The organism is Limnohabitans sp. JirII-29, from assembly GCF_003063395.1.
GTDB lineage: Bacteria > Pseudomonadota > Gammaproteobacteria > Burkholderiales > Burkholderiaceae_C > Limnohabitans.
Genome location: NZ_NESB01000004.1, coordinates 167653 through 225323, shown reverse-complemented (window position 1 = coordinate 225323; position 57671 = coordinate 167653). Strand labels below are relative to the sequence as shown.

The 57671-nt window shown below is 56.4% G+C and carries 53 protein-coding genes and 1 pseudogene (2 of these 54 only partly in view); 33 read left to right on the top strand and 21 right to left on the bottom strand.

The features are described from left to right. A protein-coding gene (gene dnaN, locus B9Z39_RS08565) for a DNA polymerase III subunit beta (protein WP_108301379.1) crosses the window boundary here: on the bottom strand, positions 1-96 show its 5' portion. Its footprint begins 1011 nt before the window's first position; 96 of the gene's 1107 nt are visible here — the first part of the coding sequence; the start codon lies at positions 94-96; the stop codon falls past the left edge of the window. Between the two features lie 231 nt (positions 97-327). Further along, on the bottom strand, positions 328-1743 hold the full coding sequence (gene dnaA / locus B9Z39_RS08560) for a chromosomal replication initiator protein DnaA (RefSeq protein ID WP_100146689.1): 1416 nt from the start codon (positions 1741-1743) through the stop codon (positions 328-330). Between the two features lie 202 nt (positions 1744-1945). Here dnaA and rpmH point away from each other — a divergent pair, with 202 nt between their 5' ends. The 8 genes from rpmH (at position 1946) to lptC (ending at position 8254) form a co-directional block, all read left to right on the top strand. Then, positions 1946-2080: a 50S ribosomal protein L34 gene (gene rpmH / locus B9Z39_RS08555; protein WP_005798102.1), complete on the top strand. Its 135-nt coding sequence runs from the start codon at positions 1946-1948 to the stop codon at positions 2078-2080. A gap of 37 nt (positions 2081-2117) precedes the next feature. Beyond that, on the top strand, positions 2118-2519 hold the full coding sequence (gene rnpA, locus B9Z39_RS08550; protein WP_100146556.1) for a ribonuclease P protein component: 402 nt from the start codon (positions 2118-2120) through the stop codon (positions 2517-2519). After that, positions 2516-2791: a membrane protein insertion efficiency factor YidD gene (yidD, locus tag B9Z39_RS08545; protein WP_108301378.1), complete on the top strand. Its 276-nt coding sequence runs from the start codon at positions 2516-2518 to the stop codon at positions 2789-2791. The genes rnpA and yidD overlap by 4 nt, the downstream gene beginning before the upstream one ends. After that, on the top strand, positions 2784-4505 hold the full coding sequence (gene yidC / locus B9Z39_RS08540; protein ID WP_108301377.1) for a membrane protein insertase YidC: 1722 nt from the start codon (positions 2784-2786) through the stop codon (positions 4503-4505). The genes yidD and yidC overlap by 8 nt, the downstream gene beginning before the upstream one ends. A 76-nt stretch (positions 4506-4581) precedes the next feature. Further along, entirely contained in the window at positions 4582-6006 is a 1425-nt protein-coding gene (mnmE, locus tag B9Z39_RS08535) for a tRNA uridine-5-carboxymethylaminomethyl(34) synthesis GTPase MnmE (protein ID WP_100146553.1), read from the top strand. Between the two features lie 27 nt (positions 6007-6033). After that, entirely contained in the window at positions 6034-7044 is a 1011-nt protein-coding gene (locus B9Z39_RS08530; protein WP_100146552.1) for an SIS domain-containing protein, read from the top strand. After that, positions 7044-7607 (top strand): HAD family hydrolase, encoded by a 564-nt coding sequence (locus B9Z39_RS08525; RefSeq protein WP_100146551.1) that lies wholly within the window; start codon positions 7044-7046, stop codon positions 7605-7607. Before B9Z39_RS08530 ends, B9Z39_RS08525 begins: the two co-directional genes overlap by 1 nt. A gap of 56 nt (positions 7608-7663) precedes the next feature. Continuing rightward, positions 7664-8254, top strand: a complete 591-nt coding sequence (lptC, locus tag B9Z39_RS08520; RefSeq protein ID WP_369908122.1) for an LPS export ABC transporter periplasmic protein LptC — start codon at positions 7664-7666, stop codon at positions 8252-8254. 70 nt (positions 8255-8324) lie between these two features. On the opposite strand, the gene B9Z39_RS08515 is transcribed toward lptC, so the two are convergent. Then, the gene (locus tag B9Z39_RS08515) at positions 8325-8771 is read right to left on the bottom strand and encodes an RNA-binding protein (RefSeq protein ID WP_108301376.1); all 447 of its coding nucleotides are present in this window, start codon (positions 8769-8771) and stop codon (positions 8325-8327) included. Positions 8772-8987: 216 nt separating this feature from the next. Beyond that, positions 8988-10190, bottom strand: coding sequence for an ammonium transporter (locus tag B9Z39_RS08510; protein WP_100146688.1), 1203 nt, complete (start codon positions 10188-10190; stop codon positions 8988-8990). Positions 10191-10365: 175 nt separating this feature from the next. On the opposite strand from B9Z39_RS08510, the gene B9Z39_RS08505 reads away from it, so the two are divergent. Further along, positions 10366-10809, top strand: a complete 444-nt coding sequence (locus B9Z39_RS08505; RefSeq protein WP_100146548.1) for a TMEM165/GDT1 family protein — start codon at positions 10366-10368, stop codon at positions 10807-10809. On the opposite strand, the gene gap is transcribed toward B9Z39_RS08505, so the two are convergent. Both gap and tkt read right to left on the bottom strand, forming a co-directional pair. After that, on the bottom strand, positions 10764-11762 hold the full coding sequence (gene gap, locus B9Z39_RS08500; RefSeq protein WP_100146547.1) for a type I glyceraldehyde-3-phosphate dehydrogenase: 999 nt from the start codon (positions 11760-11762) through the stop codon (positions 10764-10766). The genes B9Z39_RS08505 and gap overlap by 46 nt on opposite strands. A gap of 41 nt (positions 11763-11803) precedes the next feature. Further along, positions 11804-13870 carry a transketolase gene (tkt, locus tag B9Z39_RS08495; RefSeq protein ID WP_108301375.1) on the bottom strand — a complete coding sequence of 689 codons (2067 nt, stop codon included), beginning with the start codon at positions 13868-13870 and terminating at the stop codon, positions 11804-11806. Positions 13871-13994: 124 nt separating this feature from the next. On the opposite strand from tkt, the gene B9Z39_RS08490 reads away from it, so the two are divergent. The 7 genes and pseudogenes from B9Z39_RS08490 to B9Z39_RS08460 all read left to right on the top strand — a co-directional run. Then, positions 13995-14771, top strand: coding sequence for a nucleotidyltransferase family protein (locus tag B9Z39_RS08490; protein WP_108301374.1), 777 nt, complete (start codon positions 13995-13997; stop codon positions 14769-14771). A 35-nt stretch (positions 14772-14806) separates the two neighbouring features. Next, positions 14807-16201: an aminopeptidase P N-terminal domain-containing protein gene (locus B9Z39_RS08485; RefSeq protein ID WP_108301373.1), complete on the top strand. Its 1395-nt coding sequence runs from the start codon at positions 14807-14809 to the stop codon at positions 16199-16201. 209 nt (positions 16202-16410) lie between these two features. Beyond that, positions 16411-16899: a rubrerythrin family protein gene (locus B9Z39_RS08480; protein WP_100146543.1), complete on the top strand. Its 489-nt coding sequence runs from the start codon at positions 16411-16413 to the stop codon at positions 16897-16899. Positions 16900-16938: 39 nt separating this feature from the next. Beyond that, positions 16939-17118: a rubredoxin gene (locus B9Z39_RS08475; protein WP_100146542.1), complete on the top strand. Its 180-nt coding sequence runs from the start codon at positions 16939-16941 to the stop codon at positions 17116-17118. Positions 17119-17127: 9 nt separating this feature from the next. After that, a complete protein-coding gene (locus B9Z39_RS08470; protein WP_100146541.1) occupies positions 17128-18297 on the top strand; it encodes an FAD-dependent oxidoreductase in 1170 nt (389 codons plus the stop codon). Positions 18298-18450: 153 nt separating this feature from the next. Then, the gene (locus B9Z39_RS08465; protein WP_100146540.1) at positions 18451-20748 is read left to right on the top strand and encodes an NADP-dependent malic enzyme; all 2298 of its coding nucleotides are present in this window, start codon (positions 18451-18453) and stop codon (positions 20746-20748) included. Between the two features lie 162 nt (positions 20749-20910). Beyond that, a pseudogene (locus B9Z39_RS08460) lies at positions 20911-21306 on the top strand (barstar family protein); the annotation flags it as partial. A 258-nt stretch (positions 21307-21564) separates the two neighbouring features. On the opposite strand, the gene rsmA reads toward B9Z39_RS08460, so the two are convergent. Genes rsmA through B9Z39_RS08445 form a run of 3 tightly spaced genes read right to left on the bottom strand, consistent with a single transcriptional unit; the run spans position 21565 to position 26072 of the window. Beyond that, positions 21565-22323 carry a 16S rRNA (adenine(1518)-N(6)/adenine(1519)-N(6))-dimethyltransferase RsmA gene (gene rsmA / locus B9Z39_RS08455; protein ID WP_100146538.1) on the bottom strand — a complete coding sequence of 253 codons (759 nt, stop codon included), beginning with the start codon at positions 22321-22323 and terminating at the stop codon, positions 21565-21567. Between the two features lie 12 nt (positions 22324-22335). Next, positions 22336-23610 (bottom strand): peptidylprolyl isomerase, encoded by a 1275-nt coding sequence (locus B9Z39_RS08450; protein ID WP_233248957.1) that lies wholly within the window; start codon positions 23608-23610, stop codon positions 22336-22338. 8 nt (positions 23611-23618) lie between these two features. Then, on the bottom strand, positions 23619-26072 hold the full coding sequence (locus B9Z39_RS08445) for an LPS-assembly protein LptD (RefSeq protein ID WP_233248956.1): 2454 nt from the start codon (positions 26070-26072) through the stop codon (positions 23619-23621). Positions 26073-26162: 90 nt separating this feature from the next. Between B9Z39_RS08445 and B9Z39_RS08440 the strand changes: the two genes are divergently transcribed. Then, the gene (locus tag B9Z39_RS08440; protein ID WP_108301371.1) at positions 26163-27296 is read left to right on the top strand and encodes an aminoglycoside phosphotransferase family protein; all 1134 of its coding nucleotides are present in this window, start codon (positions 26163-26165) and stop codon (positions 27294-27296) included. 2 nt (positions 27297-27298) lie between these two features. Next, positions 27299-28045: a 16S rRNA (uracil(1498)-N(3))-methyltransferase gene (locus B9Z39_RS08435; protein WP_108301370.1), complete on the top strand. Its 747-nt coding sequence runs from the start codon at positions 27299-27301 to the stop codon at positions 28043-28045. Here the strand turns inward: B9Z39_RS08435 and B9Z39_RS08430 are convergent. Genes B9Z39_RS08430 through B9Z39_RS08415 form a run of 4 tightly spaced genes read right to left on the bottom strand, consistent with a single transcriptional unit; the run spans position 28032 to position 34298 of the window. After that, entirely contained in the window at positions 28032-29501 is a 1470-nt protein-coding gene (locus tag B9Z39_RS08430) for a M20 family metallopeptidase (RefSeq protein WP_108301369.1), read from the bottom strand. The genes B9Z39_RS08435 and B9Z39_RS08430 overlap by 14 nt on opposite strands. Positions 29502-29560: 59 nt before the next feature. After that, positions 29561-30154, bottom strand: coding sequence for a methionine biosynthesis protein MetW (gene metW, locus B9Z39_RS08425; RefSeq protein WP_108301368.1), 594 nt, complete (start codon positions 30152-30154; stop codon positions 29561-29563). Next, positions 30151-31329 (bottom strand): homoserine O-acetyltransferase, encoded by a 1179-nt coding sequence (locus B9Z39_RS08420; protein WP_108301367.1) that lies wholly within the window; start codon positions 31327-31329, stop codon positions 30151-30153. The genes metW and B9Z39_RS08420 overlap by 4 nt, the downstream gene beginning before the upstream one ends. A 26-nt stretch (positions 31330-31355) precedes the next feature. Further along, positions 31356-34298: a DNA topoisomerase III gene (locus tag B9Z39_RS08415; protein ID WP_108301366.1), complete on the bottom strand. Its 2943-nt coding sequence runs from the start codon at positions 34296-34298 to the stop codon at positions 31356-31358. 116 nt (positions 34299-34414) lie between these two features. Here B9Z39_RS08415 and B9Z39_RS08410 point away from each other — a divergent pair, with 116 nt between their 5' ends. The 3 genes from B9Z39_RS08410 to B9Z39_RS08400 are packed head-to-tail and all read left to right on the top strand — an operon-like array spanning position 34415 to position 36007. Then, positions 34415-34945: an SET domain-containing protein gene (locus B9Z39_RS08410; RefSeq protein ID WP_199172957.1), complete on the top strand. Its 531-nt coding sequence runs from the start codon at positions 34415-34417 to the stop codon at positions 34943-34945. Between the two features lie 3 nt (positions 34946-34948). Further along, on the top strand, positions 34949-35743 hold the full coding sequence (locus B9Z39_RS08405; RefSeq protein WP_108301365.1) for a biotin--[acetyl-CoA-carboxylase] ligase: 795 nt from the start codon (positions 34949-34951) through the stop codon (positions 35741-35743). A 33-nt stretch (positions 35744-35776) separates the two neighbouring features. Continuing rightward, positions 35777-36007, top strand: coding sequence for a hypothetical protein (locus tag B9Z39_RS08400; protein ID WP_108301364.1), 231 nt, complete (start codon positions 35777-35779; stop codon positions 36005-36007). Here B9Z39_RS08400 and ahpF read toward each other — a convergent pair whose 3' ends face one another. The 4 genes from ahpF to B9Z39_RS08380 all read right to left on the bottom strand — a co-directional run bounded on the left by ahpF (position 36008) and on the right by B9Z39_RS08380 (position 41256). Next, entirely contained in the window at positions 36008-37594 is a 1587-nt protein-coding gene (gene ahpF / locus B9Z39_RS08395) for an alkyl hydroperoxide reductase subunit F (protein ID WP_108301498.1), read from the bottom strand. Between the two features lie 182 nt (positions 37595-37776). Continuing rightward, entirely contained in the window at positions 37777-38340 is a 564-nt protein-coding gene (gene ahpC, locus B9Z39_RS08390) for an alkyl hydroperoxide reductase subunit C (protein WP_100146527.1), read from the bottom strand. A 131-nt stretch (positions 38341-38471) separates the two neighbouring features. Continuing rightward, positions 38472-39518 carry an extracellular solute-binding protein gene (locus B9Z39_RS08385; protein WP_108301363.1) on the bottom strand — a complete coding sequence of 349 codons (1047 nt, stop codon included), beginning with the start codon at positions 39516-39518 and terminating at the stop codon, positions 38472-38474. Between the two features lie 118 nt (positions 39519-39636). Then, positions 39637-41256 (bottom strand): iron ABC transporter permease, encoded by a 1620-nt coding sequence (locus tag B9Z39_RS08380; RefSeq protein ID WP_100146525.1) that lies wholly within the window; start codon positions 41254-41256, stop codon positions 39637-39639. A gap of 69 nt (positions 41257-41325) precedes the next feature. On the opposite strand from B9Z39_RS08380, the gene B9Z39_RS08375 reads away from it, so the two are divergent. After that, positions 41326-42486, top strand: coding sequence for an ABC transporter ATP-binding protein (locus B9Z39_RS08375; protein WP_100146524.1), 1161 nt, complete (start codon positions 41326-41328; stop codon positions 42484-42486). Next, positions 42483-43139, top strand: a complete 657-nt coding sequence (locus B9Z39_RS08370; RefSeq protein WP_100146523.1) for a glutathione S-transferase family protein — start codon at positions 42483-42485, stop codon at positions 43137-43139. Before B9Z39_RS08375 ends, B9Z39_RS08370 begins: the two co-directional genes overlap by 4 nt. On the opposite strand, the gene B9Z39_RS08365 is transcribed toward B9Z39_RS08370, so the two are convergent. From B9Z39_RS08365 to B9Z39_RS08355, 3 genes are read right to left on the bottom strand one after another with little or no spacing between them, the layout of a single operon-like run. Next, positions 43120-44562 (bottom strand): sensor histidine kinase, encoded by a 1443-nt coding sequence (locus B9Z39_RS08365; RefSeq protein ID WP_100146522.1) that lies wholly within the window; start codon positions 44560-44562, stop codon positions 43120-43122. The two genes, B9Z39_RS08370 and B9Z39_RS08365, sit on opposite strands and share 20 nt — an antisense overlap. Positions 44563-44583: 21 nt before the next feature. Further along, positions 44584-45258 carry a response regulator transcription factor gene (locus tag B9Z39_RS08360; RefSeq protein WP_100146521.1) on the bottom strand — a complete coding sequence of 225 codons (675 nt, stop codon included), beginning with the start codon at positions 45256-45258 and terminating at the stop codon, positions 44584-44586. 36 nt (positions 45259-45294) lie between these two features. Then, entirely contained in the window at positions 45295-45807 is a 513-nt protein-coding gene (locus B9Z39_RS08355) for a MarR family winged helix-turn-helix transcriptional regulator (RefSeq protein WP_108301362.1), read from the bottom strand. Between the two features lie 139 nt (positions 45808-45946). On the opposite strand from B9Z39_RS08355, the gene recA reads away from it, so the two are divergent. Together recA and recX are read left to right on the top strand one after the other, a co-directional pair. Beyond that, complete coding sequence (gene recA / locus B9Z39_RS08350; RefSeq protein ID WP_233202587.1) at positions 45947-46999, top strand: recombinase RecA; 1053 nt, start codon at positions 45947-45949, stop codon at positions 46997-46999. 8 nt (positions 47000-47007) lie between these two features. Beyond that, the gene (recX, locus tag B9Z39_RS08345) at positions 47008-47508 is read left to right on the top strand and encodes a recombination regulator RecX (protein ID WP_100146518.1); all 501 of its coding nucleotides are present in this window, start codon (positions 47008-47010) and stop codon (positions 47506-47508) included. A gap of 1 nt (position 47509) precedes the next feature. Here recX and argC read toward each other — a convergent pair whose 3' ends face one another. Then, positions 47510-48427 carry an N-acetyl-gamma-glutamyl-phosphate reductase gene (argC, locus tag B9Z39_RS08340; RefSeq protein WP_108301361.1) on the bottom strand — a complete coding sequence of 306 codons (918 nt, stop codon included), beginning with the start codon at positions 48425-48427 and terminating at the stop codon, positions 47510-47512. Between the two features lie 140 nt (positions 48428-48567). Between argC and sucC the strand changes: the two genes are divergently transcribed. The 8 genes from sucC to B9Z39_RS08300 all read left to right on the top strand — a co-directional run. Beyond that, a complete protein-coding gene (gene sucC / locus B9Z39_RS08335) occupies positions 48568-49728 on the top strand; it encodes an ADP-forming succinate--CoA ligase subunit beta (RefSeq protein WP_100146516.1) in 1161 nt (386 codons plus the stop codon). 12 nt (positions 49729-49740) lie between these two features. Continuing rightward, positions 49741-50637, top strand: a complete 897-nt coding sequence (gene sucD / locus B9Z39_RS08330) for a succinate--CoA ligase subunit alpha (protein ID WP_108301360.1) — start codon at positions 49741-49743, stop codon at positions 50635-50637. A 120-nt stretch (positions 50638-50757) separates the two neighbouring features. After that, positions 50758-51459: a TerC family protein gene (locus B9Z39_RS08325; protein WP_108301359.1), complete on the top strand. Its 702-nt coding sequence runs from the start codon at positions 50758-50760 to the stop codon at positions 51457-51459. 142 nt (positions 51460-51601) lie between these two features. Next, positions 51602-52114 (top strand): pilin, encoded by a 513-nt coding sequence (locus tag B9Z39_RS08320; protein ID WP_108301358.1) that lies wholly within the window; start codon positions 51602-51604, stop codon positions 52112-52114. Positions 52115-52186: 72 nt separating this feature from the next. Next, positions 52187-53896 (top strand): PglL family O-oligosaccharyltransferase, encoded by a 1710-nt coding sequence (locus B9Z39_RS08315; RefSeq protein WP_108301357.1) that lies wholly within the window; start codon positions 52187-52189, stop codon positions 53894-53896. A gap of 13 nt (positions 53897-53909) precedes the next feature. Beyond that, positions 53910-54680, top strand: coding sequence for a glycosyltransferase family 2 protein (locus tag B9Z39_RS08310; RefSeq protein ID WP_108301356.1), 771 nt, complete (start codon positions 53910-53912; stop codon positions 54678-54680). A 193-nt stretch (positions 54681-54873) separates the two neighbouring features. Next, the gene (locus tag B9Z39_RS08305) at positions 54874-55719 is read left to right on the top strand and encodes a hypothetical protein (RefSeq protein WP_146183299.1); all 846 of its coding nucleotides are present in this window, start codon (positions 54874-54876) and stop codon (positions 55717-55719) included. Next, on the top strand, positions 55716-57671 hold the 5' portion of the coding sequence (locus B9Z39_RS08300) for a DUF2974 domain-containing protein (RefSeq protein ID WP_108301354.1). 720 nt of this gene lie beyond the right edge of the window; 1956 of the gene's 2676 nt are visible here — the first part of the coding sequence; its start codon is at positions 55716-55718; the stop codon falls past the right edge of the window. The genes B9Z39_RS08305 and B9Z39_RS08300 overlap by 4 nt, the downstream gene beginning before the upstream one ends.

Here is a 57671-nt window from a genome sequence, read left to right as displayed (position 1 = left end):
GGCCAAGATAGGCAAGGTATGACGGCGTTCCACAATACCTGCGACAGATTGCAGGACTGCGAGCACCTTGTCTTGTGTGGCCTTCAGTACGATCATGGTTTCCTCTTGATTTCTTAATTTAGATTAGTAGTAGTAGATAAGCACAGCTTGTTTCTGTGGACAACAGCATTTTCCTCTTTTTTTTCAAGCACTTGAGAGGCTTTCAAAGGTGTTGGCAAATGTGTTTTCTGGTGTTTCATCAAACTGGATAACTTCTACAAAGTGGTTGGGTCTGTGGATAAGTCATGTGTTGCGCAAAATTCATCCACAGCTTTATACAGTTACGGTTTAGCCTTTGAGTGTCTGCTCAAGGACATGGAGTTGTTGATTGAGTTCGCTGAGTTGTAATCGTTCAGCTGTGATTTTCCGTACAGCATGAAGTACCGTGGTGTGGTCCCTGCCACCAAACAGTTCACCGATTTCAGGAAGGCTTTTTTGGGTCAATTCTTTAGCCAAATACATGGCAATTTGTCGAGGTCTTGCAATTGAAGCAGGACGCTTCTTTGAATACATGTCTGCAACTTTGATTTTGTAGTAGTCTGCGACGGTTTTTTGGATGTTCTCGACAGAGATCTGTCGGTTTTGAATAGACAGCAAATCACGCAAGGCATCACGTGCCAATTGAATAGAAATTTCTTTTTGGTTGAAACGTGAGTAAGCCAAGATTTTTCTCAGTGCTCCTTCCAACTCACGCACGTTGGATCGAACATTTTTGGCAACAAAGAAAGCCACTTCTTCAGGCATTTCAGTGCCTTCGGTGCGTGATTTACTGATCAAAATTGCAACCCGCATTTCCAGCTCGGGAGGCTCAATGGCAACGGTCAGACCAGCATCAAATCTGGAAACGAGTCGCTCGTGAATGTCTGTCAGACCTTTGGGGTAGGTATCACTGGTCATCACAATGTGTGACTTTTTAGCCAACAATGCCTCAAACGCATTGAAAAACTCTTCTTGTGTTCTTTCTTTGTTAGCAAAAAATTGAACGTCATCAATCAGAAGCAAATCCAAGGAGTGATAGCGCTCTTTGAATTCATCAAATGTTTTGCGTTGATAAGCTTTGACCACATCTGAAACAAACTGTTCTGCATGGATGTAGAGAACTTTTGCATCGGGCCGCTCTGCCAGTAACTTATTACCTACAGCGTGGACCAAGTGTGTTTTACCTAATCCCACGCCACCATAGATAAAGAGTGGGTTGTAAAGTTGTCCTGGCATGGTGGCGACGTGCATGGCGGCTGCACGTGCCATACGGTTTGCAGTTCCTTCAACCAAGCTATCAAATGTCAACGCCGTATTCAATCTGGTTCTGGGACCGCTGGGAGCGGTTTCTTCCAAACCAATCAGACTTTCAGGCAATGACTCTAATTCTTGTGAATAAGAAATAGGTTTAGTTCTGACGGGCGATTCTTTAGGAGTAATCGCTAACTCAAGTTGTATCGGATGACCATACATTTGATGCAAAATTGACGCAATTCGACTTGCATATTGGGCACGAATCCAATCGAGTTTGAACCGATTTCCAACCAAAACAAGGATCTTGCTGAGATCTTCAGCAACGGTTGCCGTCAAAGGTTTGATCCAAGTATTGAACTGTTGTTCAGGGAGTTCTTGGGCCAATTGATCGACACAGGCCTGCCATAAACCATCACCAGAACCTGCTGGTAAGCCGTCGGAGCTGCTGGATGGGGATGCACCCTGAATCATGAGTTTTTTCTGTGGATAGCTGTGCATAAAAGCACGCGGAACTGGACTTTATCAAAAATTTATCCACAGAAGAAATAAATGTTTTTTGAAAGGCAAAAACGCTGCTCAAGTTGGTAGGTTGTTTATGGCTTGTCGAAAGCTAAAAAATTTGAGATAATAATTGGTTTCCCTGATCTACAGGGTTCAGATATTTGGAATCAACATGAAACGCACTTACCAGCCTTCTAAAACCCGTCGTGCCCGTACCCATGGTTTTTTGGTCCGTATGAAGACCCGTGGCGGCCGTGCCGTGATCAACGCACGCCGCGCCAAAGGTCGTAAGCGTTTAGCTGTCTAATTTTCTTGCGATTGAACCTATCCGCGACCAGCGAGCCGTGGAACGTTTAAAGCAGTGGGTTGAATTTCAGGCAGTCATGCGCGCAAGCACCGCGGCGAAAACACCGCACTTTGTGTTGCACGAATGGCAACCAACTGAAAAAACCTCTACGGGGCTTGGGTTTGAAAAAACTCAGGCCCCGTTTGCTGACGGTGTTTTGATACTTGGTGCCTTGACACCCAAACGGTGGGCCAAGCGTGCTGTCACGCGAAATCTCATCAGGCGTCAAATTCATCACGTGTCACAAGAATTTGCATCAAATCTGAAGCCGACAGCGTATGTTGTTCGCCTGCGTGCAGCGTTTGATTCAAAGAGATTCATGAGTGCTTCTTCTGAGATTCTCAAACAAGCTGTGCGACAAGAACTGACACAGTTGTTTGGCAAAGTGGCTACTTCATGATGCAAGCCTTTTTAATTCGATGTGTCCAGACATACCGACTGTTCTTGAGCCCTTGGTTGGGCTCAGTTTGTCGATTTGAGCCAACATGTTCAGCGTATGCACTTGAAGCGCTGCAGCGCCATGGTGCGCAACATGGTGCCTACATGACATTGCGCCGTTTGGCGCGTTGTCATCCTTGGTGTGCTGGCGGACATGACCCTGTTCCGCCAAAGCAAGCCCTCTTTACAACGCCTTTGACCTCCTCCAACTCCGGAAGAAATCTTCATGAATGACATTCGCCGCACCATTTTGTGGGTGATCTTTGGTTTTTCCATGGTTCTACTGTGGGATCAGTGGCAAGTACACAATGGTCATAAAGCCACGTTTTTCCCAACGCCTACGACAGCCTCTTCTTCCAAGGAGGTGCCTGCTATCGCGGCATCATCAACCGCAACAAATAATGCTGGCGTGCCTTCAGCCGTGGCGAGTGCATCTTCGATGACTCTGCCTTTGGCTGATGCTGCAAGCAGCAAAGCTAAAGAATACGTTGACGTGCAAAGCGATGTGTTGAAACTTCGTTTTGATACAGAAGGTGCAACCGTATCACGCGTGGAGTTTTTGGAACATGCAGATGTCAACCATGTGGGCAAAAATGTGGTTTTGCTGGATGACAGCAAGGACCGCATTTATTTAGCTCAAACAGGGCTGATTGGCAGCGCGACAAGCGATGCTTTGCCTACGCATAAAAGCCAAATGACGGTGCATCCCGGCGTGCGCAGCCTACAAAAATATGCTTCCGAAGTTTCGGTGACGTTTGAGTCCCCCGTACAAAACGGGGTGAAACTGGTGAAAACCTACACCCTCAAGCGTGGCGCATATGACGTTGCTGTGAAACATGAGATTGTGAACGTGGGTCAACAAGACGTTGCGCCTCAGCTTTATTTCCAGTTGGTACGTGACGGCAACAAACCCACTGGCGAGTCGTCTTTCTATTCGACTTTTACGGGTCCCGCGGTTTACACCGAAGCTAAGAAATATCAAAAGGTTGAGTTCGCAGACATCAAGAAGAAAAAAGTAGATGTCGAGAAGCAGTCGCTCAATGGCTATATTGCAATGGTCCAGCATTACTTCTTTAGTGCGTGGATCTTGCCAGACGGGTTGAATCGCAATATTTCTTTGGATGCTGTGGACATTGGTTCTTCGGTTGCAGACTGCTGCTACCGCGCAACGTTGATTGCTCCCCTCGACACCATCAAGGCAGGGGATACCAAAACGGTGGCAGCCACCTTCTATGTGGGCCCTCAAGAAGAGAAAAAACTCGAAGCCGTTTATCCTGGTTTGGAGTTGGTCAAAGACTATGGCTGGCTCACCATCATGGCTAAACCCTTGTACTGGTTGCTCGATAAGTTGAACCATTTCCTGGGTAACTGGGGTTGGTCTATCGTGGCCTTGGTGGTTTTGTTGAAGGCAGGGTTTTATTGGCTCAACGCACATGCGTATCGCAGCATGGCCAAGATGAAGGCGGTGAATCCGCGCATCATGGAAATGCGTGAGCGCCTGAAAGACAACCCGCAACAAATGCAAATGGAGATGATGAAAATTTATCGTGAAGAGAAAGTCAACCCCATGGGTGGGTGTTTGCCGATCGCGATACAAATTCCAGTGTTCATTGCCTTGTACTGGGTTCTGTTGTCAACCGTTGAAATGCGCAACGCTCCTTGGATTGGTTGGATTCATGACTTGGCTGCACCGGATCCATTCTTTATTCTGCCTCTGACCATGACAGCAACCACGATGCTGCAAACAGCTTTGAATCCTGCACCACCAGATCCGATGCAAGCTAAGATGATGTGGATCATGCCGCTCGCGTTCAGTGTCATGTTCTTCTTCTTCCCTGCTGGGTTGGTGTTGTACTGGATCACCAACAACGTTTTGTCAATTGTTCAGCAGTGGGTCATCAACACCCGCATGGGTGTCCCCCCTCAGTTCAACTTGCCTAAGTTCTAAACGAAGGCCACGTTGTTTTTTAAATAAACCCCGCCGTCCGCAAGGACAGCGGGGTTTTTTCCTGACAATCACCACCATGTTTGCCCAACACGACGCACCGATCATTGCCATTGCCACAGCGCCAGGTCGCGGGGCTGTTGGCATTGTTCGTTTGAGTGCCAAACGATTGACGCCTTTGGTCAAGGCCTTGTGTTGTCGAGGGTTGAAGCCACGAGAGGCGACTTATTTACCAGTTCTTGATGCAACTGGCTCGCCCATAGACCATGTGCTGGCGCTTCACTTCGTAGCGCCACACAGTTACACAGGCGAAGACGTGCTTGAACTTCAAGCACATGGTGGTCCGGTGGTTTTGCAGCTTTTGTTGGCGCGTTGTTTGGAGGTCGCGGCAACGTGCGTTGAAGGTCAGCAACCACTTTTGCCTGGTTTGCGTTTGGCGCAGCCAGGTGAGTTCACGCAGCGCGCATTTTTGAACCATAAACTCGATTTGGCTCAAGCAGAGGCTGTGGCCGACTTGATAGATGCCAGCACCGAGTCAGCCGCCCGTAGTGCGAGCCGTTCTCTGGCCGGTGCGTTCTCAGCAGAAATTCATCAATTACGAGATGCACTGATTCACTTGCGCATGTTGGTAGAGGCGACGCTTGATTTTCCGGAAGAAGACATCGACTTTTTGAAGCAGGCGGACGCGCAAGGCCAGCTAGAACGATTGCAAAATCAGCTCAGTCAAGTCATGCTGCGCACACGTCAAGGTGCGCTGTTGCGCGAAGGCATTCGCGTGGTCATTGCTGGACAGCCCAATGCGGGGAAAAGTTCGTTGCTTAATGCGTTGGCGGGTGCCGAACTCGCCATCGTGACGCCTATTGCCGGGACCACCCGTGACGTGGTGCAACAAACCATTCAGATTGAGGGTGTTCCATTGCATGTGGTGGACACGGCCGGTCTACGTGATCACCCAGATGTAGATGAGGTCGAGCGCATAGGCATTGCACGTGCATGGGCGCAAATTGGACAAGCAGATGCGGTGTTGTTTTTACATGACCTCACACGGCAAGACGATCCGATGTATGTTCAAGCCGATGCACAAATTGAAGCGACATTGACAACCACTCTCGCGCGTCATGTCCCACTGCTGCATTTATGGAACAAGGCAGACACAAGCGCTTTCACACAAAAGAGTTGCACTTCAGATGAGCACCTTGTGTTGTCTGCGAAGACAGGACTGGGGCTGTCGGCATTGCGGCAAAAGTTGCTGGATGTTGTGGGTTGGCAGGGCAGTGGCACAGAAGGCTTATTCATGGCGCGGGAAAGGCATGTTCAAGCATTGCGTGATGTGCAAACGCATTTGAATCAAGCCATGGCCTGTTTACAGGTGCAACAACCCGCCTTGGACTTGCTAGCCGAAGAGTTGCGACTGGGGCAAAACGCACTGAATGCGATCACCGGTGAGTTCACATCTGACGACTTGTTAGGCGTGATTTTTTCAAGTTTTTGTATTGGCAAATAAATACAGGTGGACCGATAAAATTAACCCATGACCCAAACTTCTCATAACGCGACCATTCAAAACGTCTTGGATGATCAACGCATCTTGACGCTCGCGCATGACACGCTAGAAATTGAAGCCCAAGCGGTCCATCAACTGCGTGACCGATTGACGCCGAGTTTTGTGCACGCTGTTCGCGCTATTCTGGCTGTGCGTGGCCGCGTGGTGGTGATGGGAATGGGTAAAAGCGGACACATTGGACGCAAGATCACGGCAACCCTGGCGTCGACCGGAACACCAGCCATGTTTGTGCACCCTGCTGAGGCTAGTCACGGGGATTTGGGCATGGTCAAAGACAGTGATTTGGTGATTGCCATCTCCAACAGCGGTGAGAGTGATGAGCTGTCGGCTATCTTGCCAGTCTTGAAGCGGCAAGGTGTGCCGTTGATTGCCATTACCGGAGGAGCTCTTTCCACATTGGCGCGTCATGCGGACATCGTGCTCGATAGCGGAGTAACCAAGGAAGCTTGCCCGTTGAATTTGGCGCCTACAGCCAGTACGACGGCACAAATGGCATTGGGTGATGCCTTGGCCGTTGCATTGCTGGATGCTCGTGGTTTCAAAGCTGAAGACTTTGCACGCTCACATCCCGGAGGCGCTTTGGGTCGTCGCTTGCTCACCCATGTAAGCGATGTCATGCGCAGTGGCGACGCTGTTCCTAGCGTGTTGCCGTCCGCCACATTCAGTGATTTGATGCGCGAGATGAGCGCTAAAGGGCTGGGTGCTTCGGCTGTGGTCAATGAACAGCGCAAAGTTCTTGGTATTTTTACCGACGGTGATTTGCGTCGCCTGATTGAAAAAGGTGTAGACATGCGCGCCCTGACGGCAGAACAAGTGATGCACACGACCCCTCGTTCTGTACGCGCCAATGCTTTGGCCGCAGAAGCCGCGGAGTTGATGGAACTCCATCGCATCACCAGTGTGCTGGTGGTTGACGAGGAGGGCCTCCTGTGTGGTGCCATCAACACCAACGACCTGATGCGTGCCAAGGTGATTTGATGTCTCATTCGCCTTTGCGTACGCCTGCTCTCCAAATTGATCCGACATTGTTGTTACGCGCCCAGGGTGTTCGCGTAGTTTTTTTTGATGTCGACGGTGTTTTGACCGATGGCGGTTTGTATTTCACCGACGTCGGCGAAACGATCAAGCGCTTCTCGACCCTGGATGGACATGGTTTAAAAATGTTGCGGCAGGCGGGCATTACACCGGCTGTCATCACCGGTCGGGACAGTGCCCCTTTGCGGACACGACTGAAGGCTCTGGGCATTGAACATGTTCGCTATGGCACGGAAGATAAAGCCCCTGCTGCGCTCGAAATTCTGCAATCGTTGAGGCTTGATTGGTCGCAAGCTGCAGCAATGGGCGATGATTGGCCTGACTTGGCCGTGATGCAGCGCGTTGCTTTTGCTTGTGCACCTAGCAATGCACATATCGAAGCGAAGGCCATCGCCCATTACGTCACCGAACGCGAAGGTGGCCATGGCGCGGCGCGTGAGTTCTGTGATTTGTTATTGGTCGCTTCAGGTCGTTATGCAGATCTGTGGCGAGGTTATTTGGCATGACCGCATTGGCAACACGTGTTTCATGGTGGATGCGAGCTCGACACCTTTGGGATCGTGTGGCGGTTTACCTTCCACTTATCTTGATGGGGTTGATGGCGCTTGCGACGTATTGGCTGGTTCGCAACACCCCAACCGTGTTGGATGTGGAGCTGGAAGCTGCACCCCAGCATGTTCCTGACTATTTCATGCGTGACTTCTCGGTCAAAGTTTTTGATGCACGCGGCGTACTCAAAAGCGAAATGGCAGGAGTGCAAGGCCGACACTATCCAGACACCGATACTCTTGAAATAGACCAGCCACGTATTCGTGCGATCTCTAGAGAGGGTCGTATCACCACGGCGCGTGCTACGCGTGCCGTGATCAATGCCGATGGCTCAGAAATTCAGCTGTTTGAGAAAACAGTATTGATCCGAGAGGCTGCTCAAAGTGCACGGGGTGAGATATGGCCGCGTAGCGAATTGCGCAGTGAGTTTTTACACTTGTTTCCCAATACAGAAAAAATCCGAACGCATTTACCCGTGGAGCTGCTTAGGGGCGATGGCGAACGATTCACGGCTGATCACATGGATTACGACAACATGGACCGCTTGATGCAACTGGGCGGTCGTGTGCATGGCACGATATTGCCGCGTAAAAGCAAACCCTAAGGCGTGTGAGTAGACAGCAAAAAGGCTCCCGAGGGAGCCTTTTGATTTGCTTCAGCGTGAGCTGGGCAGATTAGTAGCTGTTGCCGCCGCCGCCAAAGCCGCCGCGACCACCGCCGCCGCCACTGCGACCACCGCCGCCGCCTTCGCGACCGCCGCCACCGTAGGGGCTACGGAAACCGCCGCCGCCACCACCTTCGCGACCGCCACCACCGTAGCCGCCACCGCCACCACCACCGTAGCTACCGCCGCCGGTACGTGGAGGACGTGCCTCCATGGGGCGTGCTTCGTTGACAACCAGGCTACGACCACCCAAAGGTGCGCCGTTCATGCCTTCAACAGCGGCTTGTGCTTCGGCGTCGCTGCCCATTTCCACAAAACCAAAACCTTTGGAACGACCAGTGTCGCGCTCCATCATGACTTTGGCGCTGGTCACAGTACCGAACTGTCCGAAAGACTGCTCAAGATCGCTGTCGCGTACCGAATACGGCAAATTGCCGACGTACAGTTTATTGCCCATGAAAGGGACTCCTTAAAACACAAAAAACAAGCGATGGAGTCCCGAATGCACAACGCAACCAAAGCGGTGGCGCGAAACTGACCGATCACCAAACACACTGTGCTGGCGCGAGCGCCAACCCAGCAAAGACCATTATGGAGCACAAGTGAGCAGAAAAACCAAGCGTTTACCTGTATTTGAAAGAATTCATGCGTGAAAAACCACAATTCATGCGGCTTACCAGCTCACTTCTCGTTCGGGTGTTCCGCTGATCTTGTGAATTGTCAAATCGGCTCCTTCAAATTCTTCCTCTTGGCTCAGCCGCAAACCAAGGGATATTTTCAAAATACCGTAAACCACAAAGCCCCCAATCAAGGCCCAGCAAACCCCCAATGCCGTACCTGCCAACTGGGCCGACAAGCTCACCCCACCTAGGCCGCCGAGCGTTGTGGTGCCAAAAATGCCAGCGGCAATGCCGCCCCAGGTGCCACACAAACCGTGCAAAGGCCAGACTCCCAACACATCGTCAATACGCCATTTATTTTGTGTCAGCGTGAACATGACCACAAAAATGGCCCCAGCCACAGCGCCAACCACCAAAGCGCCCATCGGGTGCATCACATCAGAGCCAGCGCAAACAGCGACCAAACCGGCAAGTGGGCCGTTGTGCACGAAGCCAGGATCGTTTTTACCCAACAGCAGAGCAACCAAAGTGCCGCCGACCATGGCCATCAGTGAATTTACCGCCACCAAACCAGAAATTTTGTCTAGCGTTTGAGCGCTCATCACGTTGAATCCAAACCAGCCCACGATCAAAATCCATGCGCCTAAGGCGAGAAAGGGGATGCTTGAAGGTGGATGGGCAGAGACAGCCCCGTCTTTGCGGTAACGGTTGCTGCGTGCGCCTAGTAATAACACGGCGGGTAAAGCAATCCAGCCCCCCAAGGCATGCACAACCACGGAGCCTGCGAAATCATGGAACTCTTCACCGGTGCTGGTTTTGAGCCAAGCCTGAACACCGAAATGTTGATTCCAGGCAATGCCTTCATAAAAGGGATAAATAAAACCGACGATCACGGCGGTGGCAATAAGCTGTGGCCAAAACTTGGCGCGCTCAGCAATGCCGCCAGAAATAATCGCAGGAATGGCAGCAGCGAAAGTCAACAAAAAGAAGAACTTCACGAGTTCGTAGCCATTTTTGGCCGCTAGTGTTTCGGCTCCCACCATGAAACTCGTGCCATAGGCTACGCCGTAACCGACCACAAAATAAGCGACGGTCGATACGCAAAAGTCCACCAAAATTTTCACCAAAGCATTGACCTGGTTTTTTTTGCGAACGGTGCCTAGTTCTAAGAAAGCAAAGCCGGCATGCATTGCCAGCACCATGATGGCTCCGAGGAGGATGAACAGTGCATCTGCGCCCTGTTTAAGTGCGTCCATGAATAAATCCTTGATGGGTTGAACTTGTTTGGTGCGAGTCGGTGCTTTTTTTACAAAGCGCACCATATGCAAGCAATAAACGCACCAAACAAGTAGCCCATCACGGTTTTGGGGCGAAATTTTTCACAAGAATAGATTTTTCGTATACGTAGATAGATCGCATCTTCATATTGGCATGGCCATTTGGACGTTGATTCCGGACAAAATCGAAGAGGAAGAAACGCAGATTGCACAACGTTTTGGTGTGGTCGGGGCGACTTTTGTCACGTTTTTTCTGGCGGAGATGGGAGACAAAACCCAAATCGCGACGGTGGCCATGGCGGTTCACTATGGCGATCCACTCCTGGTGGTGATGGGGTCCACGCTAGGCATGCTGATTGCAGACGTACCCGCCGTGTTTTTGGGGAATAGATTGGCAGACCGCATTCCCATGAAGCTTGTTCACACCATGCCCGTCGCCATATTTGCGGCGCTCGGTGTGGGCCATACTGGTTGTGGCATAAAAAACGCCCGCAGCATTCAAGCCCGGGCGCTGGATGCTCAAGGCACCTCGAGTGCCTTGGGCTTGCCGTATTACTTGGCGATGACGCGAACCATCTCCAAACACTTGTTCGAGTAGCCCCACTCGTTGTCGTACCAAGACACGATTTTCACGAAGGTGCTATCCAGTGCAATGCCGGCATCTGCGTCAAACACGCTGGTGCATGGCTCGCCGCGGAAGTCCGTGGCAACCACTTTGTCTTCCGTGTAACCCAACACGCCTTTCAAGGCGCCCTGGCTTTGTGCTTTCATTTCGGCGCAGATTTCAGCGTAGCTGGCTTCTTTGTTCAATTCAACCGTCAAGTCCACCACCGACACGTCAGAGGTTGGCACGCGGAAGGACATGCCAGTGAGCTTTTTGTTCAGCTCTGGAATTACCACGCCCACCGCCTTGGCGGCGCCAGTGCTGGAGGGGATGATGTTTTCCAAGATGCCACGGCCACCGCGCCAGTCTTTGTTGGACGGGCCGTCCACGGTTTTTTGGGTGGCGGTGGCTGCGTGCACGGTGGTCATCAGGCCGCGCTTGATACCCCATTTGTCGTTCAACACTTTGGCCACAGGTGCCAAGCAGTTGGTGGTGCAAGAAGCGTTAGACACGATGGCTTGGCCCGCATACGTGGTGTGGTTCACACCGTACACAAACATGGGGGTGTCGTCTTTGGAAGGCGCTGACAGCAACACTTTCTTGGCACCTGCCGCCAAGTGTTTCTCGGCCGTGGGCTTGTCCAAGAACAAACCAGTGGCTTCAATCACGATGTCAGCACCGATCTCGTTCCACTTCAAAGCCGACGGATCACGTTCTTGGGTCAGTCGAATCTTTTTGCCATTGACCACCAGGTTGCCACCGTCCACAGACACCTCACCTTTGAAGCGGCCATGCACGCTGTCGTACTTGAGCATGTATGCCAAGTAATCGGGTTCCAGCAAGTCGTTGATGCCAACCACTTCGATGTCGTTGAAGTTCTGTACAGCGGCGCGAAACACCATGCGTCCGATACGACCGAAGCCGTTGATACCGATCTTGATAGCCATGAAATTACCCTTCTAAAGTTAAAAATGAAGCAGTGAAACAGTTACTTGGCCAGCACGGCTTGCACCGTCTCGGCCACGTTCTCGGGGGTGAAGCCAAAGTGCTTGAACAGCACCGGTGCAGGCGCGGACTCGCCGTAAGTGTCGATGCCCACCACCGCGGAGACACCATATTTCCACCAGCCGTCGGTCGAGCCCATCTCCACGGCAATGCGTGGGATGCCCGCTGGCAAGACCGCCGATTTGTACGCCACACTTTGACGATCAAAGGTGGTGGTGCTGGGCACAGACACCACGCGCACGGCGATCTTTTTCTCGGCCAGCAGCGCTTGGGCTTTGAGCGCCAAGTGAACTTCAGAGCCCGTGGCCAAGATCACGGCTTGGGCCTTCTTCTTCAAGCCCACTTCGGAGGGCTCTGCCAATACGTAGGCGCCCTTGTTGATGGCATCCAAGCCGGAGATGTCGCCAGCCGTTTGGCTGACCAGCGCCTCACCTTTGGGCAAGTACGGCAGATTTTGACGGCTCAACAACAAAGCCGTGGGCTTGTGTTGGTTTTGCAGTGCCACAGCCCAGGCAACTGCCGTTTCAGCCGTATCTGCGGGACGCCATACGTCCAGGTTGGGAATCAAGCGCAGTGAGGCCGCATGTTCGATGGACTGGTGCGTGGGGCCGTCTTCGCCTAAACCAATGGAGTCGTGGGTGAACACATGCACCACGCGTTGCTTCATCAGTGCCGCCATACGAATGGCGTTGCGTGAATAGTCGCTGAACGTCAAGAACGTGCCGCCGTAGGGAATGAATCCACCATGCAGCGCCACGCCGTTCATGATCGCGGCCATGCCGAACTCACGCACGCCATAGTTGATATGACGTCCACCCACACCGGCTTCGTTTTTCACCACGTGGCCTGCCAAGTCCACGCGCAGATTGGGCGTGCTCTTGGTGTTGGTCAGGTTCGAGCCGGTCAGATCTGCGCTGCCGCCCAGCATCTCGGGCAAAGCCGCGGTGAATGCTTCCAGAGCCAACTGGCTGGCCTTGCGGCTGGCCACAGTCTCAGCTTTGGTGTGTGCACCAATCACCGTGTCGACCACGCTTTGGGCAAAGTTCTTGGGCAGTTCGCCCGCCATGCGGCGCAACAGCTCTTTGGCCAACGCGGGGTAAGCCGCTTTGTAGGCCGCAAAGGTGGTTTTCCATTCGGCTTCCAAGGCTTTGCCTTTGGCGGCGGCATTCCAGTCTGCGTAGACCTCTTTGGGCACGTCAAAGGGCGCGTGGTTCCAGCCAATGGCCGCACGGGTCAATGCAATTTCTTCGGCACCCAAGGGTTCGCCGTGGGCTTTGGCGGTGTCGGCGCGGTTGGGGCTGCCCTTGCCAATGCTGGTTTTGCACACGATCAAGGTGGGTTTGTCGGCACTCAGTTTGGCGGTGGCAATGGCCCTGCTGACTGCCGCGGCGTCGTGCCCGTCGATGGGCCCAATCACTTGCCAGCCATAAGCTTTGAAGCGCTCGGGGGTGTTGTCGGCAAACCATGGGGCCACTTGACCGTCGATCGAGATGCCGTTGTCGTCGTAGAGTGCGATCAACTTGTTGAGTCTCCAAGCGCCTGCCAACGAGCAGGCTTCATGGCTGATGCCTTCCATCAAACAACCATCGCCCATGAAGGCGTAGGTGTGGTGGTCAACCACGTTGTGGCCTTCGCGGTTGAACTCGCTGGCCAGCAGCTTTTCAGCCAAGGCCATGCCCACGGCGTTGGTGATGCCTTGGCCCAGCGGGCCGGTGGTGGTCTCTACGCCAGGAGTCACGCCCACTTCGGGGTGGCCTGCAGTTTTGCTGTGCAGCACGCGAAAGTTTTTCAACTCGCTCATCGGCAACTCGTAACCGGTGAGGTGCAACAAGGCGTAAATCAGCATTGAGCCGTGTCCGTTGGAGAGCACAAAGCGATCGCGGTTCAACCAATGCGGATTTTTGGGGTTGTGGCGCAGGTGGTCGCCCCATAAGGCAACGGCCATATCGGCCATGCCCATGGGCGCGCCGGGGTGTCCTGAGTTGGCTTGTTGGACAGCGTCCATTGCCAGGGCACGAATTGCACTGGCCATTTGTTGGGTGTTTGCCATGTCAGGCGACTCCGGGGGGTAATGAGGGAAAACCCAGATTTTAGCGAGCCGCCCTACACCGGGCTGAACCCGCCTTGTCGCCTGCGTGTATTGACTCAAAACCGCTGGCTACACTCGTTTGGTCATGAATCGTGCTCCCTCCCATCCAACCCTTGCGGCCGATGCCTTGCTCTTGGCCGCGGGTCGTGGCGAGCGCATGCGCCCGCTCACCGATGCCACGCCTAAACCTTTGTTGACCGTGCGTGGCAAACCCTTGATGCAGTGGGCCATGGAGGGCTTGCAGCGTGGTGGCGTGCAACAGCTGGTGATCAACACGGCCTGGCTGGGCGAGCAAATTCCACAGCACTTTGGCCAAGTGTTTGAAATCGCGGGCCAAGCCCCGATGCACCTGCACTATTCGCAAGAAGGGGTTGACTTTGGTGGCGCACTTGAAACTGCCGGGGGCATTGTTCGCGCACTGCCCCAACTCGATGAGGTGTTTTGGGTGGCTGCGGGCGATGTGTTTGCCCCAGAATTTGTCTTTTCTCTCGAAGTTAAAGCGCGCTTCAAAGCCAGCCCCCAACTCGCCCACATTTGGCTGGTTCCCAACCCGGCGCACAACCCGGGTGGCGACTTTGGCTTGTCCCCTCAAGGCTTGGCCATGAACCTGCCCAAGCATGAGCCGACGACGGGAACGCCGGACGTTCCCCGCTGGACCTTCAGCACGATTGCGCTCTACAAGCGCGCATTTTTCAACGCACCATGGTGTGCCGTTCCCAACGGAAATCCGTTGGGCTTGAAAGCCCCTTTGGCACCGATGTTGCGGGCCGCCATGGACAATCACGCCGTGAGCGCCCAACTCTACGAGGGTCCTTGGACTGACGTGGGCACGCCCGAGCGTTTGGGCCAGCTCAATCGCTGAACCTGTACATCACCATCTCCCTAGCGCGCCATCCTATGATTCAAACGACTCTTTCAATCTATGCGCAACGACGCGCCCAGTTGGCTGCCCAATTGGGCACTGGTGGTGTGGCCATCGTTCCCACGGCGCCTGAGCATGCCCGCAACCGAGACAGCGATTTTCCCTACCGCCACGACAGCTACTTTTATTACCTGACCGGCTTCACCGAGCCCAATGCGTGGTTGGTGCTGGACGCCACAGGGCGAAGCACCTTGTTTTGCCAGCCTAAAGATTTAGAGCGCGAAATTTGGGACGGTTACCGACTGGGCCCTGATGCGGCGGTTGATACGCTGGGCGTCAGCGCTGCGTACTCGGCGGCTGAGCTGGACAAGCAATTGCCCAAGCTGCTGGAGAACCAACACACGGTCTGGTATCCGTTTGCCACGCACAAAGGCTTGGAAACGCGTGTCGACGGTTGGCTCAATGCCGTGCGCGCGCGCGTGCGCTTTGGCGCGCAGTGTCCCGCGCAGCAACGCGATGTGTGCGGCCCCTTGGATGAGATGCGCCTGGTTAAGGACGCACACGAACAAGACATCATGCGTCGCGCCAGTGCCATCAGCGCACGTGCGCACATCCGCGCCATGCAAACCAGCGTGCGCATGTTGCGCGCTGGCCAAGACGTGCGCGAGTACCACTTAGATGCGGAGCTGTTGCATGAGTTCCGCCTGCACGGCTCGCAGTTTCCGGCTTACACCTCCATCGTGGCGGCTGGTGCCAATGCGTGCGTCCTGCACTACCGAGCGGATGTGGCGCCTGTGCGCTCTGGTGAATTGGTGTTGATCGATGCAGGTTGTGAGCTGGACGGCTATGCCAGCGACATCACCCGAACCTTCCCCGCCAATGGTCAATTCACAGGTCCGCAGCGCGACCTCTACAACTTGGTGCTCGCCAGCCAAGACGCCGCCGTGGCAGCGACCCGCGCAGGTGCACGCTTTACCGATCCGCATGAAGCCACCGTGAAGGTACTGGCGCAAGGCTTGTTAGACCTTGGGCTGTTGAATCCAGCCCAACACGGGAACGCACAAGACGTGATTGAAAAGCGGGCTTACTTTCCTTTTTACATGCACCGCACCGGCCATTGGCTGGGCATGGATGTCCATGACTGCGGCAGCTATGTGGAGCAGTCAGAGCTGGGCCAAACCAGCGAGCGCCAAGACCCGCTCTCAGGCGAAACCATCATCAATCGTCCCAGCCGCATCTTGCGCGAGGGCATGGTGCTCACCATCGAGCCAGGCCTGTATGTGCGCCCTGCAGACGATGTGCCCGAGGCGTTTTGGAACATCGGTATCCGCATTGAAGACGATGCGATCGTGACCTCTGATGGTTGCCAGTTGATCACGCGTGGTGTGCCGGTGGTGGCGTCTGAAATTGAAGCCTTGATGCGGGCTTGATTTATTTGGCACGGCGCATAGGGTGTGGGTGGGGTGAGCCCGCCCGACGTAATCGTGACGCAGTCTCTGAGGAGGGCTGGCTTATCCACCCACGCCCTGTACTTCATAGCCCCTATCAATGAATTAGAAAATCTCAATTGGCCCAATCAATTAACTGGGCCTATCATTCCTCCTGTCCCGATTAATTTCGTTAACTGAAGGAGTTCCAGATGACTGCACAGACCCGTCCCGAGATCAAAACCATCGCCAACCTCGAAGCCGCTTTTGCGGGCGAATCGATGGCCCATATCAAGTACCGCTACTTCGCCAAGTTAGCCCGAGAAATGGGCGATGAAGAAACCGCGCGTACGTTCGAAGAAACCGCGGATCAGGAAGTCATGCACGCCTTTGGTCACTTGGACTTGCTCTACCCCAAGGCTGAGATGACCCCTGCCAAAGCCTTGCAAATCGCCATCGATGGTGAAACCTACGAGTACACCGAGATGTACCCCACGTTCCGCAAAACCGCCGAAGCAGAAGGCAATGCCGCTGCCGTGGCCGAGATGGACGAACAAATTGAAGAATCCAAAGTGCACGCCGCCCAGTTTGCTGCCACTTTGTTGAAAGCGCAAAAGCGCTTTGCTGCTTTGGCCAAGGTGGAAGAGCGCCATGCCAACCATTACCAAGCCCAACTCGACAAAGTCAAGGCTGCTGTTTAACCCACGTCCACCGACTGAACTCAAAAAAAGGAATACATCATGAGCAACGCTAATTTCAAATCTTTCATCTGCATCGTGTGTGGTTTTGTGTACGACGAGGCCGCAGGTCGCCCAGAAGATGGCATCGCCCCTGGCACTTTATGGGCTGATGTGCCGCAAGACTGGGCTTGCCCTGACTGCGGTGTGGCCAAAGCTGATTTCGAACCGGTCGAGTTTTAAGGAGTCACCATGACTGCACAGCGTCACCCCGATGCCCCCGTGTTGGTGGTGGGTTCTGGCTTGGCTGGCTGGTCTGTCGTGCGAGAGTTTCGCAAGCTCGACACCACCACACCAGTGCTCATGGTGACGGCCGATGCGGGTGACTTTTATGCCAAACCGGCACTCTCCAACGCGCTGGTACAGGGTAAAGCCCCCGGGCAATTGGTCACTACGTCAGCCGAAAAAATGGTGGCAACGCTAGGCGTCACGCTGTTGCAACACACCCAGGTCAGCGCGGTGGATGTGGTGGGCCAAGAAGTCCAAACTTCCAAAGGCGCATTTGCCTACCGTCAGTTGGTGCTGGCCACGGGAGCCCGACCCATTCGGTTGAGTTTCGCGGGCAACGCGACGCATGACGTGATGTCGGTGAACTCATTGGGTGACTACGCCACGTTCCGCGACAAGTTGGTTGCCGGTGCGCGTGTGTTGGTCATGGGTGCAGGCTTGATTGGTTGCGAGTTCGCCAATGACTTGGCAGCTTCTGGCTACGCGGTTCAGGTGGTAGATCCCGGCGCTGAACCCTTGTCCGCCCTGTTACCTCAAGCGGCCAGCGCCGATCTGCGAACGGCTTTGAGTGCGTTGGGCGTGCAATGGCATTTGGGCACCACAGTGCAGGCAGTAGATCGTGCAGGTCATGAGTTGGTTGTTACCTTGGCCAATGGGCAAAGCACAACCACCGATGTCGTGTTGAGCGCGGTGGGCTTGCGAGCGGACATTGGCTTGGCACAGGCAGCGGGTCTTGAGGTCGACCGTGGGGTGCTCGTGGACATTAACTTGCAGAGCAGTGCTTCTCATGTGTATGCCTTGGGTGACAACACCCAATATGTTGGATCATCGGTCGGTGGGCTTTCTCGCACATTGCCTTACGTCATGCCCATCATGCATGCTGCCAAAGCGCTGGCGCACACCTTGGCGGGTACGCCCACGGAGGTGCGTTTTCCTTTGATGCCCGTGGCCATCAAAACACCCGCCATGCCCCTGGTGGTGGCACCTCCTTCGCCAGGTCTAGCCGGGCAATGGCAAAGCACGGCGATAGGTGTTTGGCACTTTGTTGACGCTGAGGCTCAGGTGCGCGGCTTTGTGCTCAGTGGTGCACAGACCGCGCGTCGTGCCGAGCACACGCGGCTCGTGGTTCATTGAGTGGGCTTTGCATAAAAGTAAAAACAGAGCCACCTAGCCACGCACATCACGCGGCCGTGACCGCGGCTTGCCCCGGCCTACAATGAAAGCGCCTTGTTGGGCTGTTGCTTGGAATTCCAAGTGACAGCCCATTGCATTTTCAGGAGATAAACAATGGCCGTGAATTCCAACCAAGCCCGTGAAGAACTGCGCCGTGCGGCGCTTGAGTACCACGAGTTCCCTACCCCCGGAAAAATTGCCATTGCGGCGACCAAGCAGCTGGTCAACCAGCACGACTTGGCCCTGGCTTATTCACCCGGCGTTGCTGCACCTTGCGAAGAAATCGTCAAAGACCCGGAGGCCGCTTACAAATACACCAGCCGTGGTAATTTGGTGGCGGTGATTTCCAACGGCACTGCCGTCTTGGGTTTGGGCGACATCGGCCCACTGGCGTCCAAGCCAGTCATGGAGGGCAAAGGCGTTTTATTCAAAAAATTTGCGGGCATTGATGTGTTTGACTTGGAAATTGAGGAGAAGAACCTCGACAAGTTGGTGGACATCATTGCCGCGTTAGAGCCTACCTTTGGGGGCATCAACCTCGAAGACATCAAGGCCCCAGATTGCTTTTATGTCGAGCGCAAATTGCGCGAACGCATGAAAATCCCAGTCTTCCATGATGACCAGCACGGCACCGCCATCGTGGTGGGCGCGGCCATTTTGAACGGCATCAAAGTCGCCAATAAAGACATCAAAAACGTCAAGGTCGTCACCTCTGGGGCCGGAGCTGCAGCGCTGGCTTGTTTGGGCTTGTTGCTCAAGCTTGGCGTGCCACGTAGCAATATTTTCGTGACGGATTTGGCCGGTGTGGTCTTTGAGGGCCGCACCGAATTGATGGACGAAGACAAGATTCAGTTTGCTCAAAAAACCTCAGCACGCACCTTGGGTGATGTGATTGAAGGTGCAGACATCTTCTTGGGCTTGTCCGCTGGCGGCGTACTCAAAGCCGACATGGTCAAGAAAATGGCAGCCACGCCACTTATCTTGGCATTGGCCAACCCTACGCCAGAAATCTTGCCTGAAGAAGTTCAGGCTGTGCGCAGCGATGCCATCATCGCCACAGGTCGCACCGACTATCACAACCAAGTCAACAACGTCTTGTGTTTCCCATACATCTTTCGCGGTGCTCTGGATGCGGGCGCATCCACCATCAACGATGAGATGGAAATTGCTGCGGTCTATGCGATTGCTGAGCTGGCTCAAGCCGAGCAAAGCGAAGTGGTGGCGGCTGCCTATGCGGGTGAAAGCTTGGCCTTTGGCCCTGAGTACTTGATTCCCAAACCGTTCGACCCTCGCCTGATGATCAAGATCGCGCCAGCTGTGGCCAAAGCCGCAGCGGACAGTGGCGTGGCGCGTCGCCCGATCCAAGACATGCAGGCCTACATTGAAAAACTGCAGAGCTTTGTGTATGCCTCGGGCTCCACCATGAAGCCCATCTATGCGGCAGCCAAGCGCGCCAGCAAAAAACGCGTGTGCTACGCCGAAGGCGAAGAAGAACGCGTGTTGCGTGCGGTCCAGATCGTGGTGGACGAGGGCTTGGCCCAGCCAACCTTGATCGGGCGTCCCGCCGTGATTGCCAAGCGCATTGAAACTTTTGGCTTGCGCCTGAAAGAGGGCGTGGACTACCAAGTGGTCAACGTGGAGCAAGACCACCGCTACCGAGATTTTTGGCAAACCTATTACAAGATGACCGCGCGCAAAGGCGTGACTGAGCAATTGGCCAAAATTGACATGCGTCGCCGCTTGTCTTTGATCGGCACCATGATGCTGCAAAAAGGTGAGGTTGATGGCCTGATTTGTGGCACCTGGAGCACGCCGCATACCCACCTGAATTACGTCGATCAAGTCATTGGCAATCGCCCAGGTGTGAGCACCTATGCCTGCATGAATGGCTTGTTGTTGCCCGATCGTCAGGTGTTTTTGGTGGATACCCACATCAACTACGACCCGACAGCCGAGCAATTGGCAGAAATCACCATCATGGCGGCAGAGGAAATGCGCCGCTTCGGCATTCACCCCAAAGCTGCCTTGCTGTCCCACTCCAACTTTGGCAGCAGCAACCAGCCCACCGCCATCAAAATGCGCGAAACCCTTGCATTGGTTCAGAAAAAAGCGCCCTGGCTTGAAATAGATGGCGAAATGCACGGCGACGTCGCCTTGGACGGTGCTTCGCGCGCGGCTCAAATGCCCACGTCCACCCTCATTGGCAATGCCAACTTGTTGGTGTTGCCGAATTTGGATGCCGCCAATATTGCGTACAACCTCCTCAAGACAGCGGCAGGCGGCAACATTGCGATTGGCCCCGTGTTGCTGGGTGCGGCCAAACCGGTCCACATTTTGACGGCGAGCACCACCGTGCGTCGTATCGTCAATATGACGGCACTCACCGTGGCAGACGCCAGCGCCACGCGCTGATGACATTGTTGTAAGCACCTACTTTTCTTGCATTAACCACTTCGGTGCCCGCCCTTCTTGGGCGGGCACTTGCTTTTTTGTGGGCTTTCAGCGACACTTGCACATCAAATTTCGGGGTTTACCCGAATTCATGCAAACAACTTCCCCAGGAACTAGACGGCGATGGATATGCCACTTCGTACGGTGAAAACCAACATTGTTCAGTCGATTCGCGCATTCCGCGTGCAAGACTTGCAAGATGCTGCACAAGCACTCGGACACCATTTTTTGTATGCCAATTTGGCTCAAACCCAAAGCAAGCAAGATGTTCTGGATTTGATCGCCAAAGAGTTCACCTTCCCTGCCCAAGCCAGCAAGAATTTCGATTCTTTGTACGACGGTATGACCGACCCCTTGCACAAATCAGGTCCTCAGCCAGGTTTTATCTTGGTGTTGGAGCACATCCCTGCTCATGCCAAGTTCGACAAAGAAGCCCGTGAGCAGCTGTTGGACATCTTCCGCGAAGCCTCAGATTACTGGGCAGATCGCAAAGTCCCATTCCGTTGCTTCTATTCTTTCTCGGTGGCACGTGCACCATCGGCTGAAAAAGTCGCTGGTGCTGCGGATGTCGAAGGCGTGGAAGGTCTGGAAGAAGGCGAGAAGATGCCAACCGACAAGCTGGTCGATGTCTCGCCCATGGCCTTGCGTATGAGCAGCCCCTTCAATGCCGGTTACTGGTTGACGGCCGCTTAATCTTTCCCAACACCCGTATCCAAACCAAAAGCCCGTCATTGACGGGCTTTTTGCTGTTGGGTGGGTCTGTGATCTAAACGATCTTTATAAAGATTGAACCAGCGCCACGTATTCGGCGACAGGCACTTCTTCGGCGCGGCGTTGCACGTCAAAATGCCCGCCAAAACCACGTGCTTCTAGCCAGCGCCCCAAGGTATGGCGCAGCAATTTACGCCGCTGGCTGAAGGCGACTTGGACCATGCTTTCAAGTAAACGCAGGTCCAAGGTAGGAGGCTCAGCAAAAGGCACCATGCGCACCACTGCGCTGTCTACCCGTGGGGGTGGGTCAAACGACGCTGGGGGAACGAACAACACGTTTTCCATGGCGTAACGCCACTGCAGCATCACGCTCAATCGTCCGTAGTCGCTGGTGGATGGTTTTGCGACCATGCGGTCGATCACCTCTTTTTGCAACATGAAGTGCTGGTCTTGGATGACGGCCACATGGTCCAGCAGATGAAACAAGATGGGCGACGAAATGTTGTAGGGCAAGTTCCCCACCACGCGCAGACGCGGCACATTCAGCGTTTGTGCCAGGGCTGTGAAATCCACCCGTAGCACGTCAGATTCAATCACCGTCAATTGACCATGCGCACGCAGGCGAACCGCCAAATCACGGTCTAGCTCAATGACGTGCAGGTGGCCCAAGCGCTCCACCAAAGGTTGCGTGAGAGCGGCCAGGCCCGGGCCAATTTCAACCATGGGCTCACCTGGCTGGGGTGCGATGGCGTCGACGATGCCATCGATGATGGCCCCATCGGTCAAAAAGTGTTGGCCGAAGCGTTTGCGGGCAATGTGTTTCAACGCAGATCCAATTTATTGCGGGGAATCGCGGTATTCCACATAAGCGCGCCCACGCACCTCTTGCACCCACAGTTGGAGCGTTTCGTCGTATTTCTTCTCCCGCAGACTGTTGCGCACAATGTCGCGCATTTCGCGTTCACTCAACGCGGCGTCACGACGCGCCAACACCTGAATCAAGTGAACGCCAAAGCGAGAAATGACGGGGTCAGACAACTGGCCCACGGTCAACTTGTTCATCACCTGTTCAAACTCAGGCACAAACATGCCAGGACCCACCCAGCCCAGATCGCCGCCATTGGCGGCGCTGGCATCTTGAGATATTTCCTGTGCCACCTTGGCGAAGTCTGCTTTACCGGCGTCGATTTGGCGACGGCTCTCAGCCAGTTGCGCGCGCGCCGCGGTTTGGCTCAGTTGGCTACTGGGGCGCAGCAAAATATGACGCACACGTGTTTCGGTGACCGTCATGGTGTTGTTGCTGCGCTTGTTCACCAGCTTGAGAATGTGAAAGCCAGCACCCGATCGCACCACGGGGCTCAGTTCACCCACAGACAAGCCTTGGGTGGCTTCGACAAACAACGTGGGGTAACGGTCGGCGGGACGCAAGCCCATCAAGCCCCCCTTGTCTCGGTCCGCGCCGTCAGAGACTTCCTTGGCCACTACTGCAAAGTTGTCACCTCGCTTGAGGCGCGACAAGGTGCTCTGTGCTTTGGCTTGCAACAAGGACACGTGTGCTTCGCTGGCGTTTTCTGGCACCGCAATCAAAATGTGACCGAGCTCAATCTCGGCGGTGGTGTTGACTTGCGAACCTTGGCGGTCCCGAAGCGCTTGCTCAATTTCAAGATCGCTGATTTTGATGCGTGCAGGCACGTTGCGCTCAGTCAGTCGTCGCAGCGTGAGTTGGTCACGTTGATCTTGACGCTCTCGTGCCGAGTTCGCGGGCGTTCCCGTGAGTGGTTCGGTGGGGACGGCCTCTGCTTCGACGCCCGTTTCCTTGGCGAATTGCAACAACGCTTTTTCGTTGATCAAGCCTTCCAAGGCTTCGCGCAGCAAGCTGCTGGTTGGTGGGATCGAACGGCCTTGCTGTGAGAGCTGCTGACGCAACTGTTCTGCGCGCAATTGAACGTCGTGGTTGGTAATGGGTAACGCGTCAACCACGGCAACGATGAAATCACGCCCTGCCAACGCTGTTTGTGGAGATGTTTGTGCATGGGTCGTCACAGTGGCTGCAAAGACAACCAGCAAGACCAGGGGCAACCTGAGTGCAGAGCGAAGCATTGAAAAAGACATGGTCACCATCAATCGTAATTGCCAAAACGGCTAGGCGTCATCGAATTTTGACGCAGGGGTTGGTAGCGTGGCACATTGGTGCGCAACGAGCCCAAGGCATTGGTGCCCAAGCGAGAGAAGCCGACAAACTCCAATTGGAACAGCAAACGTTGGCGAGCCAAACCGTCGGTCACTTGCAAACGCTCGGCCACCACGCGGCTGATCCAGCAGCCTGCATCGTATTCGAAGCCAATGATGGACTCGACCACTTTTTTGTCCAAAGGGCTGTAATTCATGCGTGCCACGCTGTACCAGCGACCTTCTCCCAAGCCACGGCCCTCGCCCAAGGACTCATCCGCGCCACCCCATAGGTCGTGCAATGGCCATTGCCAACCGATATCGATTTGGCGTGAAGACGCCGAACCGTCGTCGTTGTTCTGGCTGCGGTAAGCCGCGTTGATGACGCGGTATGAGCCTGGGCTGTAACGCCCGCCTACCATGCGGCGTATGTAGTTTTCAGTTTTGGGGTTGTATTGCACCGTCGAGTCCAGCGCCCAGGTTCTGCTCAAGTTGAGGGTGGCACCGGCCAAGATATCGCTGATGCCCGATTTAGCCGTTGAGTCTCCGGGAATCACCACGCGTTGATCTTGCATCCGCAAACGCTGTGCAAAGCCAAAGCGCGCACCTTCTGCGCCTGTCTCAGGGTCTATCAAGCGTGAGATCGCGCCCAAGGTCAACAACTTGCTGTCAGAGATACGGTCAGAGCCACCAAACGCGTTTTCTGTGAACACGCTGGCGAAGTTGAACGAATTGCTGCCTGAGTCGTAATTGGGCAAATAGTTCTGGTCTCTGTAGGGGGTGTAGACGTAAAACGCGCGAGGCTCCAGTGTTTGTAACCAGGCACGGTCAAACAAGCGGTGTTTGCGTTCGAAGGTCATACCGCTGTCAAGACTGAAGGTGGGCACGGTTACGCTCGCGCTGGTTTGACCGGTGTGGCCGTCGTAGAAACTGTTGTTGGGCAAGCCGCCATCGAACTGGTAGCTGCGTGAATTCACCTGCATTTTGGGTGTGACATAACCCAGCGCATTGGTGAATGGGCGACTCAACTGGAGCGAGGCCACGCTGCGGTTGGCGTTGGGCGCGCAGTTGTACAAGCCGCTGTTGGCACATTCGTAGTCACGGTTCGATTCAAAGCGGGTCAAGTCGCCTTGCACGCTGAAGTCAAACCCCGCCACATTGCTGCGTTGCATCCTGGCGATGAACTGGGGCACACGGTCAAACGGTGGCGTGATGCGGTTGCTGGTGTCTGCCACGTCTTGTAGAGTTTGCCATTTTTGCGCCCGCAAGCTGGTGCTGAAAACGCCGTCTGTCCACGTCAGGCCTGCGTCGCTGGACAACAAACGTTGCACGCCCGAGCTGTTGACCATGGAAAAATCTTTCCAGTAGTTGTCGTCACTCACGCGGTTGAGGTTGAGGTTCAAGCCCAGCGTACCCCCTGCGTATGACGGGTCGATCAAGCCGGTGTGCTTGTATTGCAGACCCCAGCGACGCTCGCCGCGTAGCAGGTCTTTCTCCATGTAATCAATGCGTGCTTCCCCACCAAACGGCGCACCTGCCGATTGACTCTCCAGGTAACGAAACTCGGTGCCCAGGCGCAGCCCACGGCGGCTCCAGTAGGTGGGAAAAAACGTCACGTCCCGGTTGGGGGCCAGGTTCACATAGTAGGGCTGCGTGTATTCCAGGCCCCCAATGTTGTCCACGCCGATGGTGGGTGGCAAAAAGCCGGACTTGCGCTCTTCGGTCAACGGAAAGTCAATGCTTGGCACCGGCAAGATCGGCACATCTTTGAAGATCAGCGACGCACCTTCGGCAATACCCACATTGCGGTCCGTGTCCAAGGTAATTTTGTCGGCCTTGAAAAACCAATCCGGCATCCAACTCGGTCCCGGCTTGCGCGGGCAGGTGGTGAAGTCGGCCTTGTGCAGCACTGTGTGTGCGCTGTCAATGAAATCAATTCGCTCCGCTTTGCCGTAAGCGTTGTTCTTGAGCAGTTGGTAACTCGGTTGGGTGAAAAAGCCTTCAAACGCATCCAAGTGAATGTCTAATGCAGGTCCTTGGTAGACGTTGCCTGAGCGGTTGATGGTGACGTTGCCACGCGCTTGGGCCAAGTCTTCCACCGGGTCGTAGTCCACCTTGTCGGCTTTGAGCAAGATGTTGCCACGGCGAATCATCACGTTGCCTTCCAGCACGGTTCTGACATCGGTCTGACCGCTCAAATGGTCGCTTTGGATGAAGGTGGGCGACTGCTTGCGCACGTCATCTGGAATGACTTCTTGCAAGGTGCTGCTGGGACGCAGCGTCAACGCTGGTCCGTTGGACTCTTGCGCTTGGGCGGTTGACCCTATGCCCATCACGCCACCCAGCAAGCCCAGTGCCCACCCAAGAGGTAGACGAGACAGACGGGGATACGCAGGCAAGGACATGAACGCGAGACAAGCTTTCAAAAAGCGACGCTCTGGTCACACGCCCCAAAGAACGGTGTGCAAAGCTGGTTTGTAGAATTTGGATTATCCATGAGCACACCCCCTACCCTCGCGCCTTCGGGCCTTTCTACCTCGGCGACCATCGAATGGTCGCAGCCCGAGCGCCATGCCGCTTTCACCCAATGGCTCAACGCCCAAGTGGCGGTGCATGGCGTGCAGCCCACGACGCTGCGTGCCGCATCGGCTGACGCCAGCTTTCGGCGCTACTTTCGGGTGGACACTTCCGCAGGCTCGTGCATCGTCATGGATGCGCCGCCCGACAAAGAAAACTGCCAGCCCTTTGTGCATGTGGCGCGCTTGATGCAAGACGCACATCTGTTGGTGCCGCGCATCCTGGCGTGGGACGAGCCGCAAGGCTTCATGTTGCTCGATGACTTGGGCACGCAGACCATGATGGAGGTCATCGACCCCACCCAGTCACAAGCCAACCATGGGCTGTACATGCGCGCCATCGATGCCTTGTTGGCTTGGCAGCAAGCCAGCCGTCCAGGCGTATTGCCCGCCTATGACGAGGCGCTGCTGACACGCGAGTTGTCGCTGTTTCCCGATTGGTACTTGGCCCAGCACTGTGGTGTGCAACTCGACACCCAGCAACGTGACATGCTGGCGCGCACCTTTCAAACCATCGTGCAGCGCAACCTCGCGGCACCCTGCGTGTATGTGCACCGCGACTTCATGCCGCGCAACCTCATGATGCCGCACGACCCCAGCGAGCCCCGGTTGGGCGTGCTGGACTTCCAAGACGCCGTCTATGGCCCCGTGAGTTACGACATCGCCAGCCTCATGCGCGACGCGTTCTTGAGCTGGGACGAAGACTTTGTGCTCGACATCACCATCCGCTATTGGGAGCGCGCGCGCAAGCTGGGCTTGCTCGACCACGACGGCTGGTCACAAGACTTCGGCGAGTTCTGGCGTGCGGTGGAGTGGATGGGCTTGCAGCGTCACCTCAAGGTGGCCGGCATCTTTGCACGCCTGACCTTGCGCGACGGCAAACCCAAATACCTGGCCGACGCGCCGCGATTCATCGGTTACATCCGATCCACCGCCAGCCGCTACAGCGAACTCACCCCCTTGTTGCGTTTGATCGACAAGGTCGAAGGCACCGAACCTGCGCTCAGCCTGGCCTATCCCAAGCTCACGCCCCGCTCTGGCGGGGTCGCGTGAGCATGGCGCGTTTTCATTGCCCCATGCCGCTGGCCAGCGGCACCACCCTCGATTTACCTCCCACCGCCGCACGCCATGTGCAGGTGCTGCGCATGCAGCCAGGACACGCGCTGACCTTGTTCAATGGCGAAGGGGGTGAGTTTGCCGCCGAGGTGGAACACATGGGCCGCAGCGATGTGCGCGTGCGTGTGGGCGAACACCATGCCACCGAATGTGACGCCACGCGGCGTGTCCATCTGGTGGTCGGCATGCCCGCCAACGAACGCATGGACTGGTTGGTTGAAAAAGCCACCGAGCTGGGCGTGACCCGCATCACACCCGTGATGACCGAACGCAGCGTGGTGCGCTTGACGGGTGAGCGTGCCGACAAAAAACTCGCGCATTGGCAAGCCGTGGCGGCCAGCGCGTGTGAGCAATGTGGGCGCAACCGCCTGCCGCTGATCGACGCGCCTGAGCGCTTGGACGCGTGGTTAGCCCGCCTTGCCAAGACGCCGCCGCAGGGACCACAGGTGCATGCGGTCTTGTCTTTGCACCCCAGCAGCCAGCCTTTGGGTGACTTGCTGGCGCAGCACAGCGTGGCAGACGAAAGCCTCACCTGGGTGCTGCTCAATGGCCCTGAAGGGGGCTTGAGCGACGCCGAAGACGCCGCCGCCCGCGCTCAGGGCTTTGTGGCTTTGAGCCTAGGGGCGCGCGTGTTGCGCGCCGAGACGGCGGCCTTGGGGGCGCTGGCGCGGCTCACGCTGGCATAGCCGCCATCACCTGCGCCACCGCGGCGGTGAGCTTCTTGGCGTAGGGCACATGCAAAAACTCATTCGGCCCGTGGGCGTTGCTCTTGGGGCCCAGCACGCCGCACACCATCATTTGCGCCTTGGGGAAACCGCGGCTGAGCATGTTCATCAGCGGGATCGTGCCGCCTTGGCCGATGTAGCCACACGGCGCGCCAAAGTGCGCCTGGCTGGCCGTGTTCAAGGCCTGCTCAAACCAAGAGGCTGTGTCAGGCGCATTCCAGCCGTTGGCTGAGCCTTCGGCGTGGAAGGTCACGCGCGCTTGGTAGGGCGCGTTGTCTTCCAGCAGGGCTTTGAGTTCTTGCACCGCTTGCCCAGCATCCACCAGTGGCGGCAAACGCAGGCTGAGCTTGAAAGCGGTGGACGGGCGCAGCACATTGCCGGCATCTTTGAAGGCGGGCAGGCCCTCGGCCCCGGTCACGCTCAGCGTGGGTACCCAGGTGCGCTGCAAGAGCGCTTGCAGCGGGTCTTGGGTCATGGGCAGGGTGACCAGCGTGGCACCGCCACAGTCGTGGTGGGCCCAGGGGAAGCGTTGGTACAGCTCGTCGCCCAGCAGCGCGGCCGTGGCGCGTGCTTGGGCCAAGCGCTCGGGCGGCACCTCCACATGAAAGCTGGCGGGCAGCAAACGTCCGGTGGCGCTGTCTTCCAACCGGTCCAGCACCTGGCGCATGATGCGAAAACTCGACGGCACCACGCCCGATGCGTCGCCCGAGTGCACGCCTTCGCTCAGCACTTCCACCTTCAACACGCCGCTGGCCATGCCCCGCAAACTGGTGGTGAGCCACAGCTGGTCGTAGTTGCCTGCGCCACTGTCAAGGCACATCACCAAGCCGACATTGCCCATCCGCGTGCGCAGTGCGTCCACATAGGGCAGCAAGTCGGCCGAGCCGCTTTCTTCGCAGGTTTCAATCAGGCCCACGATGCGCGGGTGGGTGGCGCCTTGGGCCTTGAGCGCTTGGATGGCAGCAATGCTGGCGTACACCGCGTAGCCATCGTCGGCACCACCGCGACCGTAGAGCTTGCCGTCTTCGTACTTGGGCGTCCAAGGGCCCAGGTCGGAGCGCCAACCGCTGAACTCGGGTTGTTTGTCCAAGTGGCCATACATCAGCACGGTTTCGCTTTGGCTGTGGCTGGCGCGCGTGGCCGCCACCTCAAAGAACAGCACCGGCGTGCGGCCAGGCAAGCGCACGATCTCCAGCGTCAGGCCTGCCACCTGTTGTGTCAGTACCCAATCTGCGGCACGTTGCACCACGGCCTCGAGGTGGCCGTGTTGTGCCCAGTCGGCATCAAACGCGGGTGACTTGGCGGGAATGGCGATGTAGTCGCTGAGCTGGGACACGATGTCGCGGTCCCAGGCTTGGGTGACGGATTGCAACACTTGTGCGCTATTGAGCGCGGCGTTGGGAACTCGGGCATTCATACAAACACTCCTCGCGTGGCAACACGCATCAACAAACCGGTGTGGTGAACGCGTGCGCGTCACCCCCGCTGAAACTTGAACACGGCGGTGCCCGCTCGCAAGTTGGGCCACACCGTCACTCGCGCGCCGTTCTGCAGACCAAACGCGTCCAGCAGGTGCAAGCCGTTTTTGGTGGCCAGCACCTCAAAGTCGGCAAACGTACCCACGCGGATATTGGGTGTGTCGTACCACTGGTAGGGCAGACGCTTGGTCACGGGCATGCGGCCCTGCAACACGCTCAAGCGGTTGGGCCAGTGCGCAAAGTTGGGAAAGGACACGATGCCTAAACGGCCCACACGTGCGGTTTCGCGCAGCATGGTTTCGGCGTTGCGCAGGTGCTGCAAGGTGTCGATTTGCAGCACCACATCAAACGACTGGTCGCCAAACAAGCTCAGGCCTTGGTCGAGGTTGAGTTGCAACACATTCACGCCGCGTTGTACGCAGGCGTGCACATTGGTGTCGTTGAGTTCGACCCCATAGCCGGTGCATCCCCGGTGTTGCTGCAAATGCGCCAGCAAAGCGCCGTCGCCGCAGCCCAGGTCGAGCACCCGGCTGCCATGGGGCACCAACGCAGCAATCGCTTGCAAGGTGAGTAGTTGGGTGTCGTGCGTCATGCGGCACCTCCAGCGTGCACGGTCTCTTGGGCGATGCGGTCAAAGTAAGAACGCACCACGTTCATGTAGCGGGCATCGTCCAGCAAAAACGCATCGTGGCCATGCGGGGCATCGATTTCGGCGTAACTCACATCGCGTTGGTTGTCGAGCAGGGCACGCACCATCTCGCGGCTGCGTGCGGGCGAGAAGCGCCAGTCGGTGGTGAAACTCACCAGCAAAAATTTGGCGGCGGTGCGCGCAAAGGCGGCCGACAAATCACCGCCGTAGCTGCGTGCGGGGTCAAAGTAGTCGAGCGCGCGCGTGATCAGCAAGTAGGTGTTGGCGTCAAAGTACTCGCTGAACTTGTCGCCTTGGTAGCGCAGGTAGCTTTCAATTTGAAACTCCACGTCTTGTGTGGAGTAACGGTAGCCGGTGGCGCTGCCTGCCACGGCGTTTCGAAGTTCTCGGCCAAACTTTTCGTTCATCACATCGTCGCTCAGGTAGGTGATGTGTCCCACCATGCGTGCAATGCGCAAGCCCCGTTTGGGCACCACGCCATGCTGGTAAAAGTGCCCGCCATGAAAGTCGGGGTCGGTCACGATGGCGCGTCGCGCCACCTCGTTGAAGGCGATGTTTTCTGCCGTTAAATTGGGTGCACTGGCCACCACCACGGCGTGACGCACGCGCTCGGGGTGTTGCAGCGTCCAGCTTAGTGCTTGCATGCCACCCAAGCTGCCCCCCATCACGGCGGCCAGTTGGGTGATGCCCAAGGCGTCCAACAGCAGGGCTTGGGCGTTGACCCAGTCTTCCACCGTCACCACCGGAAAGTCCGCGCCGTACACCTGCCCGGTGTCGGGGTGGCTGTGCATGGGGCCCGTTGAGCCAAAACAAGAGCCCAGGTTGTTGACGCCAATCACAAAGAAGCGTTCGGTGTCCACCGGCTTGCCGGGGCCAATCATGTTGTCCCACCAGCCTTCGCTGTGGACTTGGTTCTCGTACACGCCAGCCACATGGTGTGAGGCATTCAAGGCGTGGCACACCAGCACTGCATTCGACTTGTCAGCGTTGAGCGTGCCATAGGTTTCATAAGCCAGCGTGTAGTCGCGCAAGCTGGCGCCGCTTTGTAGTGCCAACGGCGCCGCAAAGTGCATGCTTTGCGACGTGGCGATCAGGGGGGCGTGGGTCTTGGTGGACATGGCGTTCAGACTCGTTGCGTCAACCCTTATTCGCCCACGGGACGCAGGTGCTTGCCCACGATGCCCGCCAGTTCAAACATGGTGACTTGGTCTTTGCCAAACACTTCTTTGAGTTTGGCGTCTGCGTTGATCGCGCGTTTGTTGGTGGCGTCTTGCATGCCGTTGGCCTTGATGTAGTCCCACAGTTTCTTGATCACCTCGGTGCGTGCCACGGCTTCTGTGCCAATCACGGCGGCCAATGCAGCGCTGGGCAAAAAGCCGGCGGTCACTTTGCGCGGCGCTTTGGGTTTGGCCACTTTGTCGGCCTTGATTGCCTTGGCACCCTTGGTGGTTTTGGCGGGGGCTTTCTTGCCAGCGGCTTTGATCAAGGCGTTGGTGGTGGGCGTTTTACCGCCACGCGCCGGGTATTTGCTGGTGCGCGGTTCGAAGGCGAAGTTCACCTTGCCGGCTTCGGGGTCCCACTGCAAAAAGGCCTTGAAGGCGCGGCGTGTGCGCATCGAGACAAACTTGTCTAGCAAGTCGGTTTTGCCTTCACTCAGCAGCTTGGTCATTTGCTCACGTGCCACGGGTTGCTGCAAGATGATCTTGCCGCTCTTGAAGTCGCAGCTCGGTGTGGCTTGTGCATGCGTGGGCACGGCCTTGCTGCACACATAGTTGCTGCCGTGTTCATAGACAGGGCTGCTGCACTTGGGGCAGTTGCCTAAGGTCTCGCTGTCACCAAACTCCACGATCTCACCCGACTCGGCGTTCTTGTCGTCACCAAAGTCGAATTCGAGTTTCCAGTTCTGGTCTTCTTCGCTGTACTTGAGGGCAATCTCAGCGGTGAAGGGCCAGCCCGCTTTGGAGCGAAAGCCGTCCAGCGGACCAATCTTCTTGTCGCGAATGAACTGTTCCACCTCAGCCGCCTCAAAGGTGCGGCCGCCTGGAATTTTGCTGATCGAAAAGCCGCAGCCTTCCGAAGCGCCGTCTTTGCCCACGCAACCATAGCGGCGGTAGTTTTCTTTCACCACACCGCCGCACTTGGGGCAGGGAGTTTGCAAGGTGGCGTAGTCACCGGGGATGGTGTCACGGTCGAACTCTTTGGCTTTTTTGACGATGTGCTCGGTCATGGCCGCAATCTCGCGCATGAAGGCTTCGCGGCTGAGTTCGCCGTGTTCCATCAGCGCCAGTTTGTGTTCCCAGCCGCCGGTCAACTCGGGCTTGGAGAGCTCTTCCACGCCCAAACCACGCAGCAGGGTGAACAGCTGGAAGGCCTTGGCGGTCGGAATCATTTCTCGGCCATCACGGATCAGGTATTTCTCGTTGATCAAGCCTTCGATGATGGCCGCGCGCGTGGCGGGTGTGCCCAAGCCTTTTTCTTGCATGGCTTCGCGGAATTCGTCGTCCTCCACCAGCTTGCCCGCGCCTTCCATGGCGCCCAACAAGGTGGCTTCGCTGTAGCGCGCGGGTGGGCGGGTTTTCAGGCCTTTGGCTTCTACTTGTTCGTTCTTGGCGGACTCACCTGCGGCCAAGGCCACCAGGGTTTTGCCGTCTTCTTCGTTGTCCGAGGCTTCTTGTGCGGCGTCTTTGCCGTACACCGCCATCCAACCGGCGTTGACCAACACCTTGCCTTCGGTGCGGAAGTGGTGGTCCATGCCGGCGGCTTTGACCGTGCTGATGCGTGTGGTCACCATGTACTCGGCGCTGGGGAAGAACACCGCCATGAAGCGGCGCACCACCATGTCGTAGAGTTTTTGTTCGGCTTCAGACAAGCCGCTGGGGGCTTGCAAGGTGGGGATGATGGCAAAGTGGTCGCTGACCTTTTTGTTGTCAAACACCCGTGGCAGTTTGCGCACGTAGTTGTTGTTCAAGGCCACCAAGGCGTGTGGCTCCAGGTGTTTCATGCCGCTGTCGGCCAGCATCTCAAAGGTTTGTTTCACCACTGGCACATAGTCTTCAGGCAGGTGGCGTGAATCGGTCCTCGGGTAGGTCAAGGCCTTGTGGCGTTCGTACAGGCTTTGCGCCAGTGCCAGCGTGGTTTTGGCGGAGAAGCCAAAGCGGCCGTTGGCCTCGCGTTGCAGCGAGGTCAAGTCAAACAAGCCGGGGCTGGCCTTGGTGGTGGGCTTGCTTTCTTCGGTGACCGTGGCTTGCTGGTGGCGCACGGCATCGGCAATCGCCAAGGCTTCGGCTTCGCTCCACACACGGTCGTGCTTTTTCTCGGCGTCGTCGGCGTCTTTTTTGTGTTCGGGGTTGAACCATTTGCCAGGATAGCTGCCAGCAGCCACCTGAAAGCTGCCGTGAATTTCCCAATAGTCACGGCTGACAAACTTGCGAATTTGTTCTTCACGCTCCACCACCACGCTCAGCGTGGGCGTCTGCACGCGGCCTACCGTGGTCAAGAAGAAGCCGCCTTCGCGCGAGTTGAACGCGGTCAGGGCACGGGTACCGTTGATGCCCACCAGCCAGTCTGCCTCCGAGCGGCTGCGCGCAGCGTCGGCCAGACCTTGCATTTGTTTTTCAGAGCGCAGTGAGTCAAAGCCATCGCGAATGGCTTGTGGTGTCATCGATTGCAACCACAAGCGTTTGACGGGTTTGTCCAGCGGCTTTTTGCCACCGGCGTATTGCTCGATCAAGCGAAAGATCAATTCGCCTTCACGGCCCGCGTCACAGGCGTTGATCAAGGCGGTCACGTCTTTGCGTTTGGCCAACTTGACCACCGCGTTCAAGCGGCTTTTGGTTTTCTCGACAGGCTTTAAATCAAAGTAGGGTGGAATGACAGGCAGGTGGGCAAAGCTCCATTTGCCGCGCTTGACGTCAAATTCTTCGGGCGCTTGGATTTCGACCAAGTGGCCCACAGCGCTGGACACCACATAGGTGTCGCTTTCAAAGTGATCGTCGTGCTTTTCGAACTTCCCCGCCACAGGCGTGAGTGCGCGCACGATGTCTTGCGCGACCGAAGGTTTTTCGGCGATCACGAGGGTTTTGCTCATTTCAAAGGTCCTTAGAAAACTCACCACTACAATTTGCGCTTCTCGCGCGTGCGCGCATGCACACGCGCCTGTGCGCACATGTGTGCGTACGTATTTAAGTTAACAGAGTTTTGACCGTGTCCAAAAATACCCCCGCTCCCGTCACCGGCCGCCGCATTCAAACCCGACGTTCCGGCGTGCACGGCAAAGGGGTGTTTGCCCTGACCGACATCGCCGAAGGCGAAACCATCATTGAGTATGTGGGCGAGATCATCACCTGGAAAGAGGCTTTGCGTCGCCACCCGCACGACCCCAAAGACCCCAACCACACCTTCTACTTTCACCTCGACGACAAGCATGTGATTGACGCCTTGTACGGCGGCAACTCCTCGCGCTGGATCAACCACTCGTGCAAGCCCAATTGCGAGCCCGACGAGGTGGAGGGGCGCGTGTTCATCAAGGCCTTGCGCAACATTGCCGCGGGGGAAGAGCTGAACTACGACTACGGCTTGGTGATTGACGCGCCGCTGACCGACAAACTCAAAGCCGAATACCCCTGCTGGTGTGGTGCCAAGAAATGCCGTGGCACCTTGTTGGCATCAAGCCAACCCAACAAGCGCGAGCGCCGTGCCCAGAAAAAAGCCAAGCAGGCCGACAAAAAGCATTGACCCATGATCTGGCCCGCTGAAGACCTGTGGCAAGCCTTGGTGGCTTGGCAACCCGGCTTGACGGTGGAGGTGCTGCCCCAGATCGATTCCACTAACACCGAGCTGATGCGCCGTGCGCGTGCGGGCCAGAACGATCCCGTGCTGTTGGTGGCCGAAGCACAAACGGCGGGACGGGGTCGCTTGGGGCGCCCTTGGCATGGCCAGGCGGGCGACGCGCTCACTTTCTCTTTGGGCTTGCCCCTGATGCCTCGCGACTGGTCGGGTTTGTCGCTGGCAGTGGGCTTGTCTTTGGCGCAGAGTCTCGACCCCGAGGGTGTGCTGGGTGTGCGCTTGAAGTGGCCCAACGACTTGTGGGTGGCCCAACCTGGCACGCCGGGTGGTTGGGGCAAGCTGGCGGGTGTACTGATAGAAACCGCTTTGACGGCAAGTGCTGCCCCAGATCAACCCCGCTACTGCGTGGTGGGGGTGGGCATCAACATCGCGCCGCCAGTTGCGCCGGAGCTGTCCACCGCACCCTTGGGCTTGCAAGAGTTGTCACCGCAGGCCACCGCCCCCAGCACCTTGGCGCAAGTGGTCTTGCCTTTGTTGAAAACCTTGTTGGCGTTTGAGCGCGAAGGGTTTGCCCCCTTGCAAGCGCTGTTCAACGCCCGTGATGCACTGCACGATATGCCTGTTCGTCTGAGCGATGGCCGTGTGGGCACGGCACGTGGTGTAGACCTGGATGGTGCGCTGCGCGTGGACACGGCACAAGGGCGCGAACGCATCACCAGCGCTGAAGTGAGCGTGCGGCTTCAGTGATGCTGTGATGAAACGAAAACAAAGGCAACACCCATGAACCCTTCTTCTTTTTGGCGCAATGCAGTTGTTGTGTTGGTATTGGTCAACGTGTTGTTTGCGTTGTGGACGGGCGGCTACCTGGGCTTTTTGGGGCTTGACCCCAACCCTGTGCGCGAGCCCGAGCGCCTAGACAACCAAGTGGCGCCTGAGGCGGTGCAAATCAAAGTGCCTGGCACCGTCGCGCCGCAAGAGGCGGCCCCTGCTTCGGCGGCTGCCTCGCAATGATCAAGCCGTGACGGCAGCCGCGGGCGTGACCACGGGCTGGCGAATCAGGTAATCAAACGCGCTCAACGCGGCTTTGGCACCTTCGCCTGCGGCAATCACAATTTGCTTGTAGGGCACGGTGGTCACATCGCCCGCGGCAAACACGCCAGGCAGGTTGGTGTGGCACTTGGCATCCACCACGATTTCTCCGAACTTGCTCAACTCGATCGTGCCCTTCAAGAACTCGGTGTTGGGCACCAAGCCGATTTGCACAAACACGCCAGCGAGTTCGATGTGGTGCAGCGCTTCGTTGGCGCGGTCTTTGTAGCTCAGGCCCGTGACTTTTTGGCCGTCCCCGGTGATCTCGGTGGTTTGCGCGTTGACGTGGATGCTCACATTGGGCAGGCTCTTGAGCTTGCTGACCAACACCGCATCGGCTTTCAAGGCGTCGGCAAACTCCACCAAGCTCACATGCGCGACCAGACCAGCCAAATCGATGGCTGCTTCCACGCCGGAGTTACCGCCGCCGATCACCGCCACGCGCTTGCCCTTGAACAAGGGGCCGTCGCAGTGGGGGCAATAGGCCACGCCTTTGTTTTTGTACTGTTCTTCGCCCGGCACATTGACATTGCGCCAGCGTGCGCCGGTGGACAAGATCACGCTGCGTGCAGACAGCACGCCACCGTTGACCATGTGCACCTGTGTCAATCCGCCAGGCGTGGTGGCAGGTACCACCTTCGCGGCGCGTTGCAGGTTCATGATGTCCACTTCGTAGTGGCGCACTTGGGCTTCCATTGCGGCGGCCATTTTGGGGCCGTCGGTTTCCAACACCGAGATGTAGTTTTCAATCGCCATGGTGTCGTTGACTTGGCCCCCAAAGCGCTCTGCGGCCACACCCACACGAATGCCTTTGCGTGCCGCATACACCGCAGCGGCAGCACCGGCCGGGCCACCGCCCACGATCAGCACATCAAAGGGCTCTTTCTCATTGAGCCTGGCGGCTTCACGGGCTTCTGAATTGGTGTCGAGCTTGGCCACAATTTCTTCCACACCCATGCGGCCTGAGCCAAATACTTGGCCGTTCAAGAACACCATGGGGACAGCCATGATTTGGCGTTCTTCCACTTCCTTTTGGAACGCGCCGCCTTCGATCACCACGGTTTTGACTTTGGGGTTGACGATGGCCATGAGCGAGAGCGCTTGCACCACGTCTGGGCAGTTGTGGCAGCTGAGGGACATGTAGACCTCGAAGTTGAAATCACCCTCGAGCGTTTTGATGCTGTCAATCACGTCTTGTTCTACTTTGGGCGGGTGACCACCGGTCCACAACAGGGCCAACACCAGCGAGGTGAACTCGTGGCCTAGGGGCAATCCTGCAAAGCGCACACCTTGACTCTCGCCTTCCCGAACAACCGCAAATGAAGGTTTGCGTGCATCTGTGCCCGAAGTGTCGAGCGTGACTTTGTCAGACAAGCCCACGATGGTGTTGAGTAACTCCGCCATGTCTTTGCCGGTTTCACTCTCGTCCAAGGATGCGATCAGACGGATGGGCTGGCGCAGCAATGCGAGGTATTGCTGAAGTTGGGCTTTGAGTGTGTCGTCGAGCATGGTGTTCTCCTGTTTCGGGGTGCAAAAGCCCCAGGCCATGCACGGGGGTGCTGACCTTGGTGATGAATCGGGGTGGGGTTCGCTGGGTACAGCGCACGCCAACTTGTGGCTGATGTGCGCTGCGCTCAACGCCCTGCGGTCGCAGGGTGTTTGTATGCTGCCCTGCGCTGGCAGGGTTGTTCTTAGATCTTGCCGACCAAGTCGATCGAAGGAGCCAAGGTCTTCGCGCCTTCTTTCCATTTGGCTGGACACACTTGGCCTGGGTTGGCGGCGGTGTATTGAGCGGCGGTCAGTTTGCGCAGTGTTTCAGACACGTCACGTGCGATCTCGTTGGAGTGAATTTCCATGGTCTTGATGACGCCGTCTGGGTTGATCACGAAGGTGCCGCGCAGTGCCAAGCCTTCGGAATCAATGTGCACGCCAAAAGCGCGTGTCAGTTGGTGGGTGGGGTCGCCCACCAATGGGAACTTGGCTTTGCCCACGGCAGGCGATGTCTCGTGCCACACCTTGTGCGAGAACTGGGTGTCGGTGGTGACGATGTAAACCTCGGCGCCGGCCTTTTGGAAAGCCGCATAGTTGTCGGCCGCATCTTCAATTTCTGTGGGGCAGTTGAAGGTGAAAGCAGCAGGCATGAAAATCAACACAGACCACTTGCCTTTGAGGCTGGCTTCGGTCACTTCGATGAATTTGCCGTTGTGGAAGGCGTTGGCTTTGAAGGGTTGAACTTGCGTGTTGATCAGAGACATGAGAGTTTCCTAGGTGAAGTTGATGAAAGCTATCGAATGAGAAGAACTCATTGAGCGAATCATAATTCCATCTGGCCCGTCTCTTGATTGGTTGTTTCAATCGGGGCGATTGAGAAAGATGTGTCTGAGGCTTACTTAAAACCCACACGGTCCAACATTTGTTGCACTTTGATTTGGTTCATGCCAACCGCGCTGATCGGCACCAATTCACTTTTGAAGTTGCCTGCGGTCATGGCGTTGAGCGCGGGGTTATCAAGCTTCAAACCTTGGACCACGGGCCATTCGTTGTTGCCGTTGGCGAAATGGTTTTGTGCAGCGGGGCTCACCAGATACTCCAAAAACTTCACCGCGTTGGTGGCGTTCTTGGAATGGCGCGCCACGGCACCGCCCGCCACGTTGACGTGCGTGCCCCAGCTTTGCTGGTTGGGAAACACCACGCCCACGCGCTCGGCCACGGCTTTCTCGGCTGGGTTGCTAGAGCGCATCAAGCGCGCTAGGTAATACGTGTTGGTCAAGGCCACACCGCACTCGCCGCTGGCCACCGCTTTGATTTGGTCGGTGTCGCCACCCTGCGGAGCACGAGCCATGTTGTTGACCAAGCCCTTGAGCCATGCCTCGGTTTGAACTGGGCCTAAGTGCTCGGTCATGGCGCCAAACAAGCTCAGGTTGTAGGGGTGCGAGCCCGAGCGCACGCAAAAGCGCCCCTTGTTGATGGGGTCGGCCAGCTTTTCGTAGGTGTCGACGTCTTGTTTCTTGACTTTGAGCTTGTCGTACACCACCACGCGCGCGCGCGTGGACAAACCAAACCAGGCAATGCCGCCGTCGTCGGTGGGCTTTGCATGCAGTTGCTTGGGAACGGCGGTTTCCAGCACTTTGGAGCGAATGGGCAAGAACAGGCCGTCGACCTCGCCCTTCCACAAGCGCGCTGCATCGACCAGCAAAATCACATCGGCAGGTGACGCGCTGCCTTCCGCTTTAAGGCGTGTCACGATGCCTGCATCGTCAGAATCAACGCGGTTGATTTTGATGCCGGTGGCCTTGGTGAAGTCGGCATACAAGGCCTCATCCGTTGGGTAGTGACGCGCGGAATAGAGGTTGAGCACTTGCTCTTGTGCATGCAATGAGCTGCCAAGCAAACTCAAACTTGCCAGGGACAAAGCGGTCAGGATGCGGCGCATGAGAGGGACTCCAAAATTTGAAACTGGCGACAAGCTTACACCAAATGCGAATCGTTCTCAAATGGACGGTGTTTTCAGTTCCCGCTGGCAGCCTGCTGGTCGCGCGTCAGAAGGGGTTTTATTGGCGACGCAGTGTGCGGCTGAGCAAGATCACAGGCAACAAGCCAGCCAGCACCAGCGCCAGCGAGGGCAAAGCCGCTTCACCGAGGCGTTCGTCACGGGCCAATTGATAAGCCATGACGGCCAAGGTGTCTGTGTTGAAGGGGCGCAGCACCAAGGTGGCGGGCAGTTCTTTCATGACGTCCACCAGCACCAACAAGGCGGCAGCAGCAGCCGGTTTGCGCAGCATGGGCCAATGCACCCGTGCGACCAAGCGCAGGCCAGAGACACCCAGCATGCGTGCGCTGTCATCAAGGCTGGGGGACAAGCGGCTGTAGCCGCTTTGCACCGATTGCAAGGCCACAGCCACAAAGCGCACCAGGTAGGCCCAAATCAAGCCCAGCACGGTGGCGGTCAACCAAAAGCCAATGCCAGAGTTGGGCCAGGTGGCTTGCAGCCAGCCCACAGGCAACAGCAAGCCGACCACAATCACAGCGCCGGGTACGGCATAACCCAGCCCCACCAAGCGCATCACCAGGCGTGACATCCAGTTCGGTTGCAAACGCGCGTGGGAGGCCAGCAACACAGCCACGCCGACGGCCAACACCGCTGTGGTCAAGCCCAGCGACAGGCTGGTCAGTGCCCATTGACCAAAGCGCGCCCAAGGCAGATCGGCCCACTCTGTGCCCAAGACCAAGGCACGCAGCATAAAAGCCACCGGAAGCACAAACCCAAACAGCACGGGCAGCGCACACAGCACCAGCGCAGCAACGGCTGCCCAGCCGCTCAGGCGTAAAGGTTGAGACTCTGCACTGACACGATCCGCGCGTGTGCTGGCAAAGCGTAGACGCGATTGCGCACGTTGTTCCAAGGTCAGTAGCACCACCACGACAAGCAGCAGCATGGTGGCCAGTTGCGCGGCGGCTGTGCGGCTGTCCATCACCAACCAAGCTTTGTAGATGCCAGCGGTGAAGGTTTGGATGCCAAAGTAACTCGACACGCCAAAGTCTGCCAGTGTTTCCATCAAGGCCAGTGCGGTACCTGCGGCAATGGCAGGACGTGCCAGCGGCAGTGCCACACGCAAAATGCGTCGGGGCATGGAGGCACCCAGCAAGCGGGCGGCTTCCATCAGGTGGTTGGCCCGTTCAGCCAGCGCTGTACGTGCAAGCAGATAGACATAGGGGTACAGCGCCAAGGTGAACACGCAAGCGGCGCCCCACACGCTGCGCACTTCCGGTAACACGCGACCTTCCAAGTGCCAGCTGTTGCGCATCCAGGTTTGCAAGGGGCCGCTGAACTGCAAAAAATCGGTGTAGGCATAAGCCACCACATAAGCGGGCATGGCCAGTGGCAAGAGCAGTGCCCACTCCAAGGTGCGACGCCCAGGAAAATCAAACAGCGTGACCGCCGCGGCGGTCACCGTCCCCATGCTGATGACACCCAAGCTCACCAAGGCACACAGCCACAAGGTGGTGCCCAGGTAATCGGGCAACACGGTGCTGGCCATTTCGGCCAAGATGGATGACGACTCCGGGGTGAACTGCAGCCAAGACGACAGCACGGTGAGCACTGGCCAGGCCAGCAATACGGCCACACACAAAGTGAACACGCGAACAAGAAGCTGGGCACGAAACGGCATGCGGCATTGTAGGGAGGGGCATGTGCCTGCATGGCGTGTCGTCTCAGATGCGCTCTCTACAATGAAACGATGTTTTTAGATGTTGCCCAGCTTCAAGTGCGTTACCCAGACCGCCCACGCCCATCGGTCGATGCCGTGAGCTTTGGCTTGCGTGCGGGTGAAGTGGGCGTGCTGATTGGTCCCTCGGGCTGCGGCAAAACCACGCTGCTGCGTGCGGTCGCCGGGTTGGAGCGTGTCACGGCGGGCGAGATTCGTCTGGCTGATGCCGTGGTCAGCAGTGCCAGTGTGCGGCTGCCGCCTGAGTCGCGCCGCATTGGCATGGTGTTTCAAGACTATGCCTTGTTCCCCCATTTGTCGGTGCAAGACAACGTGCGCTTTGGGCTGCACCACCAAGCGCGCAGCGAACAACAGCGACGTGTGCGCGAGGTGTTGGACTTGGTGGGCTTGGCGTCGAGCGCGCAGCGCTACCCGCACGAGTTGTCGGGTGGTCAGCAGCAGCGTGTGGCGTTGGCGCGTGCATTGGCCCCCGCCCCACAACTCTTGTTGCTGGATGAGCCGTTTTCAAATTTGGATGTTGAGTTGCGCGAGCGCTTGGCACTGGAGGTGCGTGGCATTTTGAAGGCAGCCAACACCACGGCCTTGTTTGTGACGCATGACCAAATGGAAGCCTTCGCCATCGGCGATGTGATTGGTGTCATGTCTGAAGGTCGTTTGCACCAGTGGGACGATGCGTACACGCTCTACCACCGCCCGGCCACGCGCTTTGTCGCAGACTTTATTGGCCATGGGGTGTTCACGCCAGCCACCCTGCGTGAGGTGAACAACCAAATCGTGGTGTCTACCCCTGTGGGTGAATTGACCGATGTGGCGGAATGCCCGCTGCCCTGCGCTTTCACTGCCGGTGAATGCGATGTCTTGCTGCGTGCCGATGACATCGTGCACGACGACGATGCGCCGGTGAAGGCAGAGATTTTGCGCAAGTCGTTTCGCGGTTCAGAATTTTTGTACACGCTGCGGCTGAAAACGGGTGAGACCGTGATGGCCCATGTTCCCAGCCACCATGACCACACGGTGGGTGAGTGGATTGGCATTCGTGCCGAGGTGGACCATGTGGTGACGTTCAACCGTGCGTGTCCGGTGAATCACCATGAGTTGTGCAGCATGCCGTGCGCGGCCCAGGCCACAAGTGCTGTGCAAGAACATCTTCTTCAACGACAGGAAAAACCATGAGTCTTGTTTTGTACTTCGCCCCCGGCGCGTGTTCGTTTGTGCCCCATTGCTTGCTGGAAGCCAGTGGCGCGTCCTATGAGCCCCACATGGTCAAGCTTCACAAAGGCGAGCAGTACGAACCCGCCTACCAACGCATCAACCCGCGTGGGCAAGTGCCGGTGCTGGTGGATGACGGACAAGTCATCACGCAAATCGTGGCGATTAGCTTGTACTTGGCAGAGAAGTTTCCGCAAGCCAACTTCTTGCCTGCCTCAGGTGTGGCCCGCGCCAAGGTGCTGGAAACCTTGATGTGGATGAACAACACGGTGCACACCACCTTCACCCATGTGTTCATGCCCAACAAGTACAGCAGCTCACCCGAGGTGCAGGCTGATATCAAGACGCATGCTGTTGGCACGTACCGCAACTTGCTGGCGGAGTTGCAAGCCTTGGTCGAGGCTTCCTTGAAACAAGGTCAACCTTGGTTTGGTGGCGCCCACTTTGGCCCCTTGGATGCCTACGCCTTGACCCTCACGCGTTGGGGCACGATTGCGGGCATCAACCCCGAAGACTACCCATCGCTGTGGACTTTTGTACAGCGTGTGGCGCAACACCCACCCGTTCAACGGGCCATCGAACGCGAGCGTTTGCAGCTCAATTTGTTCCAGAGTTAAAGCGTATCGTGAAGCGTGCACCGGGCATGGGCTTGCCAGCTGCCACTTCTTCCAGCGTCACGGTGGCGCTGTGTTGCTGGGCGATCTCAATCACGATGGGCAAGCCCAAGCCTGAGCCATCGGCTTCGGTACCCAAGGCGCGATAGAACGGTTGAAACACCAACTCGCGCTCGGCTTCTGGAATACCAGGCCCTGAGTCTTCCACTTGCAGCAGCACGACTTTGCCAAAGCGATCGGCCAAGATGCGCACGGTCACCACGCCCGGAGTTTCTTCAGTGGACGGGGTGTAGTTGATGGCGTTGTCCACCAAGTTGCGAATCAACTCTTTGAGTAATGTGGCGTTGCCGTTGATGCGCACGTCGGGGCTGCCCAGCGCCACGCCTTCGTAGCCCAGGTCGATGTGCTTGTCCATGGCGCGTGGCAGAGAGTCTTGGATCACATCGCGCGCCAATGCCACCAAGTCGCAGGGCGCGCGCGTGATGTGCGTGCTGCCACTTTCAGCGCGCGCCAGAGACAGCAATTGGTTCACGGTGTGGGTGGCGCGAATGCTGGCTCGGCCAATCAATTTCAACGATTGCTTCAACTCCTCGGCGCTGGCACTTTCGCGTTGTGCCAAATCGGCTTGCATCCGTAATCCCGCCAAAGGCGTTTTGAGTTGATGTGCTGCATCGGCCAAGAAGCGTTTTTGGGTGGCGATGGATTCTTTCAAGCGCGTCAGCAGATCATTGATGGAGGCCACCAGCGGGGCCACTTCCAATGGCACGCTGTGTTCATCCAAGGGGCTCAAGTCGTCGGGTTTGCGCAGGCGAATGCGCTCTTCCAGTAAGTTCAAAGGTTTGATGCCACGTGCCAGGGCCAACCACACCAAGAGCACAGCCAACGGCAAGATGACAAATTGCGGCAGCATCACGCCTTTGATAATTTCAGTGGCCAGCACCGAACGTTTTTCCAAGGTTTCGCCCACTTGAACCAACACCGGTTTGGCGCCTGGTGCGTCGATCTTCACCCAGGTGTAGGCCACGCGCACATCGCTGCCACGCATTTCGTCATCGCGCAAATGCACTTCGCCAGGTTGTGGCAGTTCTTCTTCATGCGGCAGAGGAAAGTCACGTTCCCCACTGACAAACTCGCCTCGTGTTCCGAGCACTTGGTAGTAAATCAAGTCGGCTTCGTCGGCACGCAGAATTTCACGCGCGGGCAGTGGCAGATGAAAGTACATGCGTTGCTGGTCGCTTTTGACCAGTTGCGCCAAGGCTTGTACGTTGTATTCCAAGCCACGGTCAAACGGACGCCCTGCAATGTTTTGTGCCACCAGCCACGTCAGCGCCAAGCTCACAGGCCACAGCAGCAGCAGCGGTGTGAGCATCCAGTCCAGGATCTCACCAAACAGCGAGTGTTGTTCGCGCTGAAACAGCTTGACCATGGACGTACGGATTCGCGGGGCTTAGCCCGGAATCTTTTCCAAGCAATAGCCCAAGCCGCGCACGGTGGCAATGCGGATCGGACCTTTTTCAATCTTCTTGCGCAGGCGGTGGATGTACACCTCGATGGCGTTGTTGCTCACCTCTTCGCCCCATTCGCACAAGCGCTCGACCAATTGGTCTTTGCTGACCAAGCGACCGGTGCGTTGCAGCAGCACTTCCAGCAAGCCCAGCTCACGCGCGGACAACTCGACCATCTTGCCGTCGATGGTGGCCACACGGCCTGTTTGGTCGTACACCAAGGGACCGTGTTTGATGGACGAGGTGGCGCCGCCCATGCCCCGGCGTGTGAGGGCGCGCACACGGGCTTCAAGTTCTTGCAGGCTGAACGGTTTGGCCATGTAATCGTCGGCGCCGTAGTCCAGGCCTTTGACGCGTTCTTCCACGCTGTCGGCGGCCGTCAAAATCAACACCGGCATGGAGGACCCGCGTGAACGCAAGCGCTTGAGCACTTCGAGCCCGTGCATCTTGGGCAAGCCCAGGTCGAGGATGAGCAAATCAAACTCGTCGGTGGTCATCAGCGCCGCGTCGGCTTCGCTGCCACTGGCCACATGGTCGGCTGCGGCACCCGATGCGCGCAGTGTGCGCAACAGACCATCGGCTAACACCAAGTCATCTTCGGCAATCAAAATGCGCATGTTTGTCTCCTGCGGGTTGGACGTTTATTGGCAAATTTATGAGTTCAATTCTAGGTCCGGGTAAGCGCCCGCATAGGCCTCTAACCCTAAGCTGACCACGGTGGCTACATCGGCCCCGACTTCTTGGCGAAATTCCGCTTCGGCTTGTGCAACTGCACGCTCAAATGCCCGCAACCAGGCCAATCCCGTGTCGCTAAACACAATGCGCCGCGCCCGTGCGTCACTCGGGTCGGGTGCGCGTGTGACCAAGCCCCAGGCCTCGCACTGCGTGACCAAGTCGCCCATCGCCTGTTTGGTCATGCCTGCAGCCTGTGCCAGTTCGCTCAAGCGGGATCCTTGCAGGCCCAGATGTCGCGTGATGTGGATGTGCGCCGCGCTCACTTGTGCGCGAGCCGCTAAGTTGGAAAGTGCCAATGGCACCTCGTCGTTGTTTGCCATGAGGTGCAGCACGCGTGCATCAAAGCGGCGCATGGCATGTCCGAGTAAACGCCCCAAGTGCAGTTGTCGCCAGTCTTGTGTCGTGTTTGAAAAAATTGGTTTTTTAGCCATCTTTAAATAGTAAGGCAAACTGACCAAAAAAACTGTTTATTAATTTTGACTTTGCGTTAAAGTACTGGTCAAGCATCCAGCTGTTGATCAACACAGTGGCTGGAATATCCGGTAAGTCCTTGAATTGATGGAGATTTTTATGAACGCCAAAAACCCAGTCGCCGATGGCGAAAAAGCCAAAGCCCTCCAAGTCGCCCTCGCCCAAATCGAAAAACAATTCGGCAAGGGCACCATCATGCGCTTGGGTGAAGGCGAGGTAATTGACGATATCCAGGTGGTATCAACCGGTTCTTTGGGCTTGGACATTGCCTTGGGCGTGGGCGGTTTGCCACGTGGGCGCGTGATTGAAATCTACGGCCCTGAGTCCTCAGGCAAAACCACGCTGACCTTGCAAGTCATTGCCGAAATGCAAAAACAAGCTGGCACTTGCGCTTTTGTGGATGCTGAACACGCCTTGGATGTGCAGTACGCGCAAAAGCTGGGTGTGAATTTGCAAGAGTTGTTGATCAGCCAGCCTGACACCGGTGAACAAGCCTTGGAAATTGTCGACAGTCTGGTGCGTTCGGGTGCGGTGGATTTGGTGGTCATCGACTCGGTGGCCGCGTTGACACCCAAGGCAGAACTCGAAGGCGACATGGGCGACTCGTTGCCCGGCCTGCAAGCACGTTTGATGAGCCAAGCCCTGCGCAAGCTCACCGCGTCGATCAAGAAAACCAACTGCACGGTCATCTTCATCAACCAAATTCGTATGAAGATTGGTGTGATGTTTGGTTCACCCGAAACCACCACGGGTGGCAACGCACTCAAGTTCTACGCCTCTGTGCGTTTGGACATTCGCCGCACTGGCACCATCAAGAAGGGCGAGGAAGCAATTGGCAACGAGACCAAAGTCAAGGTGGTGAAGAACAAAGTGGCGCCTCCTTTCAGAACCGCCGCCTTCGACATCTTGTTTGGTGAAGGCATCAGCCGTCATGGCGAGATCATCGACATGGGTGTGGAGGCCAAGATCATTGACAAGTCAGGTGCCTGGTACGCCTACCAAGGCGAAAAAATTGGTCAAGGCCGTGACAACGCACGCGAGTTTTTGCGTGAGAACCCCGCCTTGTCCTACGAAATTGAAAACAAGGTGCGCGACTCTTTGGGTATTCCGTTGCTGGCAGAGGCCATTGACGGCAAAGAAGTCACGGCTTAAGGCAAAACATGTCGCAAGTGAATGCTGGCGCAGAGGCTGACGTTCCCAAAGACCGCAAGGTGGGTGGATTTCAGCTCTCTCTCAAAGGCCGTGCTCTACGCTTGTTGTCGCAGCGCGAGCATTCACGCCACGAGTTAGAGCGCAAGCTCAAGGCGTTTGAAGAAACGCCTGGTGAGTTGGCCCAGGCGCTGGACTTTTTACAAGCCAAGGGCTTCATCAACGAACAACGTGTGGTGGAGTCGGTGGTGAATCGGCGTTCGAACAAGCTCGGTGCATCCCGGGTGCGTCAAGAGTTGCAAGCCAAGGGATTGCCTGCAGAGGCGATTGCTGAGGCCGTGCAAGATTTACGCAGCACCGAGCTTGAGCGGGCCCGTGAGGTCTGGCGCAAAAAGTTTGGTACGCCACCCGCAGATGGGGCGGCACGCGCCAAACAAACTCGTTTTTTGGTGAGTCGGGGTTTTGCCCCTGAGGTGGTGCGGCGCGTGGTGGCTGGCGCTGACGAGTTGTGAGTTAGATGCCTAGCATCAACTGCAGGTTTTGTACCGCAGCACCGCTGGCACCTTTGCCCAAGTTGTCCAGGCGCGCCATTAACACCGCGTGGCGATGGGTCTCGTTGGCGAACACCCGAATTTCTAATTGGTTGGTGTCGTTGAGCGCGGTAGCGTCAAGCTTGCCGTTGTCGGTGGCCGGATGCACGCTGACCCAGCTGTCTGGGTTGGTGCCGTAGTGTTTGACCAAGGCGTTGTGCAGGTCTGCTGCTTTGGGCTTACCAGGCAGCAGGTCTAAATGCAGCGGCACTTGCACCAACATGCCTTGACGGAAGTTGCCGACCGACGGCACAAAAATAGGCCGACGCGTCAAGCCCGCATAGGCCATGATTTCTGGCAAATGTTTGTGCTCAAGGCCCAGGGCATAAGCCTCGAACAAAGGGGCGCGTCCTGCTTCGTAGTCTTCGATCATGGCGCGGCCACCACCGGAGTAACCACTGACAGAGGGCAGCGCCAAGGCAAAGTCAGCGGGCACCAAACCTGCATCCACCAAGGGACGCAACACGGCAATGGCGCCCGTGGCGTAGCACCCTGGGTTGGCCACACGGTTGGCTTGAATCACTGCATCGCGTTGACCAGGGGCCAGCTCGGGAAATCCGTAGACCCAGCCAGGTGCGACGCGATGTGCGGTGGATGCATCGATGATTTTGGGGCGGTGTCCGATCAAACTGTCGATCATGGCCACCGAGTCACGTGCTGCATCGTCATGCAGACACAAAATGACCAAGTCGACCTGCGCCATCAGGGCGCGTTTGGCGTCAGGGTCTTTGCGCAAGCCGGGGTCAATGCTGACCAGCTCAATCTGTGGCATCTGGGCCAAGCGCTCGCGAATCTGTAGGCCCGTGGTGCCTGCTTCGCCGTCGATAAAAACTTTGGCCATACTTTTAGTTACGCGAATGATCACAAAAATGAGGGCCTTTGTTGGGCGTAAGCCAAATCAAAGGTTGATGCAATGCAGCATGATACATTTATGAGTGCTATATCCGTAACACAAATCTACCGATTCCGAAGAGAGATCTCATGAAGATTCACGAGTACCAAGGCAAGGAAATCTTGCGTCAATTTGGCGTGCCTGTACCCCGCGGCATTCCAGCATTCACGGTTCAAGAGGCGGTGGAAGCCGCTCAAAAACTGGGTGGCCCCGTGTGGGTGGTGAAGGCACAAATTCACGCAGGTGGCCGCGGCAAAGGCGGCGGCGTGAAAGTGGCCAAGACCATCGACGACGTCAAGCGTTTGGCTGGTGAAATCTTGGGCATGCAGCTCAAAACTCATCAGACAGGTCCTGAAGGTCAAAAAGTGCGTCGTCTCTACATTGAAGACGGTGCCGACATCAACAAAGAATATTACGTGTCGGTGGTGACTGACCGTGCCACGCAAAAGATTGCGTTTATCGCGTCCAGCGAAGGCGGCATGGACATTGAAGAAGTGGCCCACAGCACACCCGAGAAAATCATCACCGAGTTCATCGATCCGCTGACCGGTTTGGGCGACGCACAAGCCAAGAAGATTGCAGACGCCATTGGCATGCCTGCTGACTCCACCGCACAAGCCGTGGACATCTTTAAAAAGCTGTACCAGTGCTACATGGATACCGATGCATCGTTGGTCGAGATCAACCCCTTGAACCGCGACAGCAAAGGCCAAGTGATGGCCTTGGATGCGAAGTTCAATTTCGATGCCAACGCCTTGTTCCGTCATCCTGAAATCGTGGCTTACCGCGATTTGGACGAAGAAGATCCTGCCGAAGTCGAAGCTTCGAAATTCGATTTGGCCTACATCTCGCTGGACGGCAACATCGGTTGTTTGGTCAACGGTGCAGGCTTGGCCATGGCCACGATGGACACCATCAAGCTATTCGGCGGCGAGCCTGCCAACTTCCTCGACGTGGGCGGCGGCGCAACGGCTGAGAAAGTCACCGAAGCGTTCAAGATCATGTTGAAAAACCCCAATGTCAAAGGCATTTTGGTCAACATCTTCGGCGGCATCATGAAGTGCGACACCATCGCCAGCGGCGTGATCACTGCTTGCAAGGCTGTCAACTTGTCGGTGCCTTTGGTGGTGCGCATGAAGGGCACCAACGACGAGCTGGGCAAGAAAATGCTGGCCGAGTCGGGTTTGCCCATCATCTCTGCCGACACCATGGCCGAAGCCGCAACGTCCATCGTTGCCGCAGTTAAGTAAATAGGACGCCTCATGTCAATCTACATCAACAAAAACACCAAGGTCATCACCCAAGGTATTACCGGCAAAACCGGTCAGTTCCACACCGAAAAGTGCATCGAATACGCAAACGGTAAAAACTGTTTCGTGGCGGGTGTGAACCCAAAGAAGGCTGGCGAAAAGATTTTTGACGTGCCAATTTTTGCGTCCGTCAAAGAGGCTGCCCAGAACACCGGTGCCACGGTGTCCGTGATTTATGTGCCACCGGCTGGCGCTGCCGCCGCGATTTGGGAAGCCGTGGAAGCGGACCTGGACTTGGCCATCTGTATCACCGAAGGCATTCCAGTTCGCGACATGCTTGAAGTGCGCAACAAGATGAAAGCCAAAGAAGCGGCTGGCGGTAAGAAGACGCTGCTGTTGGGCCCCAACTGCCCTGGCTTGATCACGCCTGACGAAATCAAGATCGGCATCATGCCGGGTCACATCCATCGCAAAGGCCGCATTGGTGTCGTGTCCCGTTCGGGCACTTTGACTTATGAAGCTGTGGCCATGCTGACCGAAGTGGGCTTGGGTCAATCTAGCGCCGTCGGTATTGGTGGTGACCCGATCAACGGGTTGAAGCACATCGACGTGATGCAAGCATTCAACGATGATCCAGACACCGACGCCGTCATTATGATCGGTGAAATCGGTGGTCCAGACGAGGCCGACGCCGCCCGTTGGTGCAAAGCCAACATGAAAAAGCCGATCGTTGGTTTCATCGCAGGCGTGACCGCACCTCCCGGCAAGCGCATGGGCCATGCAGGGGCTTTGATCTCTGGTGGTGCTGACACGGCCGACGCCAAACTGGCCATCATGGAAGAGTGCGGCTTCATCGTCACGCGTAACCCTTCCGAGTTGGGCAAGCTGCTCAAGGCACAGCTCAAGTAAGGTCTGCTGCGTAAGCAGTAATACCAACGGGCCCACTTTGTTGGGCCCGTTACACTTTGTGCCTTTCAAAGCTGCGACAAGACCGCTGTCTTGCCGCCCCATAACGACAACGGAGCCAGCATGGACTTTCTACAAACCTTTCAGAACCCAGACTTTCTTGTCGGGCTGCTGAAAATCATTTGGATCAACATCCTTTTGTCTGGCGACAACGCGGTGGTGATCGCCTTGGCCGCACGTGGTCTGCCTCCTGCACAACAAAAGAAAGCCATTTTCTATGGCTCTGGTGCTGCCGTGTTCTTGCGTATTGGCTTGACCATCGTGGCCGCTTGGTTGCTGGAGTTGCAAGGCTTGCAAATCATTGGTGGTTTGTTGTTGCTGTGGATCGGTGCCCAACTGTTGGCCGACGAAGAAGAAGGCGAAGATGAAGGCCATGAGCAATCCAACTTGATGACCGCTGTGCGCACTATTCTGATTGCCGACCTCGTGATGAGCCTGGACAACGTGATTGGCGTGGCTGCCGCGGCCAAAGGCGACCAACTGTTGCTGATCATCGGCTTGGCCATCAGTATTCCTTTGGTGATTTTTGGTAGCTCCATGATGATCAAGTTGATGGAGCGTTTCCCCGTCATCATCACCTTGGGTGCGGCATTGATTGGCTGGGTGGGTGGTGAGACGGTTGCTAGTGACGTGCTGCTGCGCGACTTTGCCGGTGAAAACCACTGGTTCCACATGACCGCTGCTGCCGTAGGTGCGGCGATTGTTCTGGCTTGGGGCAAATTCATGGAGCATCGTCACAAGCAAGAAGCGACAGAGCAAGCGTAAAGCTCGGGTGCTTCTCCAGATACGGCGAGCGGTGACTATTCACCGCTCGCTTTTTTTTGAAGCTTGTCTTGTGGTTGGCATGTAAAAGCGCTTCTTAGAATTCATCACGAATCCCAAGCACTCATCTACACCAGGAGTTTTTATGAAACAGATCGCTCAAAAAGGCTTCACATTGATTGAGCTCATGATTGTGATTGCCATCATTGGCATTTTGGCGTCGGTGGCTTTGCCTGCCTACCAAGACTATGTGGTGCGTGCCCGTGTGGCCGAAGGTTTGGGCTTGGCCACAGCGGCTAAGACGACAGTACTGGATGTGGTCAACAGCGGCAGTGTGGCCAGCTCTACCAATGGCTACCGTTCAGATTACGTGTCGCCGGCCGCGACCAAAAATATCAGCAGCATTGCGATTGCCACAGAAACCGGCGTGATCACCATCACCACCACCACGGCGGCAGGCGGCGGCACTTTGCTGTTGGTACCTTATTCACAGTCGGGCGCCACCGTGTCTGCATTGCCAACTCCTACTGCCACCAGTACCGCTGTCTCTGGTTCGGTGATGTGGAAGTGTCTTGCCAAAGGGGCTGCAACATTTGCCGGCGTTACTGTGTCAGATAGTGCGTTAGACACCAAGTACGTGCCCAGCGATTGCAAGTAGAGCCTTACCCAATGAAGCAAGGCGCTGCGGCGCCTTTTTTCATGCCTGCAAGATGATGGAAAATCGGCGCTCATGCACACACCATTACGCACCTACGCCATGCATTTGCGCAACGCACTGTTGATGGCTTGCCTCACGCTTCCCTGGCTCAACCCTTTCACGGCCACTCCCACAACCGCAGTCATTCCGCTGTTGGTCAGTTGGATCGCGTCAGCCTGCTTGGTCTTGCTGGTGGTCGACTTGCCTGTGTTGCACCAGCCCATGTCGCGGTCGAGCTTGGTAGCCATGTGGGTGATCGGTCTGGCGTGTTTGACCTCTTTGGTCTTGGTTCCTCAAGAAGTGGACCATGCGCTTACCGTGGGCTTGTTGGCTGCTTTGCTTAGCATCGCCTTGATGGCTCGCGTGGGCATGCACGTGGCTTGGCGCGGCAATGGTTTGATGTTTTGGGTTGCGTTGGCTTGGCTGGTGGCCGCAGCGGTCAGTAGTCTGTTGGGTGTTTTGCAATATTTGGGTTGGGCCAGGGAGCTGGCACCTTGGGTGAGCCAACCGCCTTTCGGCGAGGCCTTTGCCAACTTGCGCCAACGCAACCAGTTTGCAACCCTTACCAGCATTGGCTTGGCTGCAGGGCTCGCCTTGTTGGCCGCACGCGCACAACGCGCACCACTCACACCACGTGTGCTGGCACTTGCTGTGTTGCTATTGAATCTGTTGGCGATGGGTGTGGCTTGCTCTGTGTCACGCACGGGCGCCCTACAGTGGCTGCTATTGGGCGTGTTGGCCGCGTTGTGGGCATGGCGCGCATGTCGCCAGCAGGCAGGGTCACAACGTGCCTTGTTGGTGGCGGCGTTAGCGGCCCCGTGTTTGGTGCTGCTGTGGTCGGCACTGATGCCTTGGATCGCGGCCTACATCACAGGTCATCCAGGCATGAGCGTCATTCAGCGCATTGCAGGTCAGGCGCAGGATTTAGGAGCCTGCGGTGGTCGCAGCGTGTTGTGGTCCAACATCTTGGTGTTGATCGCCCAACACCCCTGGCTTGGCTGGGGCTGGGGTGAGTTGGACTACGCCCATTTCATGACTGCTTATTCCGGCATGCGTTTTTGCGACATGCCCGACAATGCCCATAACCTGCCACTGCAATTGGCAATGGACTTTGGCATTCCACTCGCGTTGGTCTTGCTCACGTGTGCCGCCATGTGGGTGTGGCAGCGTCAACCCTGGCGAGAGCAAGACACTTGGCGCAGCATGGCTTGGGGGGTGCTCTTGGTGGTGGGGGTGCACAGTTTGCTCGAATACCCCTTGTGGTACGGACCGTTCCAAATGGCGGTTGGGCTTGCCCTGGGGCTGCTGTGGTGCAAGCCGCAGCTGGTGTCGGTTGAGTTGGCAGACCTTGAACAGCCCTCAACCGTGTCACAGGCACGCGTCATCACTTTGGCCGCTTTGATGTTCATTGGGTGCCTGTATGCGGCGTGGGATTTCAACCGTGTGGCACAAGCCTACCGGCCCATCGCTAAGCGCGATGCAGCTTACCGAGACGATCCGATCTCGCACGCCAATGCTTCTTGGCTGTTTCAAAACCAAGCAGAATTTGCGGAACTGACCATGAACACGGTGAACGCCGAGAACGCACAAGACGTGTTCTTTGTCGCCGCACGTGTGGTGCATTACTCGCCCGAACCACGTGTGGTGCAACGCTTGATCGACAGTGCCAAGCTACTTGGCCAAGACGAGTTGGCCACCACCTTGACCAAGCTTTTGGACGCCCAAAAAAACGCCCACCCATGAACGGAATTGCCCGATGACGCTTCGTGCCCCAACCCTCTCGGTCATCGTGATCACCCGCAACGAAGCGCACAATTTAGACGACTGCTTGATGTCACTCAAAGGCTGGGTGGACGAAATTGTGGTGGTCGATAGCCACAGCACCGATGACACGGTGGCCATTGCGCTGCGTCATGGTGCCAAGGTCGCGCAGCCCGATGGATGGCCGGGATTTGGCCCACAAAAAAATCGTGCCCTCAATATGGCCACCTGCGACTGGGTGTTGTCCATCGATGCCGATGAACGTGTGACACCAGCTTTGGCCATCGAGATTCGCCAGGCGTTGGCGTCTTCTACGCAAGCTGCTGCGTACGAAATTCCGCGCCTGTCTTGGTACTGCGGAAAATTCATGCACCACGCGGGCTGGCGGCCAGACCATGTGTTGCGTTTGTTCCCTCGCCTGCAGGCGCAGTTCTCTCAAGACCTGGTGCACGAACGTGTGGTGACCACCTTGCCATGCAAGCAACTTCAAAACGATTTGTTGCATTACAGCTACCGCGATTTTTCGCAAGTTCTGGCCAAAGTGGATGCTTATTCCACTGCCTCGGCCAAGCAAGCATTGGCGCGTGGCAAGCGCGCCACTGTGGGCAGCGCCGTTGGGCACGGTGCATGGGCATTCTTTCGTACCTATGTGCTGCGTGCAGGCTTTTTGGACGGAGGGCATGGCCTTGCTTTGGCCATCTCTAACGCAGAGACCAGCTATTACAAATACCTCAAGATATGGGCGCAGGCACAGTCGGCTGAGTAAAACAGCTCACCGGCGCACGCTGAAAGCGAAAGCGCGAACCTACCGTGCAACACCAACGGTAGCAGTAAAGAAAAGAGGCACTTAAATTCAGTGTCTAGCTCAGATAGTTTAATTTCTTAAATTGTCTTGAGCTAGTAGTTCTTTTTATGTAATTTCGAACAAGCAGCCAATGACGATTGCATTGGAGAGCTGCATGAGAAATTTGACCCAATACGTCCTTGTTGTTCTTTCAGCATTGAGCGCAGTCGAAGCCTTTGCACAGACACCTGCTGAACCTGCGAAAAAAATGTCGCGTTACGAACGCGAGCATGGAGGGAACGGTGGTGTGTTTCGGCGCGATCCCAATATTTGGGTGTACACGACAGCGGTGGCACGGGACACGGGCATGCCGATGGAATGGGCCAGCGATGAACTCAAAGGCGTAGTGGCCGCAGCATTCAGACGCGAACCTGAAGGCGCAGAACAAGACTGTGGTTGGGGCGGAAACAAAAATGCATGCAGCCCAGTGATGAACTGTGTGTTGGAGTTGTACTTTGATCGCACTGTTCAAAAGCTGCCTTGGCGGGATGGGTCGCCAGTTGTGGATTTCAATGTGGATCGCGCGACTTCGGTCGATCATGGTGGGTTCATCGGAATCGATCGCCTAACGAGAGTACCAAGTAGAAAGCCGAATATTTTCTTTTCTCGCACACCCTTCACCGATCCAGAAACAGGAAAAGATTTGTTCTGGAAATCGGCAGGCACGCCGCACGGGACCGGGCGTTTGCAAACCATGGCTTATGACCGAGAGATTCATGGCCGTTACAGCTACCTCAAACTTGACCATGGTTGCGGGGGGCATCCATTTGTCAAAGGACAAACACTGGAGTTGAGTGTGATCGACAAAATGACACTCAAGGTAGAAAAGGTTTTGTACGAAATTTATTTGCCTGCTGCTTGGAGTTCGCGTGCAGGCGAAGTGGTTAAACAAGACCGTGAGCAAGAGCACAACTTTTACAAAGGGGTGTGGGAAGGCATGCCCAAGGGAGATAAGCCATGAGCGATTTGAATTTATCAAGCGTGAGTGGCAAGGCTGTTCAGGCCGCGACCTTTGCACGCGGGGCCTATGACAACAAAACGCCGTTCGTTGCACCCGCAGGGTTTGAGCCATTAGATGTGAAGCTTGTTAATCCCCAATCCCCCGACTTTGCCGCCAGTGCGTATGTGAACCCCAAAACAGGTGAGCTGGTGGTGGCCTATCGAGGGAGTGATTCAACCACTGACTTAACCACAGCACTCAAAGCAGCAGCCAACGGCACTTGGAATGGGCAGTTCACCGATGCGGCTGCTTACATGAAACAGGCCCAAGGGGCGGCAGCAAAAGCGGTTAAAGATTACTCGGATTCGGAAGACATAAACCTTTCTGATCGCCCAGCCATCACCACCCTAGCCACGGGCCACAGCCTAGGCGGCATGTTGGCTCAAGTGGTGGCCAAGATGTACGGTGTTGACGCACAAGTACAAGATGCGCCTGGTGCGGCACGTTTGATTGATACGCCGCAATTCAAACAAATCGCACTTGAAAATGGCCAGCCTGAGAGTGGGCACGACATCACGGGGAAGATACAAAACGTCACCACATCCAATATCGCCAAACTCGGAGAACAGTTTCAAGAAACACAGGTTGTACCTATTCCTGCGCTGGGTCAAATGGGTGGTGTAGACGCTTTGGCAACGTTGGGCACATTTTTAGCAAACCCGCTAGCTGGACTTGCCACGGGGGAAGCATTGCAAACCGTGGCAGAACACAGCTCAGCAAAAATTGAAGATGCTTTGTACATGCTCGCAGGTGTCAAGGGGCAAATTGCTGATGCGGGCGCGTTGACATTGCAAACCATGTTTCTAGATCGTGATGGTAAGCCGGTGTCCTATGCACCTATTTCTTCGGGTGATTCATCGAGCAGCACATGGCAAATACAAGCGTTGGTCGATAAAAGTGGCAAAGCCATCGCTTTTTTTGATCGCGAGGTTGTTGACGGTGAAATGCAACCCGTGGCGGTAGTTGTGCAAAGTGGCAATCGAATACATCTGGCACACGCACAAGATGCAAGCTCTCCTCAGGTCATCGAAACAACCGTAAGTGGTGAACGCCGGCTTCTTTCGCAGAGTGAATTGTTGACGTCTTTGCAAGACCCTCGGGGAACTCCAGAGGTCAATATTTATAGCGCCGACTCTGTGAACGGCATGGACTTGCAAAGCGACCAAGTTCACAAAGCTCAAGAAAACATACAACAAAGCGAATCGGACGCCAGCGGCACGTTGCCCGATACACCCGCCCCCACCAATGCCAACACCAACACTTTCACCCACTACCTAGACACGCAAGGAAGTACTCTCAGCACCGCGCAACAAGACGCACTCGCGGCGCAGATAAACAAACTAGGCCTAGGCACCGACAAAGCCCTTTCCTTCTACACATTGCCCGGTGGCGGTGCATTGATAGCCACCGCAGACGGCGACATCGTGGGCGAGATTAACCGCAGCAGCACGGGTGACCTCAGCCTCAAAGCCACCGCCATCGATGCCAGTGGCAACACGGTAGAAGTCAACCAACACATCAACGAACAAGGCAGCGTTCTAACCCAAGATCAGTACAACACCCAAGCCCAACAACAAGCCAGCGCCCTCTTCAACAGCCTCATGGCTGCCAACAACTGGGACCACTTGAGCGATGTGGGCAAGCTTAGCGCCTTGGTCAACTTGTACAACGCCACCGACAAATTGGGAGAAGCCTTTGGTGCCACGGGCAACAACCTGCCAGGCGACTTAGACGCAGCCGCAGGCTGGCTCAGTTTGGCGCAAGGCCTGCAAAGCGGAGACAGCCTGATCATTGCCAACGGCATCAACGTGGTCAGTGACCGTGCGCTGGACAACGCCATGAACGAGGCCTTTGGCAACACGGCTGCGGGCGAGTCGGTGCCTTACCTGAGCTACGCATTGGCCATTCGCAAC

Coding starts and splice junctions, on each gene's coding strand:
- B9Z39_RS08325 (WP_108301359.1), top strand. CDS start 50,758: ATGGACTTTCTACAAACCTTTCAGAACCCAGACTTTCTTGTCGGGCTG.
- yidD (WP_108301378.1), top strand. CDS start 2,516: ATGATGCAAGCCTTTTTAATTCGATGTGTCCAGACATACCGACTGTTC.
- B9Z39_RS08305 (WP_146183299.1), top strand. CDS start 54,874: ATGAGAAATTTGACCCAATACGTCCTTGTTGTTCTTTCAGCATTGAGC.
- B9Z39_RS08450 (WP_233248957.1), bottom strand. CDS start 23,610: ATGTCTTTTTCAATGCTTCGCTCTGCACTCAGGTTGCCCCTGGTCTTG.
- B9Z39_RS08435 (WP_108301370.1), top strand. CDS start 27,299: ATGGCGCGTTTTCATTGCCCCATGCCGCTGGCCAGCGGCACCACCCTC.
- ahpC (WP_100146527.1), bottom strand. CDS start 38,340: ATGTCTCTGATCAACACGCAAGTTCAACCCTTCAAAGCCAACGCCTTC.
- B9Z39_RS08365 (WP_100146522.1), bottom strand. CDS start 44,562: ATGGTCAAGCTGTTTCAGCGCGAACAACACTCGCTGTTTGGTGAGATC.
- B9Z39_RS08515 (WP_108301376.1), bottom strand. CDS start 8,771: ATGGGCAATAAACTGTACGTCGGCAATTTGCCGTATTCGGTACGCGAC.
- B9Z39_RS08400 (WP_108301364.1), top strand. CDS start 35,777: ATGAACCCTTCTTCTTTTTGGCGCAATGCAGTTGTTGTGTTGGTATTG.
- B9Z39_RS08445 (WP_233248956.1), bottom strand. CDS start 26,072: ATGTCCTTGCCTGCGTATCCCCGTCTGTCTCGTCTACCTCTTGGGTGG.
- B9Z39_RS08485 (WP_108301373.1), top strand. CDS start 14,807: ATGATTCAAACGACTCTTTCAATCTATGCGCAACGACGCGCCCAGTTG.
- mnmE (WP_100146553.1), top strand. CDS start 4,582: ATGTTTGCCCAACACGACGCACCGATCATTGCCATTGCCACAGCGCCA.
- B9Z39_RS08320 (WP_108301358.1), top strand. CDS start 51,602: ATGAAACAGATCGCTCAAAAAGGCTTCACATTGATTGAGCTCATGATT.
- B9Z39_RS08440 (WP_108301371.1), top strand. CDS start 26,163: ATGAGCACACCCCCTACCCTCGCGCCTTCGGGCCTTTCTACCTCGGCG.
- recA (WP_233202587.1), top strand. CDS start 45,947: ATGAACGCCAAAAACCCAGTCGCCGATGGCGAAAAAGCCAAAGCCCTC.
- B9Z39_RS08380 (WP_100146525.1), bottom strand. CDS start 41,256: ATGCCGTTTCGTGCCCAGCTTCTTGTTCGCGTGTTCACTTTGTGTGTG.
- sucC (WP_100146516.1), top strand. CDS start 48,568: ATGAAGATTCACGAGTACCAAGGCAAGGAAATCTTGCGTCAATTTGGC.
- gap (WP_100146547.1), bottom strand. CDS start 11,762: ATGGCTATCAAGATCGGTATCAACGGCTTCGGTCGTATCGGACGCATG.
- B9Z39_RS08385 (WP_108301363.1), bottom strand. CDS start 39,518: ATGCGCCGCATCCTGACCGCTTTGTCCCTGGCAAGTTTGAGTTTGCTT.
- B9Z39_RS08505 (WP_100146548.1), top strand. CDS start 10,366: ATGGCCATTTGGACGTTGATTCCGGACAAAATCGAAGAGGAAGAAACG.
- metW (WP_108301368.1), bottom strand. CDS start 30,154: ATGACGCACGACACCCAACTACTCACCTTGCAAGCGATTGCTGCGTTG.
- B9Z39_RS08360 (WP_100146521.1), bottom strand. CDS start 45,258: ATGCGCATTTTGATTGCCGAAGATGACTTGGTGTTAGCCGATGGTCTG.
- B9Z39_RS08315 (WP_108301357.1), top strand. CDS start 52,187: ATGCACACACCATTACGCACCTACGCCATGCATTTGCGCAACGCACTG.
- tkt (WP_108301375.1), bottom strand. CDS start 13,870: ATGGCAAACACCCAACAAATGGCCAGTGCAATTCGTGCCCTGGCAATG.
- recX (WP_100146518.1), top strand. CDS start 47,008: ATGTCGCAAGTGAATGCTGGCGCAGAGGCTGACGTTCCCAAAGACCGC.
- B9Z39_RS08420 (WP_108301367.1), bottom strand. CDS start 31,329: ATGTCCACCAAGACCCACGCCCCCCTGATCGCCACGTCGCAAAGCATG.
- B9Z39_RS08405 (WP_108301365.1), top strand. CDS start 34,949: ATGATCTGGCCCGCTGAAGACCTGTGGCAAGCCTTGGTGGCTTGGCAA.
- dnaA (WP_100146689.1), bottom strand. CDS start 1,743: ATGATTCAGGGTGCATCCCCATCCAGCAGCTCCGACGGCTTACCAGCA.
- B9Z39_RS08480 (WP_100146543.1), top strand. CDS start 16,411: ATGACTGCACAGACCCGTCCCGAGATCAAAACCATCGCCAACCTCGAA.
- B9Z39_RS08490 (WP_108301374.1), top strand. CDS start 13,995: ATGAATCGTGCTCCCTCCCATCCAACCCTTGCGGCCGATGCCTTGCTC.
- ahpF (WP_108301498.1), bottom strand. CDS start 37,594: ATGCTCGACGACACACTCAAAGCCCAACTTCAGCAATACCTCGCATTG.
- B9Z39_RS08370 (WP_100146523.1), top strand. CDS start 42,483: ATGAGTCTTGTTTTGTACTTCGCCCCCGGCGCGTGTTCGTTTGTGCCC.
- B9Z39_RS08475 (WP_100146542.1), top strand. CDS start 16,939: ATGAGCAACGCTAATTTCAAATCTTTCATCTGCATCGTGTGTGGTTTT.
- B9Z39_RS08355 (WP_108301362.1), bottom strand. CDS start 45,807: ATGGCTAAAAAACCAATTTTTTCAAACACGACACAAGACTGGCGACAA.
- rpmH (WP_005798102.1), top strand. CDS start 1,946: ATGAAACGCACTTACCAGCCTTCTAAAACCCGTCGTGCCCGTACCCAT.
- B9Z39_RS08530 (WP_100146552.1), top strand. CDS start 6,034: ATGACCCAAACTTCTCATAACGCGACCATTCAAAACGTCTTGGATGAT.
- B9Z39_RS08430 (WP_108301369.1), bottom strand. CDS start 29,501: ATGAATGCCCGAGTTCCCAACGCCGCGCTCAATAGCGCACAAGTGTTG.
- B9Z39_RS08525 (WP_100146551.1), top strand. CDS start 7,044: ATGTCTCATTCGCCTTTGCGTACGCCTGCTCTCCAAATTGATCCGACA.
- B9Z39_RS08375 (WP_100146524.1), top strand. CDS start 41,326: ATGTTTTTAGATGTTGCCCAGCTTCAAGTGCGTTACCCAGACCGCCCA.
- sucD (WP_108301360.1), top strand. CDS start 49,741: ATGTCAATCTACATCAACAAAAACACCAAGGTCATCACCCAAGGTATT.
- B9Z39_RS08415 (WP_108301366.1), bottom strand. CDS start 34,298: ATGAGCAAAACCCTCGTGATCGCCGAAAAACCTTCGGTCGCGCAAGAC.
- B9Z39_RS08310 (WP_108301356.1), top strand. CDS start 53,910: ATGACGCTTCGTGCCCCAACCCTCTCGGTCATCGTGATCACCCGCAAC.
- argC (WP_108301361.1), bottom strand. CDS start 48,427: ATGGCCAAAGTTTTTATCGACGGCGAAGCAGGCACCACGGGCCTACAG.
- yidC (WP_108301377.1), top strand. CDS start 2,784: ATGAATGACATTCGCCGCACCATTTTGTGGGTGATCTTTGGTTTTTCC.
- B9Z39_RS08465 (WP_100146540.1), top strand. CDS start 18,451: ATGGCCGTGAATTCCAACCAAGCCCGTGAAGAACTGCGCCGTGCGGCG.
- B9Z39_RS08510 (WP_100146688.1), bottom strand. CDS start 10,190: ATGGACGCACTTAAACAGGGCGCAGATGCACTGTTCATCCTCCTCGGA.
- B9Z39_RS08470 (WP_100146541.1), top strand. CDS start 17,128: ATGACTGCACAGCGTCACCCCGATGCCCCCGTGTTGGTGGTGGGTTCT.